The organism is Pseudoxanthomonas sp. SGNA-20 (assembly GCF_003931635.1).
Lineage (GTDB): Bacteria > Pseudomonadota > Gammaproteobacteria > Xanthomonadales > Xanthomonadaceae > Pseudoxanthomonas.
Genome location: NZ_RRYK01000008.1, coordinates 1 through 56,343 on the forward strand (window position 1 = coordinate 1; position 56,343 = coordinate 56,343).

Genomic DNA, 56,343 nt, shown 5'->3' on the forward strand with positions numbered 1-56,343 from the left:
CGGGGCGATTCAGGGAAGGCGTTCACCTCGGAGGCGCGCCAGCCGGACCTGTGGGTCATCGCGCGCCACCGCATCGAGGCCGAAGGGGGATGGCTCGCGCGTGACCCTCACGCTCGCGTTCAAGGGCTGGCTGGCCCCGTTGGTGTGCCCCTTGGTGATTAGCCGACCAGTGCTTCCACTTCGCCGCGTACCGGGCGCGGCAGGCGCCTGCCCTCCTTCATGACGTTGACCTGCCAGGCCACGCACGCGACCTCCAGCACGTCCCGCGCCAGCTCGTATCCCCTGCCCTGCAGCCAATCCAGCACATCAGCGAGGTGCCAGAGCGAGGAGCTGCCTTCATGCACCGGTGGGGGGAAGCTGTCCGGATGCGCCAGCATCAGCTTGCGCATGTTCTGCCGCGTCACTCCGACGATCTCGGCCACATCGGTCAGCCCGACCAGGTCCGGTGCAACCTCGATCAGCCTGGCCGAAGGTACTGCCTTGCGCACGTCGGCGAGAGCGCTGCACACGGCTTCATCCGCACTGTCGGCCTCGCGGGTGAACTCCAGTGCCAGACGCCCCGGCTGACCGATGCCGACCAGAGCATCCTCGCAACCGGCCTCGCCCAGGCGCTCGACCAGCCCGGTCGGGTCGCCACCATCGAGAAGCTGGTATTTCAGGGTGAAGGTGTATTCCATCCTCTAATCCTCCCCGCCGCCCGCGGCTGCATGCCGTTCTCGGTTCCTGGTGCAGTTGTCCACGACACGGCACAAGGCCCGCGCGTGGTTGCCCGGGTTTTTCGGCGTGCTCCATACGCTGGCGATGCAGAACTCGCCACAGCGGCATTCCGCATCGTTGAACGGGCAATAGATCCGCCCCCAGGCATGATGGCCGCCCACCTCGACGCGCCATCCATGGCTTTCTGCATACCTGAGGGCTGCCTCGACCTCTTTCTTCGGGTGTGTGGGACGGGCCATCAGCAGGCCCCAGTGTGGCGACACCCGCATTGGTTGTCAACCGACAACCTTAATGCAGTCCAGCCTGTTCCACCCGCATACCGCCGCGCGATTATCCCCGCCGCCCCCAACCCATACGCGCCGGCGTTGTTCCCATTCTCCCCTCGCCCTTCCCCGTAACGGGCGAGGGAGCGGTAGATCCGGCCCGGCGCAGCGTGTCGGGCATTCGGACAATCGGCGCTGCAATGCCGCGCAACCGGATCACCCTCACCCCCCGCTTAGGGGATGGCTGAACCGCAAAACAGGAAAGCCCGCAGTAACGCGGGCTTCCCACATCTGGTGTGATTGGCCGTGGCTGCAACCGCACCGGTAGCGCGAGCTACTCCCACTCGATCGTCGCCGGCGGCTTGCCGGAGATGTCGTAGACCACGCGGGAGACGCCGCGCAGTTCGTTGATGATGCGGTTGGAGACCTTGCCCAGGAACTCGTACGGCAGGTGCGCCCAGTGCGCGGTCATGAAGTCGATGGTCTCCACCGCGCGCAGGGCGATCACCCATTCGTAGGCGCGGGCGTCGCCAACCACGCCCACCGACTTGACCGGCAGGAACACGGCGAAGGCCTGCGAGGTCTTGTCGTACAGGCCGGCCTTGCGCAGCTCGTCGATGAAGATGGCGTCGGCGCGGGCGAGCAGTTCGGCGTACTCGGGCTTGACCTCGCCGAGGATGCGCACGCCCAGGCCGGGGCCCGGGAACGGGTGGCGGTAGACCATCTCCCGCGGCAGGCCCAGTTCCACGCCCAGGCGGCGCACCTCGTCCTTGAACAGCTCGCGCAGCGGCTCGACCAGGCCCAGCTTCATGTGCTCGGGCAGGCCGCCGACGTTGTGGTGGCTCTTGATGACGTGGGCCTTGCCGGTCTTGCTGCCGGCCGACTCGATCACGTCCGGGTAGATGGTGCCCTGGGCCAGCCACTTGGCGTTCTTCAGCTTGCCGGACTCTTCCTCGAAGATCTCGACGAACAGGTTGCCGATGATCTTGCGCTTGGCCTCCGGGTCGGCCACGCCTTCCAGCGCCTTGAAGTAGCGGTCGGCGGCGTCGACGCGGATCACCTTCACGCCCAGGTGCTCGGCGAAGGTGGCCATCACCTGGTCGCCCTCCTGCCAGCGCAGCAGGCCGGTGTCGACGAACACGCAGGTCAGCTGGTCGCCGATGGCCTTGTGCAGCAGGGCCGCGACCACCGAGGAGTCCACGCCGCCGGACAGGCCCAGGATCACCTCGTCCTGGCCCACCAGCTCGCGCACGCGGCGGATCTGGTCCTCGATGATGTGCTCGGCGGTCCACAGGGTCTGGCAGCCGCAGATGTCGACCACGAAGCGGCGCAGCAGCGCGGTGCCCTGCTTGGTGTGGGTCACCTCGGGGTGGAACTGCACGCCGTACCAGCCGCGGCGGTCGTCGGCGAAGGCGGCGACCGGGATGCGGTCGGTTTTGGCGGTGACGGTGAAGCCCGGCGGCGCCACCGACACGTGGTCGCCATGGCTCATCCACACGTCCAGCCGCGGCGGCGAGCCGGGGTGGTCCTTCAGCCCCTCGAACAGGCGGTCGGCCGCCACCAGCGAGACCTCGGCGTGGCCGAACTCGCGCTGGTCGGCGGCCTCGGTGGCGCCGCCCAGCTGCACCGCCATGGTCTGCATGCCGTAGCAGATGCCCAGGATCGGCAGGCCCGAATCGAACACCTCCTGCGGCGCCCGCGGCGAACCCTCGACCGTGGTCGACTCCGGGCCGCCGGACAGGATGATCCCCTTCGGCGCGAAGGCCGCGATCTCGGCCGGGTCGTGGTCCCAGGCCCAGATCTCGCAGTAGACGCCGATCTCGCGGATGCGGCGGGCGATCAGCTGGGTGTACTGCGCGCCGAAGTCGAGGATGAGGATCTTGTCGCTATGGATGTCGGTCATGGAGGGGTTCGGGTGCAGTGGACGGTGGCGCCGGGTGGCCCTGCGGCCGGCCCCTGCCTCAACCGATCTGGTAGTTCGGCGGCTGCTTGGTGATGGTGACGTCGTGCACGTGGCTCTCGCGCTGGCCGGCGCCGGTGATCACCACGAACTGCGGCTTCTTGCGCATCTCCTCGATGGTCGCGCAGCCCACGTAGCCCATGGTGGCGCGCAGGCCGCCGGCGAGCTGGTGGATGATGCCGCTCAGCGGGCCGCGGTACGGCACGCGGCCCTCGATGCCTTCCGGCACCAGCTTGTCGGCGTCGGAGGCGTCCTGGAAGTAGCGGTCCTTGGAGCCCTTCTCCATCGCGCCCAGCGAGCCCATGCCGCGGTAGCTCTTGTAGCTGCGGCCCTGGAACAGCTCGACCTCGCCCGGGGACTCCTCGGTGCCGGCGAACAGGCCGCCGATCATCACCGTGGACGCACCGGCGGCGATCGCCTTGCCGATGTCGCCGGAGTAGCGGATGCCGCCGTCGGCGATCAGCGGGATGCGGTCCTGCAGCGCCTCGGCCACCAGGTCGATGGCGGTGATCTGCGGCACGCCCACGCCCGCGACCACGCGCGTGGTGCAGATCGAGCCCGGGCCCACGCCGACCTTGACCGCGTCGGCGCCGGCGTCGAACAGGGCCAGCGCGGCGTCGCCGGTGACGATGTTGCCGCCGACCACCTGCACCTGCGGGAAGTTCTTCTTGACCCAAGCCACGCGGTCCAGCACCCCCTGGGAATGGCCGTGCGCGGTGTCCACGATCAGCACGTCCACGCCGGCGGCCACCAGCGCCTCGACGCGCTGCTCGGTGTCGCCGCCCACGCCCACCGCGGCGCCGACCATCAGCCGGCTGTGCGCGTCCTTGGCGGCGTTGGGGTTGTCGGTCTTCTTCTGGATGTCCTTGACCGTGATCATGCCGCGCAGCTGGAAGTCGTCGTTGACGACCAGCACCTTCTCGATGCGGTGCTTGTGCAGGAGCTGGAAGATCTCGTCGTCGCTGGCGCCTTCCTTGACCGTGACCAGGCGGTCCTTCTTGGTCATGATGTGGCGCACCGGATCGTCCAGCTTCTTCTCGAAGCGCATGTCGCGGCTGGTGACGATGCCGACCAGCTGGCCGTTGTCGTCGACCACCGGCACGCCGGAGATGTTGCGCGCGCGGGTCAGCTGCAGCACCTCGCCGATGGTGGTGTCGGGGTTGACGGTGAACGGGTCCTTGATGACGCCGGCCTCGAACTTCTTGACCTTGGCGACCTCGTTGGCCTGCTGCTCGACGGTCAGGTTCTTGTGGATGATGCCGATGCCCCCGAGCTGGGCCATGGCGATCGCCAGGCGCGCTTCGGTCACCGTGTCCATCGCCGCCGAGACGATCGGCAGCTTCACCCGCAGGTCGCGGGTCAGGCGCGTCTCGAGCGAAACGTCCTTCGGCAGTACGGTGGAGTGGGCGGGGACGAGCGAGACGTCGTCGTAGGTGAGTGCTTCGGCCTTGATGCGCAGCATCGGCATACCCGGGTGTGGGGAAGCGCGTCATTATACCCCCGATCCGGGGCCCTACGGCGCTACGCAGCATTCCGGCCGGCACCCGCCGGCGGGCCGTTCAGCGCCCTGCCCGGCCCGGCGCCCGCTGCGGGCGCCCCAGCCCCTTCCAGGTCAGCCACAGCGCCCCGGCCAGGTAAGGCAGGCAGCTGGGCACCCACATCAGCAGCCCGGCCAGTTGCTGGTCGGCCAGCGGCTCCAGCCCGACCTCGGGGGCCCGGAAGGCATACAGGGGGTACAGCGGCCGCGGGGCGAAGGTCAGCAGCGCGCCCAGGAACCCCATCACCATCATCAGCGCCACGCTGGCGACCACGCCCGGTGCCGGACCGGCGCCGGCGTCGCGGATGCGCCGCCACAACGCCGCCCAGAACCACAGCCCGGCGAGCAGGAAACTGGCATGCATGGCCTCGTGCAGGCGCGTGCTGGCCACCGCGGCCTGCAGGGAGCCTGGCAGGTGCCACAGCACCATGACCGCCGCGTGCGCGACCGTGGCCGGGCCCAGGCGCGCGGCCAGCCAGGCCAGGGCCGGATGCAGCAACCGGTGCAGTACCCACGCCAGCGACCGCGGCAGGGCCCCGGAGATCACCGCCCAGGGCCGTCCGCCCAGCAGCAGCGGCGGCACCACCGCCAGCAGCAGCATGTGCTGGGCCATGTGCGCGCCCAGCGACCAGCGCGCGTAGGCGTTGAGCGGACCGCCGAGGACGAAGGCCAGCAAGGCGATCCCGGCGACGAAGCCGGCCGCCTCCGGAGGCGCGATCCCCCGCCCCGGCGCGCGCCGTCCCAGCCGCCACAGGCCGGCCGCGTACAGCACCAGCAGCAAGGCCGGCGGCAGCAGCCATGCGCCCGGCGGCGCCCACGGCGCGGCCAGGCCGCCTGGGGCCCGGCACAGCGCGGCCAGGGCCGCGGCAGGGAGCGGCAATGCCGCCGCCACCAGGGCGACGAGCGCCGCCCACGCCTGCTTCGCGCGCGGCGGCGTAGGCTGCCGTTGGTCCCGGCCGGCGAGGAAGCGCGCGTGTACTTCTGGCTCAAGCTGCTGCACATCGGCGCGGTGCTGGTCTGGTTCTGCGGGCTGTTCTTCCTGCCGCGGCTGTTCGTGGCCCGCCATCGCGGCGGCCGCGATGCCGACCCGGCCTACTTCAATCCGGTGGCCAACCTGCTGTTCTTCCGCATCGCCACTCCGGCCGGCCTGGTCGCCATCGCCCTGGGCATGGTGCTCATCGCCATGGTCCCGTTCGGGGCCTGGCTGGCGGCCAAGCTGCTGGTGGTGATGGCCGCGGTGCTGCTGCACCTCTACTTCGGCCTGCACCTGTACGCACTGGGCCAGGGCCAGGACCGCCACAGCGCCCGCTTCTACCGGATCGTGGGCTGGTTGCCGCTGCTGCTCCTGCTGGCGCTGGCCGCGCTGACCGGGGCCAAGCCGCACACCTTCGGCGACCTGCCCCCGCCCCCGCTCGCGGCCACCGAGGCTCATGCCGCCGGCGGCGCGTCGTCGCCGCCCTCTTCCCCGGCCGCCTTGTAGCCGTACACGCCGATGCCATGGCGGAAGGTCAGCGCCCCGCCCAGCCAGCCGACGATCACCACCATCACCATGCCGGCGCCGGACAGCAGCAGGCCCCACGGCCAGATGGCCGCGGCCGGATCCGGCAGGCGCAGGCTTACCCCGGCGGCCGCCAGGGCCAGCAGCATCACCCCCGCCAGGAAGTGGATCCAGGCCGAGACATGCCGGCGCACCACCCGGATGAGGAACATGTCGGCGATCCCGAACAGCGCGGCGAACACCCCGCCGCCCAGGCCGAGCACGCTCAGCCACCAGGCCGCCTGCGCCCAGAACGGATCGCCCAGCCACAGGTAGAGCAGGTCCGCCAGCGGCAGCAGGGTCAGCGCCGCCACCGGATACACCACCAGGATCGGATGCAGCGGGTGCTGCTTGATCGCCACCCGGCTGGCCACGGTGTGGCTGCGGTTGTCGGGGACGGGCTGTTTCAGGCTCCTGCGCATGGCGACCTCAGCGGCATGCCGGCAGCAACAGCACCGGCACCACGGTGAACAGCACCGCCACCGTCGCCAGGACGGCGCAGAGCGCGGCCGCCTGCGCCGCGAACCGCGCCCGTCGCGCCGCCGGGCCGGCCGCACCCGCCGCCCTGGCGGCGCGCAGCGCGCGCAGGCCCAGCCAGGTGATCGCCGCCAGCGCGGGCACGGTAAGCGCGAGCATGGCCCAGGATGCCCCCCGCTGGCTCCAGCCCTCGCCGCAGGCCAGCCCCTGCAGGCTGTAGAGCACGACGAAGTGCACTGCCCACACCGCCATCGGCGCGGCAATGCCGGCGAGGGTCGAGGGACTGGCGAACCTGGCCATCACGCCCACTCCGGGAACAGGTGGATCACGCCCCAGGCGATCGCGCCCTGGGCGGCCACGTAGGCCCACAACGCCGCGGCGATGCGCTGCTCCAGCGGCCGCTCGGCGCCGACGTAGCCGCGCTGGCCGCGCGCGGCGACGAACAGGCCAACCAGCATCGCCACCGCGACATGCACCGCGTGGAAGCCGGCCAGGGTCCAGACCACCGAGGCATAGGCATGCTCGCCCGGCGCGCCGGTTCCCGACGCCACCGCCTGCCACTGCGCCCACAGGAAGCCGGCCCCGGCCAGCGCGGCCACGCCCAGCGGCAAGGCCAGGGCGCGCCCGCCCCCGCGGCGCATCAGCCGCGCGGAGGCCGCGGCAGCGATCCAGCACACGCCCAGCAGCACCAGCGCGACCCAGGCCGTGGGGTCCGCGCCCGCGTGCATCGGCGGCGGCGGCCAGGCCTCGGTGCCCAGCCACAGGTAGCAGTAGGCGAAGACCAGGGAGGCGAACAGCGAGCCGTCGATCAACAGCGACACCACCAGCGCCCACCAGCCCGGCGCGTTGCGGCAGGCGTACTGCACCGGAAGTCCGAGCCGCGGGCCGGCCTGCACCCTGGCCGGCGCATGGCGGTCGCCGGTGGTCCAGGCCCACGCGCAGAACTGGCCCAGCAGGACCACCAGCACCAGCACCGAGCCCAGGTAGAGCCTGGCGATGAAGCAGGCCAGCAGCGCCGCGATCGCCAGCGCGGCCAGCAGCGGCTGCCAGCTCGAGCCGGGAAGGCGGATCACCTGCTCGGGCACGCCGCCGAGGATCGAGGTCCCCATCGACTCCCGCCGTCCCGATGCCGGATCGCCCAGCAGCCCGGCGGCATCCGCGGTGCGCGCGGCCAGCCCGCGGTCCTGCCACAGCGGATAGCGGTCGGCCACCACCGGCAGCGAGGCGAAGTTGTAGGCCGGTACCGGATGCGGCAATGCCCATTCCAGGGTGCCCGCGCGCCACGGGTTGCGCCGCCCGGGGCGGCCATGGCGGAAGCACAGCGCCGCGTCGATCAGGATGGCGACCGTGCCGGCGGCCAGCACGAAGCTGGCGGCGGTGGACAGCAGGTTGAGCCAGTGCACGCCCAGCTGTTCCGGATAGCTGTAGGCACGCCGGGTCATGCCCAGCAGGCCGGTCAGGTGCATGGGCAGGAAAGCCAGGTGGAAGCCCACGAACACCATCCAGAACGCGGTGCGGCTGAGGCTTTCCGAGGGCATCCGCCCGCTGGCCAGCGGCAACCAGTAGTAGAGCCCGGCGAACATCGGGAACATCAGCCCGCCGATCAGCACGTAGTGCAGGTGCGCGACCACGAAGTGGGTGTCGTGCACCTGCCAGTCGAACGGCACCAGGGCCACCATCACCCCGGTCAGGCCGCCGCCGACGAAGGTGATGAAGAAGCCGACCAGGTAGAGCATCGGCACCCGCAGCCAGGGCCGCCCGGCCCACAGCGTGGCCAGCCAGGCGAACACCTGGATGCCGGTGGGGATGGCCACGGCCATGCTCGCCGCGCTGAAGAAGGCCAGCGCCAGCAGCGGGATGCCCACCGCGAACATGTGGTGCACCCACAGTCCGAAACTGAGGAAGCCGGTGGTCACCAGCGCCAGCACGATCCACAGGTAGCCGGCGATGGGCCTGCGCGCGAAGGTCGCCACCACCATCGACACCACGCCGGCCGCGGGCAGGAAGATGATGTAGACCTCCGGATGCCCGAACAGCCAGAACAGGTGCTGCCACAGCAGGGGGTCGCCGCCGCGGGCCACGTCGAAGAACACGAAGCCGAAGGCGCGCTGGATCTCCAGCAGGATGCTGCCCAGGATCAGCGGCGGGAAGCCGAAGGCGATCATGAAGGCGGTGACCAGCATCGCCCAGGCGAACAACGGCATGCGCCGGATATCCATGCCCGGGGCGCGGCACAGCAGGATCGCCACGATCAGCTCCACCGCCGCCGTCACCGCCGCGATCTCGGCAAAGGTCACGCCGATCAGCCAGAAGTCCACGCCGCGTCCCGGCGAATGGGTCGCGTCGGTCAGCGGCACGTACATGAACCAGCCGCCGTCCGGTGCCTCGCCGAACAACAGGCCCGAATACAGGAAGAGGCCGCCGAACAGGTAGCACCAGTAGCCGAAGGCACCCAGCCGCGGGAACGGCAGGTCGCGTGCGCCCAGCATCTTCGGTAGCAGGTACATCGCGAAGCCTTCCATGATCGGCACCGCGAACAGGAACATCATCGTGGTCCCGTGCAGGGTCACGAACTGGGCGTAGCGTTCCGGATCCAGCACCTGGTTGCCCGGCCAGGCCAGCTGCAGGCGGATGAACATGGCCAGCGCGCCGCCGGCCAGCAGGAAGGCGAAGCCGGTGGCGATGAAGCGCAGGCCCACGGTGCCGTGGTTGACCGCGGTCAGCTGGCCGCGCCAGCCCGGGGCGTTGTTCCAGATCCGCGCCAGCGCCGCCAGGCGGCGGCTGTTCTCTCCGGGCGGCAAGATGTCCATGCGCGCTTCGCTCATGGGCTGCCCTCCCCTGCCTGCGCCACGGCGTTGTCGCGCAGCCAGGCCTCGTACTCGGCCGGTGCCAGCACCTGCACCTCGAAGCCCATGAACGCATGTTCCAGCCCGCAGAACTCGGCGCACTGGCCGCGGATGGACCCGGCCTGGTCGGCCCGCAGCCGCAGCACGTTGGTGCGCCCGGGGATGGCGTCGATCTTGCCGCCCAGGCGCGGGATCCAGAAGCTGTGGATCACGTCGGCGCTTTCGATCCGGAACTCGACCATCCGCCCCAGCGGCATGGCCAGCAGGTCGGTGGATGCCGCCAGCGGCCGGCCGTCGTCGCCCAGGTAGACGAAGTCCCAGTGCCACTGCCGCCCGGTGACGGCAACGAGGTGCGAGGCATCGGCGCTGCGCCCGCTGACGCGGTCGCTGGCCAGGGTGCCGTGCACCAGCAGTCCCAGCAGCACCCCGGTCGGCAGCACCAGCCCACCGGCGACGATCATGCGCCGTGCGCCGGCCTCGGAAAGATGGCGACGGCGGCGCAGGCCGGTCAGCAGCAGCGCCGTGACCAGCATCCACACCACCAGCGCCATCCAGAACAGGCCCCACCAGATCCCGGCGATTGCCGCCGCGGAGGGGCCAGCCGGGTCCAGCGCCGACTGCGGCCCGGCGCAGCCGGCGAGCAGCGGCGGCACGATCGGAGCCGCCAGCCAGCAGCGTCTGTCCATGGCGCCGATAAGCCCGATCCTCCGCCGCGGTCACAGGGCGGCAGTGTGTCGCTGGCGTCGTGAAGCCACCGCGACGCCGGGGCGCGCGGCGGCAGCCACAGCGGCGGCCGCCGCGGGTCAGGCGGTCAGGCGATCAGGCAGCGGCGGCCTCGGCCGCTTCCAGGGTGTTCTGCATCAGGGTGGCCACGGTCATCGGGCCGACGCCGCCTGGCACCGGGGTGATCCAGCTGGCGCGCTCGGCCGCGGCCTCGTAGCCGACGTCGCCGACCAAGCGGCCATCCTCCAGGCGGTTGATGCCCACGTCGATCACCACTGCGCCAGGCTTGACCCACTCGCCGGGGACGATGCCCGGGCGGCCCACCGCCACCACCAGGATGTCGGCATTGCGCACCGACTGCTCCAGCACTTCCGGCGGGGTGAACTTGTGGCAGCTGGTCACGGTGCAGCCGGCGATCAGCAGCTCCAGGCCCATGGGCCGGCCGACGTGGTTGCTCACGCCGACGACCGTGGCATTGCGCCCGCGCACCGGGCGGTCGGTATGCGCCAGCAGGGTCATGATCCCGCGCGGGGTGCACGGGCGCAGGCCGAACTGGCGCAGGGCCAGGTGGCCGACATTGGAGGGATGGAAGCCGTCCACGTCCTTGCGCGGGTCGATCCGCTCGATCAGGCGGCTGGCGTCGGGGATGCCCGGCAGCGGCAGCTGCACCAGGATGCCGTGGATCTTCGGGTCGGCGTTGAGCCGGTCGATCAGCTCCAGCAGCTCGGCCTCGCTGGTGCCGGCCGGCAGGTCGTAGTCGAAGGCCTCGATCCCGACCTTCTCCGCGGCCCGGCGCTTGTTGCGCACGTACACGGCCGAGGCCGGGTCGTCGCCGACCAGGACCACGGCCAGGCCCGGCCGCGGCAGGCCGCGTGCGACGCGCGCGTCGACCCGCGTCTTCAGTTCTTCGAGCAGGTCTTCGGAAACGCGGCGGCCATCGAGGATGCGTGCGGTCATCGGGATGCTTGCGGGACGGTGCGGCGGAGCGGCACATTCTCCCCGATTCCGGACGCGCGAGGTAGGAGCATGGTCGACAAGGTGGAACTGGAGGCGGCCGCGTTCCGCCGGCTGCTGCGGCACCTCAACCAGGAACGCACCGACGTCCAGAACATCGACCTGATGATCCTGGCCGGCTTCTGCCGCAACTGCCTGGCCGACTGGTACCGCGAGGCCGCGGCCGAGGCCGGGCTGGAAATGGACAGGGAACAGGCCCGCGAGGCCATCTACGGCATGCCCTTCGCCGAGTGGAAGGCCCGCCACCAGCGCGAGGCCACGCCGGAGCAGCTGGCCGCGTTCGAGGCCGCGCGCAAGCGCCACGGCTGAGGCGCCGGCTCAGCCGGCCGGCGTCTCCCCTGCCCCGTCCCCGCCTGCCTCGTCCAGGCGGCGCGACACCCGCTTCGGGGGAGTGAACGGGGTGGGGGTGGCCGGCGGGGTATGGCCGATGATCAGCGGCCGCCCGGCGCGCACGTCGCCGGCGGCCAGCTCCAGGGCGAAGCGCTCGGCGTCCAGGCGCCGCATCTCCCTGGCGATGCGCGCCGCCAGCTGCGGCTCGGTGCCCAGCGCCTCCAGCGCGGCCTGGCCGAAGCGCACCGCCGACTCGAAGGTCTCGCGGACCTGGAAGTGCACGTCCAGCGCCGCCAGCTCCAGCGCGTGCTCGCGGTCGTACGCGCGCACCAGCACCCGGGCCTGCGGGAACTCCTCGCGGCACAGCCGGGCGATGCGGGTGGCGGCCCGGCGGTCGTCCACGCACACCGCGATCACCCGCGCGCTGGCCGCGCCGGAGGCGCGCATCACGTCGGCGCGGGTGCCGTCGCCGTAGTAGACCTTGAAGCCGAACTCGGCGGCGCTGCGGATCATCCCGATGTCGGTATCGATGATGGTCACGTCCACGTCGCGCGCCAGCAGCGCCTGGCTCATCACCTGGCCGAAGCGGCCGAAACCGACGATCAGTACGCTGCCGGCCTGCCCGTCCGCTTCCTCGATGCCGTCCATCGACGGCGCAGTGCCGTCGCCGGCCAGGCGCCGCACGGCCAGCACCGCCAGCGGGGTCAGCGTCATCGACAGCACCACGATCGCGGTCAGGTTGGCGTTGGCGGTGCCGTCGATCACCCGCGCCGCCTGCGCCGCCGAGAACAGCACGAAGGCGAACTCGCCGCCCTGGGCCATCAGCACCGCGCGGTCGAGTGCATCGCGGTGGCAGGTGCGGGTCAGCCGCGCCACCACGTAGATGCAGGCGGCCTTGGCCACCATCATCGCCACCAGCCCGGACAGGATCAGCGGCCAGTTGGCCGCCACCACCGCCAGGTCCAGGGCCATGCCCACGCCGAGGAAGAACAGGCCCAGCAGCAGGCCGCGGAACGGCTCGATGTCCGCCTCCAGCTGGTGGCGGAAGGTCGAGCCGGACAGCAGCACGCCGGCCAGGAACGCGCCCATCGCCGCCGACAGCCCGCCGACCTCCATCAGCAGCGCCGCGCCCAGCACCACCAGCAGCGCCGCGGCGGTCATCACCTCGCGCGCCTGCACCCGCGCCAGCAGCCGGAACAGCGGATTGAGCAGCCACAGGCCGGCCGCCACCAGCCCGGCCAGGGCGCCGACGCCGACCAGCACCGCCATCCAGCGGCTGCCCTCGCCCGCCGCGGCCGGCAGCGGCGACATGAACGCCACCAGCGCCAGCAGCGGCACGATCAGCAGGTCCTCGAACAGCAGGATGGAGACGATCTTCTGCCCGCGCGGCAGGGCGATGTCGCCGCGCTCGCCCAGCAGCTGCATCACCACCGCGGTCGAGGTCAGGACGAAGCCGGCCGCACCGATGAAGGCCGCCGGCATGCGCAGGCCGCACAGCCACGCCACCCCGGTCAGGACCACGGTGCACAGGCCGATCTGCAACGTGCCCAGGCCGAAGATCTGCCGGCGCAGGCTCCACAGGTGGGCCGGGCGCATTTCCAGGCCGATCAGGAACAGGAACATCACCACGCCCAGTTCGGCCACGTGCAGGATCGCCTGCGGGTCGGAGAACCAGCCCAGCCCGAACGGGCCGATCAGCAGGCCGGCGCTCAGGTAGCCCAGCACCGAGCCCAGGCCCAGGCGCCGGAACAGCGGCACCATGACCACCGCCGCCCCGAGCAGGGCGACGACCTTGACCAGCTGTTCCCCGCCGGCAGCTTCGACCGCCATGGATGTCCTCCTCCGCGGGCCGCGGCCCGCATGGGTGCCGACCCGCGCCGTCCGACGCTTCAGGTCGTGGCGCAAAACGCCGCGTAATCGATGTAGCCCGGGAACGGCCGCCCTTCGGCGCACACCGGGCAGTCCGGGTCCGGCGGCAACTTCAGTTCGCGGAAGCGCATGGCCAGCGCATCGAACTGCAGCAGGCGCCCGGCCAGCGGCTCGCCGATGCCCAGCAGCAGCTTGATCGCCTCGTTGGCCTGGAGCAGGCCGACGATGCCCGGCAGCACGCCCAGCACCCCGGCCTCGGCGCAGTTGGGCGCGAACTCCGGCGGCGGCGGCTCCGGAAACAGGCAGCGGTAGCACGGCTTCGCGCCGCGGTGGCGGCCAGCATCGAACACGCTCGCCTGGCCTTCGAAGCGTTGCACCGCCCCGTACACCAGCGGCTTGCCCAGCTTCACGCAGGCGTCGTTGAGCAGGTAGCGCAGCGGGAAGTTGTCCGAACCGTCGACCACCACGTCGATGCCGTCCAGCAGTGCCTCGACGTTGTCCGAGGTGACCCGCGCCTGCACCGGCTCGATCCGGATCGAGGGATTGAGCGCCTGCAGCCGCTGCCGCGCCGATTCGACCTTGGGCGTGCCGAGCGAGGCCTCGGTATGCAGGATCTGCCGCTGCAGGTTGCTGCGGTCGACGATGTCGTCGTCCACCAGGCGCAGGTGGCCCACGCCCGCCGCGGCCAGGTAGAACGCCGCCGGCGAACCCAGCCCGCCGGCGCCGACCACCAGCACGCGGGCCGCGGCCAGGCGCCGCTGGCCTTCGATCCCGACCTCGGCCAGGCGCAGGTGGCGCGAATAACGCTCCAGGAAATCAGCCTCGGCCGGCTCAAGCTGCGGCCGCACCAGGGGCAGCCCTTCGCCGGCCCAGGCATTGGTGCCGCCATCGACCGAGTAAACGCGGGCGAAGCCGGCGCCGCGCAGGGCCTCGGCCGCGGCGCGGGAGCGCTTGCCGACCTGGCAGATCAGCAGTACCTCGGCCTGCGGGTCCGGCAGGTGGCGGGCCGGATCGGCCTCCAGCTCGGCGCGGCGCACGCCGAGCGCGCCCTCGGCCTGGCCGGAGACGCGTTCGTGCGGCTCGCGGATGTCGATCAGCAGCACGCCCTGCCGCTGGCGTTCGCGGGCCTGCCGCGGCGTCACCGTTACGCTGTCCATGCGCCGGATTATCGACGCCAATGGCCCGGCGGCGGAAGCGCGCATTGGGCCGCGGCCGCGCAACGCTGCGTCGCCGTGCCCGGCTACAGCGGCAGCACTTCGACCAGGTCGCCGGCGGCGTACGCGCGCGCGCCCTCCTCCAGCACGATCAGCGCGTCGCTGGCCGCGGCGGCGCGCAGCCGGTGCGAGCCGTCGGCGGGCTCGGGGTGCACGTACAGGGTGGCGTCGTCCTCCTGGAACAGGCGCCCGCGCAGGAACTCGAAGCGCTCGTGGCGCTTGTGCCAGGGCGCGGCCAGGCGCGCGCGCCAGCGCGGGCGCGGCTCGCGGCCCTGCAGCGCATCGACCAGTGCCCGCCCGAACACATGGAAGGTTGCCAGCACCGACACCGGATTGCCCGGCAGGCCGAGCACCAGCGCCCGCCCGGCCTCGCCGAACAGCAGCGGCATGCCCGGGCGCATGCGCACCTTCCAGAAATGGATCCGGCCGCGGGACTGCAGCCAGCGCGGCAGGTGGTCCTTCTCCCCCGCCGACACCGCGCCGCAGGTCAGCACCAGGTCGAAGTTCTCCACAGCGTCGTCCAGCACCGCGGCGATCAGCACCGGATCGTCGGGCAATGTCGGCCAGGCCACCGGCTCCAGGCCGGCGGCGCGCAGCTGCGCCATCAGCTGCTCGCGGTTGCTGTTGTAGACCTGGCCCGGGCGCAGCGGCAGGCCCGGCTCGGCCAGCTCGTCACCGCTGGCGAACACGGCGACGGTGGGCCGCACGACCACCTCCAGGCGGTCGATGCCCAGGGCCGCGGCAAGCCCGATCCGCGCCGGGGTCAGCACCTGCCCGGCGCGCAGCACCACCTCGCCGGCCACCACGTCCTCGCCCTGCCTGCGCACGTGGGCGCCGGCGCGGATGGCGGCCGGCACCTGCACGCGGCCGTCCTGCTCGACCACATCCTCGCGGATGACGATGGTGTCGGCGCCGGCCGGCAGCGGCGCGCCGGTGGTGATGCGCACGCACTGGCGGGGGCCCACGCACAGGCCAAGGTCCGGACCGGCGAACTGCTCGCCGGCCAGCTCCAGCGTGACCGGCGCATCGGCGGACAGGTCGGCATGGCGCACGGCGAAGCCGTCCATCGCGCTGTTGTCGAACGCCGGCAGCGCGATCGGCGCAACCACGTCGGCGCCGAGCACGCGGCCGTCGGCGCGGCGGGTCGGCACCTGCTCGCTGGCGCGGCCGCGGCCGGCGGCCGCCTCGTGCAGCAGGTCCAGCGCCTGGCGGACGGTGATGCGGCTGGGAAAGTCGGTCATCGCGGCTCCCGTGCGGTGGTGGGCGGCGCCTCAGCGCGGCGGCAGCACGATGCGCACCGCGGCCAGGTCTGCGGGGGTGTTGAGGTTGCCGAAGCGTACGCCGGCAAAGGCCACCCGGGCCATGCGCAGCCGCTGCTGCAGGCGGCGCGGCGCCAGCTCGCCGGCGGCCAGCGCGGCCGGCAAAGCCGCGCGCAGCGCCTCGACGCGGTACAGCGCCACCAGCGGCTGCAGGCCGTCGGCATCCTCGGCCACGGCGCCGTCGGCATCGCGGCAGGAGACCAGGGTGCGCACCAGGCAGTCGTTGGTGTCGAACAGGTCCACCGGCAAGGTCAGCAGCCAGGGCGTGCGGCAGGCCGCGGCCAGGGCCTCGATCCCGGCCAGCGGACCGCTGTCCGGTGGCAGGCGGTCGGGCACGGCCTGGAGGCCTGCATCGGCGTAGCGCGCCAGCTCGCGGTTGGCGCATACCAGCACCGCGCCGACCTCGCCCGGGAACCGGCGCGCCAGCCGCAGCACCTGCGGCTGGCCATCACGCTCGATCCAGGCCTTGTCGACGCCGCCGAGCCGGCTGCCGCGACCACCGGCCAGCAGGCCCAGGGTGATCTCCGCGGCGGCCGGGATCGCGCTCACTTGCCGCGCTTGACGTGGCGCATCAGCCGGCGCTTGCGCGCGACCTGGCGCTCGGTCAGTTCGTTCTTCTTGCCTTCGTACGGGTTGGCGCCCTCGCGGAACAGCATCCGCACCGGGGTGCCCACCAGCTTGAAGCGCTTGCGGAAGAAGTTCTCCAGGTAGCGCTTGTACGAATCCGGCAGCACCTTCAGGCGGGTGCCGTGGATCACGAAGGTCGGCGGGTTCTCGCCGCCCGGGTGCACGTAGCGCAGCTTGGAGACGTGGCCGCGGATGCTTGGCGGCGGGTTGGTCTCCGCCGCGATCTCCAGCGCCTTGTTGACCTCGCTGGTGCTGAAGGTGCGGGTGGCGGAGGCGTGCGCGCGGTGGATGGCGCGGAACAGCTCGCGCAGGCCCGAGCCGTGCAGCGCGGAGATGCGCACCACCTCGGCCCAGGGCACGAAGCCGAGCTTGCGCTCCAGCATCGCCTCGGCCTGCTCGCGCTGGTAGGTGCTCAGGCCGTCCCACTTGTTCACCGCGACCACCAAGGCACGGCCGGCGTCGAGCACGGCGCCCAGCACGGTGGCGTCCTGGTCGGTCACGCCCTCGGTGGCGTCGAGCATCAGCACCGCCACCTGGCAGTGCTCGATCGACTGCAGGGTCTTGACCACGCTGAACTTCTCGACCGCCTCCTCGATGCGGCCGCGGCGGCGGATGCCGGCGGTGTCGATCAGGCGGTACAGGCGGCCGTCGCGCTCCAGGTCCACCGCGATCGAATCGCGGGTGGTGCCGGGGACCTCGGAGGCGATCATCCGCTCCTCGCCCAGCAGGCGGTTCACCAGGGTCGACTTGCCCACGTTGGGACGGCCGACGAAGGCGATGCGCAGGCGGTTGGGATCGTTGTCCAGCGCCTCGGCGCTGCCCTCTTCCGGCAGCCGCTCCAGGACCTCGGCATGCAGGTCGTCCAGGCCCTGGCGGTGGGCGGCGGAGACGGCCAGCATGTCGGCGAAGCCGTAGCGCGCGAACTCGGCGCGCACCGCCTCCTCGAAGGTGCCGTCGATCTTGTTGATCACCAGCAGGGTCGGCCGCGCCAGCTTGCGCAGCCAGGCCAGGATCTCGTCGTCCAGGGCCGAGGCGCCGTCGCGGCCGTCGACCACGAACAGGATCAGGTCGGCCTCGGCGGCGGCGGCGCGCGCCTGGCGCGCGGTGGCGCCGGCCAGGCCTTCCTCCTCGCCGGCGATGCCGCCGGTGTCCACCAGCAGGAACGGCCGCTCCGGATCCAGCCGGCACACGCCGTAGTGGCGGTCGCGGGTGACGCCGGGCTGGTCGTGGACCAGGGCGTCGCGACTGCGCGTCAGCGCATTGAAGAGTGTGGACTTGCCGACATTCGGCCGTCCGACCAGGGCAACCAGCGGTAGCATCGCGAAATTCCTGCCCGCATCCGTCCGGTCAGTCGAGGCGGAAGGCGGTCAGGCCTCCCTTGACGTCCTGCACCAGCAGCAGTCCGTCGGCCACCACCGGCGCGGCCTTGATCGCCTTCTTGCGGCCGACGCGCTCGCGCGCGGCCATCTCGCCGTTGTCCAGGCGCAGCCAGTGCACGTAGCCGGCATAGTCGCCGACCACCGCATAGTCGCCCTGCACCGCCGGGCCGGTCAGCGAGCGGCGCGCCAGCGCCGGCTGCGACCACAGGGCCACGCCGTTGGACTTGTCCAGGGCGTAGACGGTGCCGGCGGCGCTGGAAACCAGGATCGCCGAGGGCGCCACGCCGATCGCGCCGGGGCCGCCGTGGTCGCTCTGCCACATCGGGCGGCCACTGGGACCGTCGATGGCCACGGTGCGGTTGCGGTAGCTGCTGGCGTACAGCATGGTGCCGTCGATCACGATCGGCGCGTCGACGTCGGCCATGCGTTCCAGTTCGGTGCGGCCTTCGGGCAGGCCCACGGCCTGTTCCCACAGCAGGCGGCCGTCGCGCAGGGCCAGCGCGGTCAGGGTGCCGTCGTCGTTGCCGGCGAACAGCAGGCCCGGGGCCGGCGTCAGCGAGGCGTTGCCACGCACGGTCAGGCTCGGCAGTTCGCGCTCGGCGTACCAGCGCTGCTCGCCGCTGGCGGCGTCGAAGGCGGTGATGCGGCCGTCGTTGCTGCGCACCAGGACCAGGCCCTGGGACACGGTCGGGGCGGCGATGATCTCGCTGCGCACCTTGGCGCGCCAGCGCTCGCTGCCGTCCTGGGCGTCCAGCGCGATCACCGCGCCGTCCAGGCCGCCGACCACGACCAGGCCGTTGCCGGCGCCGGGACCGCCGGTCAGGCGCAGCTTCTCGTCCTTGGCGGCCTTGAATTCCCACACCCGCTTGCCGGTCTGCAGGTCCAGCGCCAGCACCCGGCCCTCGGCCGCGGCGGCGTAGACGCGGCCATCGGCCACCGCCGGCCCCTGGCGCGCGCCGATCCGGCGCTCGCCGTCGCCCAGGTCCACCGACCAGGCCTTGCGCGGCTTGATGGTGGGCTTGAACTTCACCAGCTCGGCCGGCTCGGCGGCCTTCTTGGCCTCGGCGTTCTTGCCGGCAAACATGCTCTTGAACGAGCTGCAACCCGCCAGCAGCGAGACCAGGACGGCCACGGCCGCCATGCGCTTGATCATGTCGGTGCGCTCCATCAGATCGACCCCGCCGTCTCCGGCAGCTGGCCACCGGCTTCCTGCAGCTTCAGTTCCACGCGCCGGCGCGCCGGCGCCTCCGCGTCCAGCCCGGCCAGGGCGCGCTGGTACTCGGCACGCGCCTGCTCCGCCTTGCCGGCGGCCACCAGCGCGTCGCCGCGCAGTTCCAAGGCCACGGCATCGGCGTCCTCGCCCAGCACATCCAGCGCTTCCTGCGGCTTGCCGGTGGCAACCAGCAGCTGCGCCAGGCGCTGCCGGACCACCGGTTGCAGCGCCGGGTCGGCCTTGATCCCGCGCAGGGTGGCGATGGCGTCCTCGGGCTTGCCGGCCTCGACCTGGGCCTTGGCCAGCTGCAGCGCGCCGAGGCTGGCGTACAGGCCTTCCTGTCCGGCCAGGGCCGCGCCGGCGTCTTCCTCGCCGGCCTGCAGCCGGGCGATCGCCTGGCTGTAGGCCGCGTGCGCCTCCTGCTGCCGGGCCAGGCCGCGTTCCTGCCACTGGCGCAGGCCCCAGATCGCGGCGATGCCGACGATGAGGCCGGCGAGGATGCCCGGCAGGTTCTTGCGCAGCCAGGCGCGGACGCGTTCGCCCTGTTCGTGCTCGTCCAGAAGGTCGTCGATTGCCATGCAGTGTCCTGCCCCGTGCGGCGCGCACGGGGACGTGTTCTTGTTCTTGTTGGAAAGGCCCGCGGACCGCTTTACTGCGCGGGCTTGACGGATCCGTCAGAGGATACCGCAAAGCGGGCCACGTTCGCCCTCCTGAAGGGCGACAGGTCCACGATACTGCCGGCCTGCTGAACGCGTACCGCCGCCGCGTTGCCCAGCACCACGCCGGCGACCTCGCCCGGCTGGAAGCTGCGCGTCTCGCCCTGGCGCGCCAGGCGCTGCTCGATCACGCGGCCGTCGGGGCCGGTGACCTCGATCCAGCTGTCGCCCTCGAAGCTCAGCTCCAGAGCCGGCGCCGGCGCCGGTGCCTGCTGCCGCACCGGCGGCGCCAGCGAGGCCACGTACGGCCCGGCTTCGCCGGCCTGGGCCTGCGGCCTGGCGCGCGGCGCCTGCACCGGCGGCGCTTCCGGGGCCGTCGTGGCCGGGGCATCGGCGACCTCCGCCGGCAGCACGTCCAGCGAAGCGGTCGTCGGCAGCTGCCCGGCGAAGTGCGAACGGGTCGCCAGCCACACCGGCACCGCGATGGCGGCGGTGATGACCACGTACACCGCGCGGCGGCCGACGTTCTCCATCAACCGTTGCAGGCGCGGGGTATGCACGTGGCTGACCAGCTCCACGGGCGCCGGCGGGGCGACCTGGACCTGCAGCAGCGGCTCCAGGTCCACGCCCAGCAGCCGCGCGTAGCTGCGCAGCTGGCCGCGCACGAACACCGGCGCGCCGATGACTTCCCAGCGCCCCTGCTCCAGTGCCTCGACCACGTGTACCGGCATGCGCAGCCGCGTAGCGACCTCGCGCAGTTCCAACCCGGCCGCCTCGCGCGCCTCGCGAAGCAGCTCCCCGCAACCCCGAGCGTCTCCCCCGACGTTCGCGTTGTCATGGATCACTGTGGATCTTCCCCGGTTTTGTCAGTGACGGCTTCCGGGAACTCCGCCCGTAGCCGCTGTTGATACCGGCTGGCGGCCACCCTGTCGCCAAGCCCCTGTTCAATCCTGACCGCGAGTTGTAGCACGGATGCATCGGCGGGCGCAGCCGCCAGCCGGCGCTCGGCGAAGGCCCGCGCCTGCAACAGCCGGCCCTGCTCGAACGAGAGCACGGCCATCTGCGCCAGCGCCGCCGGGTGCACCGGATCCAGCTCCAGCGCCTTGCGCAGGTCCTGCTCGGCGCGCTCGAGCTGGCCGCTGCGCAGGGCGCAGCTGCCGGCATTGGCCAGGGCCGAGGCGCGCGAGCCGGCGGCGGTCACCGCCATGGCCCGGTCCAGCCACACCAGGGCCTCGGCCGGATAGCCGTTGGCGCACAGCCAGGCGCCGTAGTTGTTGAGCACGTCGCCGTTGCCCGGCGCCAGTTCGGCGGCCTTGCGGTAATGCGTGCCAGCGGCCTCCAGGTTGCCGCGCCTGGACTCGACTGCGCCCAGCACGGTGTAGGCGTCCACTGCCGACGGATCCAGGCGCAGGGCCTTGCGCGCCAGCTTCTCGGCTTCGGCCAGGTCGCCGGCGGTCAGGCGCTGGGTCGCCAGGCCGATGGCGTCGCGGACCTGGACGCGGCGCTTGGTCGCCTCGCCGTCCTCCAGCCGGTAGACCGGGGCGACCCGTTCGGTACCGCGGATCTTGGGCGATTTGACCGTCGCGGGGCGGGCGCAGCCTGCCACGAGCAGGGCGCCACAGAGCAGGAACAGGAGCCGATCAGGCCGCCGCATGGCCTCCGGCCCGCGGCGCCTGCCCTTCCCGGCCCAGGCTGCGCCGGAACTCGGCCTGCCGGCGCGTCCGGTCCATGACCTGGCCCTTGAGCTGCCCGCAGGCGGCGTCGATGTCGTCGCCACGGGTGCGGCGGACCATGGTCAGCACCTGCGAATCGAGCAGGATCTTCTGGAAGGCGCGGATCGCCGACTCGTCCGGGCGCTCGTAGCGGGTCCCCGGGAACGGGTTGAACGGGATCAGGTTGACCTTGCCCGAATCGCGCGCCTGCACCGCGTTGTCGAACTGGCGCATCAGCCGCGCCAGCTGGCGGGCGTGCTCGGGCTGGTCGTTGACCCCCTTCATCAGGGTGTATTCGAAGGTGATCGACTCGCGGCGGCGGTTGGCGCGCAGGTAGCGAGCGCAGGCGGCCATCAGCTCGGCGATCGGGTACTTCCTGTTGAGCGGGACCAGCTGCTCGCGCAGCTCGTCGTTGGGTGCGTGCAGCGAAACCGCCAGCGACACGTCGCTCTCCACCGACAGGCGGTCGATCATCGGCACCAGGCCGGAGGTCGACAGGGTCACGCGCTTGTTGGCCAGGCCGTAGCCCAGGTCGTCGCGCATCACGCTCATGGCGCGCACGACGTTGTCGAAGTTCATCAGCGGCTCGCCCATGCCCATCATCACCACGTTGGTGAGCTTGCGCTGCTGGTGCGGCACGTTGCCCAGGTGGCGGGCGGCGATCCAGACCTGGCCGATGATCTCGGCCGTGGTCAGGTTGCGGTTGAAGCCCTGGGTGGCGGTCGAGCAGAAGGTGCAGTTGAGGCCGCAGCCCACCTGCGAGGACACGCACAGGGTGCCGCGGCCCTTGTCCGGGATGAACACGGTCTCGATGGCGTTGCGGCCATCGTCGCCCATCGCCAGCAGCCACTTGTGGGTGCCGTCGGCGGAGGGCTTGTCGAACACGATGTTGGGGACGACGACCTCGGCATGCGCGTGCAGCTTGGCGCGCAGCGCCTTGCCGAGGTCGGTCATCTGGTCGAAGTCGGTGACGTAGCGGTGGTGGATCCACTTCATCACCTGGTGGGCGCGGTAGCGCTTCTCGCCGAGGACTTCCTCGAAGAAGCGCTCCAGGCCCGCACGGTCCAGCTCCAGCAGGTTCTGGCGCGCGGCCACGGGCGCGGCGACCGGGTCGCCGGTGGTGGTCACGCTGGGAATCGGCTGCAATGCGGACACGTGCTTCGACCTGTGCTGGATGCGCTCAGCGCGAGACCACTTCCGTGGCCGCGAAGAAGTACGCGATCTCGATGTTGGCGTTCTCCACCGAGTCCGAGCCGTGGGCGGCGTTGGCGTCGATGGATTCGGCGAAGTCGGCGCGGATGGTGCCCGGCGCGGCTTCCTTCGGGTTGGTGGCACCCAGGATCTCGCGGTGCTTGGCCACGGCGTTCTCGCCTTCCAGCACCTGGATCATCACCGGGCCGGAGGTCATGAACTCGACCAGGGCGTTGAAGAACGGACGCTCGCGGTGCACGGCGTAGAAGCCCTCGGCCTCGCGGCGGGTCAGCTGCTTGTACTTGGCGGCGACGATCTTCAGGCCGGCCTTCTCGAAACGGGTGTAGATCTCGCCGATCACGTTCTTGGCGACGGCATCGGGCTTGACGATCGAAAGGGTGCGCTCCAGCGCCATTGGATTCTTCTTCTTTGGAGTTGAGGGAACGGGACCGGCCCGGCGGAACCAGGCCTGAAGGAAAAACCCGCGGCGTGGCGCGGGCTTAGCTTGGGTAGCGTTGACGGATTCTAGCATCCGCCGGCCGGCTTTGCAGGCACCGGGATGCTGCAGCGCAAAATGACCCGTCGCCGGCCCGGGCCTAGGATTAAACAATCGTTTGATTTAGTCCGGAGCCATGGGCAAGCCCGCGCACTTCTCCACCAAGGAACGGATCCTGGCCGCGGCGGAAGAGCTGTTCGCCCAGCACGGCTTCGCCGGGACCTCGCTGCGCCAGGTCACCAGCCAGGCCGCGGTCAACATCGCCGCGGTGAACTACCACTTCGGCTCCAAGGAAAACCTGATCAACGAGGTGTTCCGGCGGCGCATGGACGTGATGACCGCCCAGCGCCTGCAGCAGCTGGAGGCCGCGCTGCGCGACCACCCCGGCCAGCTGGAGCCGATCCTGGCGGCCTTCATCGACCCGGCACTGGCCCTGGCCCAGGATCGCAACGGCGGTGCCGCCTTCGTGCGCCTGATCGCCCGCGCCTACGCCGAGCACAACGAGAGCCTGCGCCGGTTCCTGTCGGACCACTACGGCCATGTGCTGCGCGAGTTCGGCAAGGCGCTGGCCGCGGTGCTGCCCGGCCTGGACAAGGAAACCCTGTACTGGCGCCTGGACTTCCTGGCCGGGGCGCTGACCTACGCGATGTCGGAATTCGGCCTGATCAAGCGCCCCGCCAGCGCCAGCGAGGCGGCCCACCGGAGCCGGGCCGCCCGGGAACTCATCCGATTTGCCGCCGCAGGACTGCAGGCGGAAGCAAAGTAACCGTTCAATATCAAGAGGTTGCAAGAAATGTCTAAGAAACTGCTTGTACGCCGCGCTGCGGTGCTGGGCGCCGGCGTCATGGGCGCGCAGATCGCGGCCCACCTGACCAACGCGGGCGTGGACACCGTGCTGTTCGACCTGCCCGCCAAGGAGGGCCCGGCCGACGGCATCGTGCTCAAGGCCATCGGCAACCTCGCCAAGCTCAGCCCGGCCCCGCTGGCCAGCAAGTCGCTGGCGGCGGCCATCACCCCGGCCAACTACGACACCGGCCTGGAGCAGCTGCGCGACTGCGACCTGATCATCGAGGCCATCGCCGAGCGGATGGACTGGAAGCAGGACCTGTACAGGAGGATCGCGCCGTTCGTGGGCGAGCACGCGGTGCTGGCCTCCAACACCTCCGGCCTGGGCATCAACGCCCTGGCCGCGGTGCTGCCGGAGCAGCTGCGCCACCGCTTCTGCGGCGTGCACTTCTTCAACCCGCCGCGCTATATGCACCTGGCCGAGCTGATCCCGGCCGACACCACCGACAAGGCGGTGCTGGAGGGCCTGGAGACCTTCCTGACCACCAACCTTGGCAAGGGCGTGGTCTACGCCAAGGACACCCCGAACTTCATCGGCAACCGCATCGGCGTGTTCTCGATCCTGTCGGTGATCCACCACACCCGCCAGTTCGGCCTGGGCTTCGACGAGGTCGACGCCATCACCGGCCCGCTGGTCGGCCGCCCGAAGTCGGCCACCTACCGCACCTCCGACGTGGTCGGCCTGGACACCATGGCCCACGTCATCAAGACCATGGCCGACACCCTGCCGCAGGATCCGTGGCACAAGTACTTCCAGTCGCCCGACTGGCTGCAGGCACTGATCGCCAAGGGCGCCCTGGGCCAGAAGGCCGGCGCCGGCATCTTCCGCAAGGTCGGCAAGGACATCATGGTCCTGGACCTGGAGAAGCAGGACTACCGCGCCGCCGACCGCAAGGCCGCCGACGAGGTGGTCGGGATCCTCAAGATCAAGAACCCGGCCGAGAAGTTCGCGAAGCTGCGCGAGAGCCAGCACCCGCAGGCGCAGTTCCTGTGGGCCGCGTTCCGCGACCTGTTCCACTACAGCGCCTACCACCTGGCCGACATCGCCGACACCGCGCGCGACGTCGACCTGGCCATCCGCTGGGGCTACGGCTGGTCGCTGGGCCCGTTCGAGACCTGGCAGGCCGCCGGCTGGAAGCAGGTGGCGCAGTGGATCGCCGAGGACATCGCCGCCGGCAAGGCCATGAGCGACGCCCCGCTGCCGGCGTGGGTGCTCGACGGCCGCGAGGGCGTGCACGCCGCCGAGGGCAGCTACAGCCCGGCGACCAACACCCTGGTGCCGCGCTCGTCGCTGCCGGTCTACCAGCGCCAGCGCTTCCCCGATCCGCTGCTGGGCGAGAAGTTCGACCAGGGCACCACGGTCTACGAGAACGACGGCGTGCGCATGTGGCACGACGGCGACGGCATCGCCGTGGTCTCGTTCAAGACCAAGATGAACACCGTGTCCGACCATGTGCTCAACGGCCTGCAGGAAGCGATCTGCATCGCCGAGCGCGACTTCCAGGGCCTGGTGATCTGGCAGCAGAAGGAGCCCTTCTCCGCCGGCGCCGACCTGGCCGGTGCGCTGGGCCTGCTGCAGGCCGGCAAGGTCGACGAGTTCGACGCCCTGGTCGCCAACTTCCAGCGCACCAGCCAGCGCATCAAGTACGCGCTGGTGCCGGTGGTCGCGGCGGTGCGCGGCCTGGCCCTGGGCGGCGGCTGCGAGTTCCAGATGCACAGCGCCCGCACCGTGGCCCACCTGGAGAGCTACATCGGCCTGGTCGAGGCCGGCGTGGGCCTGCTGCCGGCCGGCGGCGGCCTCAAGGAGCTGGCGGTGCGCGCCTCGCGCGCGGCGGCCGGCGGCGACGTGTTCGCCGAGCTGAAGAAGACCTTCGAGACGGTGGCCATGGCCAAGGTCTCGACCTCCGCCGTGGAGGCCAAGGAGCTGGGCCTGCTGCGCCCGACCGACCGGATCGTGTTCAACGCCCACGAGCTGCTGCACGTGGCCAAGGCCGAGGCGCGCAACCTGGCCGAGGGCGGCTACCGCCCGCCGCTGCCGGAGCGCCGCATCCAGGTCGCCGGCGACGTCGGCATCGCCACCTTCCGCATGCTGCTGGTCAACATGCTCGAGGGCCGCTTCATCAGCGAGTACGACAACGAGATCGCCACCCGCATCGCCACCGTGGTGTGCGGCGGCGAAGTCGACCGCGGCAGCCTGGTCGACGAGGCCTGGCTGCTCAACCTGGAGCGCAAGCACTTCGTCGAGCTGGCCCAGCAGGAAAAGACCCAGGCCCGCATCGGCCACATGCTCAAGACGGGCAAGCCGCTCAGGAACTGAGATTCGTGATTCGGGATTGGGGATTCGCAAGAGCGCATCCCCACCCAGGAAAACCATTGATGCCGGCGTGAGGAGTTCGATCCGGAGTTTGCTTTTGGCGACTCACGAATCACGAATCCCGAATCCCGGCTTTCGGAGAAAGCCATGACCAAGCAGATCCAGGACGCCTACATCGTCGCCGCCACCCGCACCCCGGTGGGCAAGGCGCCGAAGGGCGTGTTCCGCAACACCCGGCCGGACGAGATGCTGGCCCACGTGCTCAAGGCCGTGGTCGCGCAGGCCCCGGGCATCGACACCAGCCGCATCGACGACGCCATCATCGGCTGCGCCATGCCGGAGGGCGAGCAGGGCATGAACGTGGCCCGCATCGGCCTGCTGCTGGCCGGCCTGCCGAACACCATCGCCGCCCAGACCATCAACCGCTTCTGCTCCTCCGGCCTGCAGGCCGTGGCCCTGGCCGCGGACCAGATCCGCCTGGGCAACGCCGACCTGATGCTGGCCGGCGGCACCGAGTCGATGTCGATGGTGCCGATGATGGGCAACAAGGTCGCGCTGAGCCCGCAGGTGTTCGCCCGCGACGAGAACGTGGCCATCGCCTACGGCATGGGCATCACCGCCGAGAAGGTCGCCGAGGAGTGGAAGATCTCGCGCGAGGACCAGGACGCCTTCGCCCTCGCCTCGCACCAGAAGGCGCTGGCCGCGATCGCCGCCGGCGAGTTCCGCGACGAGATCTCGCCCTACGAGGTCGTCTCGCACCTGCCCGACCTGGCCGGCAATGCGATCGCGCTGAAGAAGCGCCTGGTCGACACCGACGAGGGCCCGCGCCCGGATACCTCGATCGAGGGCCTGGCCAAGCTGCGCCCGGTGTTCCGCAACGGCCAGTTCGGCGGCAGCGTCACCGCCGGCAACTCCTCGCAGATGAGCGACGGCGCCGGCGCGGTGTTGCTGGCCTCGGAGAAGGCGATCAAGGAATACGGCCTGACTCCCCTCGCCCGCTTCGTCAGCTTCTCGGTCGCCGGCGTGCGCCCGGAAGTGATGGGCATCGGTCCGATCGCCGCGATCCCCAAGGCGCTCAAGCAGGCCGGCCTGACCCAGGACCAGCTGGACTGGATCGAGCTCAACGAGGCCTTCGCCGCGCAGTCGCTGGCGGTGATCCGCGATTGCGGCCTGGATCCGTCCAAGGTCAATCCGCTGGGCGGCGCGATCGCCCTGGGCCACCCGCTGGGCGCCACCGGCGCCATCCGTACCGCCACCCTGGTGCACGGCCTGCGCCGCCGCCAGCAGAAGTACGGCATGGTCACCATGTGCATCGGCACCGGCATGGGCGCGGCGGGCATCTTCGAGGCACTCTGAGCCCTCGCCCTCCGCGGACATGAAAACGGCGCCCTCGGGCGCCGTTTTCATTGCAGCTTCGCCGGATGGATCAGCCGCGCTTTTCCTCGAGCGCGGCGAGCATGGCCTGGCGGGCCGCCGCGCCGTGCTTGGGGTGCTCCAGCGCGAAGTGCACGGTGGCCTCGATCAGGCCGATGTGCGCGCCGCAGTCGAAGCGCCGCCCCTCGAAGTGGTAGGCGTCGATGTGGCCCCCGGCCTTGATCGTCGAGGCGATCGCGTCGGTCAGCTGGATCTCGCCGCCGGCGCCGCGGCCGGTGGTCTCCAGGGTCTGGAAGATGCTGCCCGGCAGGATGTAGCGCCCGACCACGGCCAGGTTGCTGGGCGCGTCCTCCGGCTTGGGCTTCTCGACCATGGCCTCGATCCGGCCGCTGCGGCCCTCGAAGCCGCGGGTGGCGACGATGCCGTAGCTGGAGGTCTTCTCCCGCGGCACTTCCTCCACCGCGATCACGCCGCCACCGGTGCGCTCGGCCAGGTCGGCCATCTGCTTGAGCGCGCCGTCGCCGCGGTTCCACATCAGGTCGTCGGGCAACAGCACCGCGAACGGCTCGTCACCGACCACGTCCTTGGCGCAGAGCACGGCGTGGCCCAGGCCCAGGGCTTCCTTCTGGGTCACGAACACCACCCGGACATGGTCCGGCAGGGGCTTGCTGACCAGTTCGAGCTGTTCGAGCTTGCCGCCCTGCTCGAGCTTCTGCTCCAGCTCGTAGTGCTTGTCGAAATAGTCGGCGATCGAGTGCTTGTAGCGGTTGGTGACGAACACCAGGGTGTCGCAACCTGCTTCGATCGCCTCGTCCACCGCGTACTGGATCAGCGGCCGGTCGATGATTGGCAGCATCTCCTTGGGGACGGTCTTGGTGGCGGGGAGGAACCGGGTGCCAAGCCCGGCGACCGGAAAGACTGCCTTGCGTATCCGTTTGTTGGTCATCGTGTCCTTACTGCCTCTCGCGGGGGGAACGGGACCACCGTAGCGGTGTTCTCCTTGTTACCCGCGACAGGCAGGGGCGCAAATCCGGGGATGAGCACGCCCAGCGCCTGCCGCAGGCCGTTCTCATCATAACGTGTGACGGCCGTCCGCATATGCTCGATTTCCTGCAGCAGCAGGTCGGCGGGGCACTCCCGGGCGCTGGCCTCCAGGATCTTCGGATGGGCGGTGGGACGGTAGTGCTCGTCCGCGTAGAACAGGGTCTCGTGCAGCTTCTCGCCCGGGCGCAGGCCGGTGTAGACGATGGCGATGTCCCGCCCCGGCTGCTTGCCGGCCAGGCGGATCATCTGCTCGGCCAGCAGCCGGATCGGCACCGGCTCGCCCATGTCCAGGGTGTAGATGGCCGCGTGCGAGCCCGAGGCGGCGGCCTGCATGATCAGCTGGCAGGCCTCGGGGATGGTCATGAAGTAGCGGGTGACCTCCGGGTCGGTCACGGTCACCGGGCCGCCGCGGCGGATCTGCTCGCGGAACAGCGGCACCACGCTGCCGGCCGAATCCAGCACGTTGCCGAAGCGTACGGTCACGTAGCGGGTGCCCTCGACCCGCTCGTCCAGCGACTGGGCGATCATCTCGGCGATGCGCTTGGAGGCGCCCAGCACGTTGGCCGGGTCGACCGCCTTGTCGGTGGAGATCAGCACGAAAGTGCCCACCTTGTACTCGCGGCACAGCTCGGCGACGGTATGGGTGGCCAGCACGTTGTTGCGCACCGCCTCGCGCAGCTGCGACTCCAGCAGCGGGACCTGCTTGTAGGCGGCGGCGTGGAACACGGCATCGGGGCTGGAGCGCTCCAGCGCGTGGCGGGTGACGGCCGGATCGCCGCAGTCGCCCAGCACCGCCTCGACCTCGACGTCGGGGAAGGCCCGCGCCAGCTCGGCATGGATGGTCAGCAGGGCCAGCTCGGAGATCTCCAGCAGGACGATGCGCCGGGCGCCATGGCGCGCGCACTGCCGGCACAGTTCCGAACCGATCGAGCCGCCGGCGCCGGTCACCATCACGGTGCGGCCGTCCAGCCAGCCGCGGATCATGGCCCAGTCCGGGGTGACCGGCTTGCGGTTGAGCAGGTCCTCGATCGCCACTTCCTTGAGCTCGCCGGGCATGGCCTTGCCCTCGAGCACGTCGGTCAGGCGCGGCACGGTGCGGAACGGCAGGCCGCTGTGCTCGCAGATGCCCAGCACGCGCTGCATGCCGGCCGCGTCCAGCGAGGGGATGGCGATGACCAGCATGCCGGCGCCGACCTCGCGGGCCACGGTGGGCGCGTCCTCGAGGCGGCCGAGGACCGGCATGCCGTGCAGCTGCGAGCCCTGCAGGTGGGGGGCATCGTCCAGGAAGCCGACCGGCTGGTAGGTGCCGGAGCGGCGCAAGTCGCGGACCAGGGCTTCGGCCGCCTGCCCGGCGCCGAGGATCAGCACCCGCTGCTGGTTGGCCGTGCCGCGCGACAGGTGGTAGTCCTTCCACACGCGGTAGAGCAGCCGCGGCAGGCCCAGCATGGCGGCCAGCGCCAGCGGGTACAGCATCAGCACCGCGCGCGGCAGGGCCTCGAGCCGGTTGTAGACCGCCAGGCACAGCACGATGGCGATGGTGCCCAGGCCGGCGGCCTTGATGATGTTCCAGATGTCCGGGACGCTGGCGAAGCGCCACACGCCGCGGTACAGGCCCACCCGCCAGAACACCAGGCCCTGGGCGGCCAGGACGATGGCCAGGGTGGGCGTCAGCAGGGTCCAGTCGTAGCTCTCGGAGCGGGCCGCGTAACGCAGCACGTGCAGCCCCTGCCAGCACACCGCGGCCATGAAGAGGTCATGCAGGACGATCGCCGTACGAGGCAGGGAAACAGGCAAGGCTGGGCCAGTGTTCATGCGGATGCGACGGTCCTGTCAGGTGTGCTGGATGCGCCTCCCCTGGAGCAGCCACAGCACGACCGCCAATGCGAGCCAGGTGCCCGCGACGGCGGCCGGACGAACCGTTCCAGACGCGTGGGCACCATACGCGACCCAACCTGCCAGCAGACTGAACAGACCGTACCCCTGGCTAACCCGAACGTGACTGCCCGCACGCTTGGCCCAACGCTGGTACAGGTGCGATACATGTGGGAGCCACCAGCGCTCCCCGCGCAGGACCCGCCGGCCCAGGGTGAGCGAGGCATCGACCAGGAACGCCGACAGCGGCAGCAGCAGGAACAGCGGCTGCAGGGCCCCGCCCTCGCGGGCCAGCGCCGGTGCGGTCCAGGCCACCATCGCCGCCAACAGGTAGCCGAGGGTGCCTGAGCCGACATCGCCCAGGAAGATCCGCGCCCGCGGATAGTTGAACGGCAGGAAGCCGCAGCAGGCGGCGAACGCCCCCCAGGCCAGCGCGGCCACCGGCGGCGCGAGGAAGGCGAAGGTCGCCAGCGCGATCATCGCCTGGCTGGTGGCGATGCCGTCGATCCCGTCCATGAAGTTCCAGACGTTGACCAGGACCGGCACCGCGGCACAGGCCAGCAGCGCCCAGCGCCAGTCGCCCTGCCCCGCGTACAGGCCGGCCGCCAGCACCAGCCCGGCCAGGCACTGCACCGCCAGCCGCGACCACGGCGACAGCGGGCGGTGGTCGTCGATCCAGCCGATCCCGGCCACCAGCAGCAGGCCGGCGGCGAAGGCCAGCGCCGGGAGCGGGGCCAGCACGCCGCCGGCAACCGCCAGCGCGGTGCCGGCCAGCAGCGCGATGGTGATGCCCAGGCCGCCGCCGCGCGGCGTCGGCACGGTGTGGCTGCGGCGCTCGCCCGGCAGGTCGAGCAGGCGCCGGCGCGCGTAGCGCAGGGTGAGCCAGGTGCCCAGGGCCGACACCGCGGCCAGCGCCAGGCTGGTCCACAGCACCGCTGGCGTGCTCATACCACGGCGTAGTTCAGCAGCGGCTTGACCGTGCCCCACTCCTTGCAGCTCGGGCACTGCCAGTGGTGGGTGCGGGCACCGAAGCCGCAGCGGGTGCAGCGGTAGCTGGGATTGCGCACCAGCAGCTGGTCGGTGATGTGCTTGAGGTCGTGCAGGGTCGCGGTGCTGTCGGCGCCGACCGCGAGGGTCAGGTCGATCAGGGCGGCCTCGCCGCGCACCGAGGGGCGGTCCTTGAGCTGGCGGCCCAGGTAGTCGCGCGCGGCCACCGCGCCCTCCTGCTGTTCGATCAGGTGGGTCAGGGCCAGCACCGGGGCGATGCCGCGGTAGTGCTCGCTCATCTCGGCCAGGAACGCGCGCGCGCCGGCGGTGTCGCCGACCTGGGCGTAGGCGGTGAGCAGGCCCGGCAGTAGCTCCGGCAGGTAGTCCGGGTCGTGGCGCGCGGCGCGCTCGAAGGCGCGGATCGCGCCCTCGGGGTTGTTCGCGCTGGCTTCGATGCGGCCCTCGAGGATGCCGGCGCGCACGCATGTGGCGTCGGCCTGGTAGGCGCGCGCGATCGCCGCGCGGGCGGCGTCCAGGTCGCCGTTGGCGCGGTGGCGCTCGGCCAGCTCGCACTCGAACTGCGCCACCAGCTTGCCCATCGGCTCGCCGGTCACTTCCTCGAAGCGCATGGCGTTGTCGATCGCCTTCTCCCAGTCGCGCTCGGCCTGGTAGATGCCGATCAGGTGCTTGAGCGCCTGCGGCGCGCGCTGGTCGATGCGGGCCAGGTCGGCGAACACGGTTTCGGCGCGGTCGAGCAGGCCGGACTTCATGTAGTCCTCGCCCAGCGCCAGCAGCGCCTGCACGCGCTGGGCGTCGGACAGGTCGGTGCGCTGGACCAGGCCCTGGTGCAGGCGGATGGCGCGGTCGACCTCGCCGCGGCGGCGGAACAGGTGGCCCAGGGCCAGCTGGGTCTCGAAGGTTTCCTTGTCGAGTTCGGCGATGTGCAGGAACAGCTCGATCGCCTTGTCGGGCTGCTCGTTGAGCAGGTAGTTCAGGCCGCGGAAGTAGGTGCCGGAAAGCCGGCTGACCTGGGTGTCACCGTGGCGCTGCCCTCCCCTGCGGCCGACCACCCAGCCGGTGAGCGCCGCAAGCGGCAGGAACAGGAAGAACCAGAACCACTCGTTGAGGAATTCCATTTGCTTAGTTGCCTTCCCGGTGGGGTGCCGGTGTGTGGAGGCCATCGACCGCCGGCGCACTGGCGCCATTGCGTGCCCGCTCGAGGCGGCGCAGGCGGGCGTGCAGCGGCAGCACGGTGCTGGCCACGACCAGGCCGCCGCCCAGCAGCACGCCGGCCAGCAGCGCGACGACGATGGCGATGCCCGATGTGGTGGAGACCTCGGCCAGGCCGAAGTCGAGGCGGAGGCGCTGCGAATTGAGCGATCCCACCACCAGCCCGATCGCGACGAAGGCGAGCAGGACCAGCAGGCGGAGGATGTTCATGGGCGGAGGCTCCGGTGCGCGGATCGCCCCCAAGCTTAGCCGACCGGGGCCGGCGCGGCGCGGCCGGTCAGGCGTCCTGCGGCTCGGACGGGGCGGGCACGACGTCGCTCACCCGCTCGCGCAGCTCCTTGCCGGCCTTGAAATGCGGCACGTACTTGCCCGGCAGGGCCACGGCCTCCCCGGTCTTGGGGTTGCGGCCGATGCGCGGCGGACGGTAGTGCAGCGAGAAGCTCCCGAAACCGCGGATCTCGATGCGCTCACCCGAAGCCAGCGAACCGGCCATCATCTCCAGCAGCGACTTGACGGCGAGGTCGACGTCCTCGGCCTTCAGGTGCGACTGGCGGCGAGCCAGGATCTCGATCAGTTCGGACTTGGTCATCTCGGACTATGGAAGCGGGCGGATACGCCGCGGCGACCCGGGATCGCCGGGTCGCCGCGGGGCCATTCACGCTGGCGGGTATTACTCGGACTTGTTGCCCAGCTGCGCACGCAGCAGCGCGCCCAGGCTGGTGGTGCCGGCGGCAGCCTCGGCGGCGGCCTTGTTGTACTCGGCCAGGGCCTCGGCGGTCTCGGCCTCGTCCTTGGCCTTGATCGACAGCTGCAGGGTACGGCCCTTGCGGTCCATGCCCACGAACTTGGCCTCGACCTTGTCGCCGACCTTCAGGTACTGGGTGGCGTCGTCCACGCGCTCGTTGGCGATGTCGCGCGCGGCGACGTAGCCCTCGATGCCGTCGGCCAGCTCGACCACGGCGCCCTTGGCGTCGACTTCCTTCACCACGCCCTCGACCTTGGAGCCCTTCGGGTGCGCGGCCATGTACTGGCCGAACGGATCCTGCTCCATCTGCTTCAGGCCCAGCGAGATGCGCTCGCGCTCCGGGTCGACGGCCAGGACGACGGCGTCCAGGGTGTCACCCTTCTTGAAGTTGCGCAGCACGTCCTCGCCGGTGGTGTTCCAGCTGATGTCGGACAGGTGGACCAGGCCGTCGATGCCGCCTTCCAGGCCGATGAAGATGCCGAAGTCGGTGATGGACTTGATCTGGCCGGTGACCTTGTCGCCCTTCTTGTGGATGGCGGCGAAGGTCTCCCACGGGTTGGCGGCGACCTGCTTCATGCCCAGCGAGATGCGGCGGCGCTCCTCGTCCACGTCCAGGACCATGACCTCGACCTCGTCGCCGACCTGCACGACCTTGGACGGGTTGACGTTCTTGTTGGTCCAGTCCATCTCGGACACGTGCACCAGGCCCTCGACGCCCGGCTCGATCTCGACGAACGCGCCGTAGTCGGTGACGTTGGAGACCTTGCCGAACACGCGGCTGTTGGCCGGGTAGCGGCGGGAGATGTTCTCCCACGGATCCTCGCCCAGCTGCTTCAGGCCCAGCGAGACGCGGTTGCGCTCGCGGTCGAACTTCAGCACGCGCACTTCCAGCTCGTCGCCGACGTTGACCACCTCGGACGGATGGCGCACGCGCTTCCACGCCATGTCGGTGATGTGCAGCAGGCCGTCGATGCCGCCCAGGTCCACGAAGGCGCCGTAGTCGGTCAGGTTCTTGACCACGCCCTTGAGCTTGGCGCCCTCGACCAGCTTCTCCAGCAGCTGCTCGCGCTCCTCGGAGTGCTCGCTCTCGACCACCGCGCGGCGGGAGACGACCACGTTGTTGCGCTTGCGGTCCAGCTTGATGAGCTTGAACTCCAGCTCCTTGCCTTCCAGGTAGGCCGGATCGCGCACCGGACGGACGTCGACCAGCGAGCCCGGCAGGAACGCGCGGACGTCCTTGATGTCGACGGTGAAACCACCCTTGACCTTGCCGCTGATGCGGCCGGTGATGGTCTCGTTCTTCTCCAGCGCCTCTTCCAGCTCGTCCCACACCATCGCGCGCTTGGCCTTCTCGCGCGACAGCACGGTCTCGCCGAAGCCGTTCTCGATCGAGTCGAGCGCGACCTTGACCTGGTCGCCCACGCCAACGTCGATCTCGCCGTTCTCGTTACGGAACTGCTCGATCGGCACGATGCCTTCGGACTTCAGTCCGGCGTTGATCACCACCACGTCGCCGCGGACGTCCACGACGGTACCGGTGACGATGGCGCCCGGCTTCAGCTTCGCCAGGTTGGCCTGGCTCTGTTCGAACAGCTCGGCAAAAGATTCGGTCATTAGTGAATACTCGGTTGAACACACGGACGGAGCCCCATCACCCGATGGCCGCCCCGTCCCCCTGTAGCAGGCCCGTACCGGCGCCCTGTGTGGTTGGTTGATGGACCCCCGCCGCGTTCCGCGGCGGGACCTGGCGCGGGATGCGCCGTTTCTGCTGTTTCCGCGGCGGCCGGGTGGCCGCTCAGGCCGCGTGCTTCGGCACCAGGGCCAGCACGCGTTCCACCACCTCGTCGATGCCAAGCCCGGTCGTGTCGATGAGGACGGCGTCTTCGGCCGGCTTCAGCGGGGCGACCGTGCGCTGGGCGTCGCGGGCGTCGCGGGCGAGGATCTCCCGCAGCAGACCGTCAAAGGTAACCGAAACCCCTTTTTCCTTCAACTGGTTATGGCGGCGACGGGCGCGCTCCTCGGCGCTGGCGGTCAGGAACACCTTGGCGGTGGCATCCGGGAAGATCACCGTGCCCATGTCGCGGCCGTCCGCGACCAGGCCCGGCGGGCGCCGGAACGCGCGCTGGCGCTCCTTCAGCGCCTCGCGCACCTCGGGGATGGCGGCGATCGCCGAGGCCACCGCGCCGGTGGTCTCCAGCCGCAGTTCGGAGGTGGCGTCGGTGCCGTTGACCAGCACCCGCAGCCCTTCCGGCCCGTCGCGGAACTCGATGGCGGTGTCGAAGGTGCAGCGGACCAGGGCCGACGGGTCCGCCAGGTCCAGGTCGGCCCAGCTGGCCGCCACGCCCACCGCCCGGTACAGCGCCCCCGAATCCAGGTAGTGCCAGCCCAGGCGGCCGGCCACGATCCGGCTCACCGTGCCCTTGCCCGCCCCGGAAGGACCATCGATGGTGAGGACGGGGACTGGCTGGGACATCGGCGGCTCCGCGGGGCTGTGGGGGAGCGGAATTGTAGCCGCGCCCGCCCCCGCCCCCGGGCTTTCGCTGCAACTGCTTGAACCGGCTCCGGAATCATGGGTAGAATGACGGGCTTATTTTCATGCCTCGGCCAATCGGCCCTGGCTTCCCAATCCGTCGTCCTCCGAGGTGTGTCATGAAAGTCCTGTCCTCCCTGAAGTCGGCGAAGGCCCGTCACCGCGACTGCAAGGTGGTCCGCCGCCGCGGCAAGGTCTTCGTGATCTGCAAGTCCAACCCGCGCTTCAAGGCCCGCCAGCGCTGAAGCCGGCAGGCGGCCGCCCGGCCGCCGGCTTGTACGGGAAGGCCGCAGCGATGCGGCCTTTCGCGTTTCCGGGCCCATGGAAACACGCGCCGCAGCCGCCCGCGTTCTGCTTACAATCGGCCCTGCACCCGCCGGCCGCCCTGGCCAGGCGGACCACTGTCCGGGGAGACACCACGATGAAGCACCGCTTCCAAGTCCTGTCCCTGCTCGCGCTGGCCGGCCTGTCGGCCGCCGCGCAGGCGGATACCCTGCTGATCGAGCGGGTCGACAAGCCGCTGGCGGCAAAGCCGGAACGCGGCCTGAGCATGGCCGAGGTCGAGGCCCGCTTCGGCGCGCCGCAGGAGAAGCTGGACCCGCGCGGCGGCCAGAAGAAGCAGTGGCCGGCGATCCACCGCTGGGTCTACCCGGACTACGTGGTCTACTTCGAGAAGGACCGGGTGATCGACGTGGTCGCGCACAAGGCCTCGCCGAACGAGATCGGTCCCAAGCCGCCGGTCCGCTGATCCTCCCGCGCCCCGCTCCGGCGGGGCGCGCCTTCTGCGCCGGCCGCGCGGCCGGCACCGTCCGCAGCGCCGCTGCGTCCCCCATCCCCGCCCGGCCGTGCCGGGCCTGCACGACCCGAACGAATGACCGAGAACCTGCGCTTCCCCGCGGAGTGGGAACCCCAGTCCGCGATCCTGATCGCCTGGCCGCACGCCGGCACCGACTGGGCCGAGCGCCTGGGCGAGGTCGAGGAAACCTACATCGCCCTGGTTGTCGCGATCACCCGCTTCCAGGACGCCTGGATCTGCGTGGCCGACGACGACGTGGAGACCTATGCGGAGGCGCGGCTGCGCTCGGCCCGGATCGACATGGAGCGGGTGCGCTTCATCCCGTTCGACTACGACGACACCTGGCTGCGCGATTCCGGCCCGATCACCCTGCGCGAGGGCGACGGCTTCCGCGTGCTGGACTTCCGCTTCACCGCCTGGGGCGGCAAGTTCGAGGCCGGGCGTGACGACCGCCTGGTCCAGGCGCTGGCCGCCCAGGGCCTGTTCGGCGACGCCGTGCACCAGCGCATCGATTTCGCCCTGGAAGGCGGCGGCATCGAGACCGACGGCGCCGGCACCCTGCTGACCACCTGGCGCTGCCTGCACGAGCGCCACCCGCAGGCCAGCCGCGAGGAGCTGTCGGCGAAGCTGGCCGGCTGGCTGGCCCAGGACCGGGTGCTATGGCTCGACCACGGCTACCTGGAGGGCGACGACACCGACGCCCATATCGACACCCTCGCCCGCTTCGCCCCCGGCGACGCCATCGTGTTCCAGGCCTGCGACGACCAAGGCGATAGCCACTACGCCGAACTGAAGGCGATGGCGGACGAGATCGCCGCGCTGCGCACCGCCGACGGCCGTCCGTACCGCCTGTTCCCGCTGCCGTGGGCGGCGCCGGTGATCGACGAGGGCCGCCGCCTGGCCGCCTCCTACGCCAACTTCCTGGTCATCAATGGCGCGGTGCTGATGCCGGCCTACGGCGATCCGGCCGACGAAGCCGCCGCCGCGGTGCTGGCGCAGGCCTTCCCGGGCCGCGAGATCGTGCAGGTACCCTGCCGCCCGCTGATCTGGCAGAACGGCAGCCTGCACTGCATCAGCATGCAGCTGCCGGCGGGCCTCGGCCACTAAACAGGTCCCCTCGCGCCCGCCGCGATGCCTGCCCCGCGTGCGTGGCTTCAGGCCCCGTGCGCGGGGCGCGGGTTACCATCCCTTTCCGCTACGCAAGACGACGCCTTCCCCATGAGCCGCAAGACCCTCACCGTCGCCCTGGTCCAGGAACGCAACCAGGGCGACGCCGAAGCCAACCTGGCCGCGATCGAAGCGCGCGTGGCCGAGGCCGCCGCGCTCGGCGCGCAGCTGGTGCTGCTGCAGGAGCTGCACAACGGCGCCTACTTCTGCCAGCACGAGTCGGTGGGCGAGTTCGACCTGGCCGAGCCGATCCCCGGCCCCAGCACCGAGCGCCTGGGTGCGCTGGCGAAGAAGCACGGCGTGGTCATCGTCGGCTCGCTGTTCGAGCGCCGCGCCGCCGGCCTCTACCACAACACCGCGGTGGTGCTGGAGAAGGACGGCAGCCTGGCCGGCAAGTACCGCAAGATGCACATCCCGGACGACCCGGGCTTCTACGAGAAGTTCTACTTCACCCCGGGCGACATCGGCTTCCGGCCGATCGACACCTCGGTCGGCCGCCTCGGCGTGCTGGTGTGCTGGGACCAGTGGTACCCGGAAGCGGCGCGGCTGATGGCGCTGGCCGGCGCCGAGCTGCTGCTCTACCCCACCGCCATCGGCTGGGACCCGGACGACGCCCAGGACGAGAAGGACCGCCAGCGCGACGCCTGGATCCTCAGCCACCGCGGCCATGCCGTGGCCAACGGCCTGCCGGTGCTGTCCTGCAACCGCGTCGGCCACGAGCCCTCGCCGCTGGGCGCCTCGGGCATCCGGTTCTGGGGCAACAGCCACGTGCTGGGGCCGCAGGGCGAATTCCTGGCCCAGGCCGGCGAGGACGCCACCGTGCTGGTGTGCGAGGTCGACCTGCAGCGCAGCGAGCACGTGCGCCGGATCTGGCCGTTCCTGCGCGACCGCCGGATCGACGCCTACGGCGACCTGCTCAAGCGCTACATCGACTGACGGGCCGGCCCCGCCTGCCGCGACTCCCACCTTCCGGCCACCGCCAGCCCGCCATGACCACGATCCAATCCCTGCCCGAGTCCGCGCCCGCTCCTGCCGATCCGCTGGCGGGCCAGCCCGTGCGCGTGGTCGAGCGCGACGGCGTCCGCTACACCCTGCTGGGCACCGCGCACGTCTCCCGCGCCAGCGTCGAGGCGGTGCGCGCGGCAGTGGCCAGCGGCCGCTACGACGCGATCGCGGTGGAGCTGGACGCCGGCCGCCTGCAGTCGCTGACCGACCCGGACCTGCTGGCCAAGATGGACATCGTGCAGGTGATCCGCGACGGCAAGACCCACGTGTTCGCCGCCAACCTGGCGCTGTCCACCTACCAGCGGCGCCTGGCCGAACAGCTGGACGTGGAGCCGGGCGCGGAACTGAAGGCCGCCGTGGAGGACGCACGCGCCCTCGGCCTGCCGGTGAAGCTGATCGACCGCGAGGTCGGCCTGACCTTCCGCCGCGCGATGCAGCGGCTGGGCTGGTGGGGCCGCGCCCGGACCGGGGCCGGCATCCTGGTGGCGATGTTCGGCGACGAGGAAGTCGGCGACGACGAGATCGAGAAGCTCAAGCAGGGCGACATGCTGGAGGCCAGCTTCGGCGAGTTCGCCAGCCACAGCCCGGCGCTGTACGAGACCGTGATCGCCGAGCGCGACCGCTACATGGCCGCGCGCCTGCGCCAGGAGCGCGATGCCGCCCACGTGCTGGCGGTGGTCGGCGCCGGCCACCTGCCCGGCCTGGCGCGGCACCTGGCCGAGGACCAGGAGGAACCGGCCGGGGTCATGGGCGAACTGGAGGCGGTGCGCGAGAAGTCCGGGTTCCCGTGGATGGAGACCATCATCGGCGCCTTCCTGCTGGGCGGCTTCGCCTGGGGCATCTGGCAGGGCGGCATCGACGTCGGCGCCGACTTGCTGCTGCAATGGGTGCTGGCCACCGGCCTGCTCGGCGCGCTGGGCTGCGCCATCGCCGGCGGCCACCCGCTGAGCATCCTCGCCGCCTTCGTCGCCTCGCCGCTGACCCCGCTGCACCCGGCGCTGGCCTCCGGCACGGTCAGTGCCTTCGTCGAGGCGACCCTGCGCAAGCCCACCTACGCCGACTTCATGGCCCTGCGCGACGACGTGCAGACCCTCAAGGGCTGGTGGCGCAACCGGGTGGCGCGCATCCTGCTCAACTTCTTCCTCACCAGCCTGGGCACCGCGATCGGGGTGTGGACCGGCGGCCTGCGCATGCTCGGCAAGCTCATCGGCTGAGGCCTCCCTCTCCCGGCGGGAAAGGAAAAAGCCCGGCTTGCGCCGGGCTTTTCCGTTGCCGGACGGCGGACCTACTCCGCCGCCGCCGCGGCCGGCACGCTGGCGGCCGCGCCGCCGCCGTCCAGCCCGCGCGCCCTGCGCACCAGGCGCGAGGTGGCGGTGCGCAGGTCGTCCAGGATCGCGTAGATGGTCGGCAGGAACAGCAGGCTGACCACGGTGGAGAACGCCAGGCCGCCGGCGATGGCGCGCGCCATCGGGTAGTACGGCGGCATGCCGTCGACGGTCTGGGTGTTCAGCGCGATCGGGATCATCGCCAGGATCGCCGTGCCCATGGTCATCATGATCGGGCGCAGGCGTTCGCGGCTGCCCTCCACCAGCGCCTCGGTGCGCGGCAGCCCGCGCCGGCGCAGGTTGTTGATGTGCTCGATCATCACGATGCCGTTGTTCACGACCACGCCCATCAGCACCAGGATGCCGATCACCGCCATGATCCCCATCTCGGTGCCGGTGATCCAGAACAGCCAGTACACGCCGAAGATCGAGAACAGCACGCAGGACATGATCGCGCTCGGGAACAGCATCGACTCGAACACCGCCGCCATGATCACCAGCATCAGCACCAGCGCGATGATGATCGCACGCAGCATCTGCGACATGCCGTCGAAGTTGATGTTGAAGCTGGCGCTGTCGAAGGTGTAGCCGTAGCCCGGCGGGAACTGCACGGCCGCCAGCGCCTCCTCGATGGCCTTGCGCGCGTCGGCCACCGGCACGTCCTTGGCCAGCCCCGCCTCGATGCGCAGCATCGTCTGCCGGTTGAAGCGCTGGATGGAGGTGGCGGACGGATTGACGTTGACGTCGACCATCGCCAGCAGCGGGATCTCGGTGCCATTGGGCGCGCGCACCATGAACGAGGCCAGGTCCTCGATGCCGTAGCGGTCGGCGCCGGCGAAGCGCACGTTGACCGGGATCTCCACGTCCTCGCGGTGGAAGTCGCGCAGCGAGGAGCCGCGCAGGGCCATGCCGACGTACTGGGCCACCTGCTGGGCACTGAAGCCGTAAGCGGCCGCGCGCTCGCGGTCCACCCGCACCGACAGCTCGGTGTTGGCGTCGCCGGTGTCCACGCGCACGTCGCGCAGCTTGGGGTTGCGCGACAGGAGCGGCACGATGTCCGCGGCCAGGTCCTCCAGCACCTGCGAGGAATCGCCGACCAGGGCAAAGTTCACGCCCTGGCCCTGGTTGCCCGAGCCGCCCGGCCAGCCGATGCCGATCTTGGCGCGGGCCGACTGCGGCAGGCCCTTGCGGATCTTCTCCTCGATCTCCTTGCTCAGCTCCAGGTCGTCGATGCCCAGGTACAGGCGGGTGTAGGCCCAGCCCTGCTCGCTGTAGCGGCTGTACACCCGGTCCACCTTGAACTCCTCGCGGTTGGCGTTGATGAACGCCTCCACGCGCGCCACCTCGCGGCCCATCTCCGCCTTCGAGTAGGCGCCCTTCCACTGGTAGTAGATGTTGATCTCGTCTGGCGACCGGTCGTCGCCACTGCCCTTGCTCTGGGTGATCGGCACGATGCTGGCCAGGGTGATCAGCACGATGCCGGCCACGCTCCAGCCGCGGTGCTGCAGGCTCCAGCGCAGGGTCCGCGCATAGCGCTCCTGCAGCCGGGTGATCAGCGGCGACTTCACCGCCGGCGGGGTCTTCATCCGCGCCGACAGCATCGGGATGAGGCTGATGGCCACCAGCCAGGACGCTAGCAGCGAGACCGAAATCGTCACCGCCAGCTGGCCCAGGTAGATGCTGATGATGTTCTTCTCGCCAAACAGCATCGGCAGGAACACCACGCAGTGACACAGGGTGCCTGCCGACAGCGCGATCGCCACGTGGCGGGTGCCGATGATCGACGCCAGTGCCTGGCGGTCGGGGTACTTCTCCCGTTCCTGGTAGATGCTCTCCACCACCACCACGGCATTGTCCACCAGCATGCCCACCGCCAGCAGCAGGCCCATCATCGAGATGATGTTGAGGGTGATGCCGGTGAAGTACATGAAGCCCAGGGTCATGGTGAAGCAGATCGGGATCGCCAGGCTCACCATCAGGGTCGACGGCCAGTGGCGCAGGAACGCGTAGAGCACGATCACCGCCAGCACCAGGCCGATCGCGCCGGCCTCGGCCAGCGCCGCCAGCGAGCTGGTCACCGCCAGGCCCTGGTCGTCGGTGACCTCGATGCCGATGCCGCGCATGGCCGGGTCCTGCGCCAGCGCCTCCACTTCCTTGCGCACGGCGCGCGACAGGTCGACCAGGTTGGCGGAGCGCTCCTTGAAGACGTCCACCGCCACGCTGGGCCGGCCGTCCATCTGCCGCACGTAGTCCATGCGCTGCGGCTGCAGCGAGACCTCGGCGATGTCCGACAGGCGCACGCCCTTGCCGTTGACCGGCAGGTCGCGCAGCGCCTGCAGCTCCTGCAGCTCGCCGCGCGGCTGCACCCGCAGGCGGCGCCCGGCCTCGGTGATCTGCCCGGCGGAGACCGAGAAGTTGGCCGCCTGCAGCCGCTGCACCAGCTCGTTGAGCGCCACGCCGTGGGCGCTCAGGCGGTCCTTGTCCAGCGCCACCAGCACTTCCTGGCTGGCCACGCCCTCGACCTCGATCCGGGCCACGCCGGGGATGCGCTCCAGCCGCCGCTTGATCGTCTGTTCGATCAGGTCGGCGCGCGAGGTGAGGTCCTCCTTGCTGGTCAGGCGCAGGCTCATCGCCTCGCGGTCGGACGTGCTCCAGCGGTAGACGTAGTAGCGGCGGAAGTCATCCGGCAGCTCGTCGCGGATCGCGTCGATCCGCTCGCGCGCCTCGGACGCAGCGATCGCGATGTCGCGGTTCCAGTCGCTGAACTCGACCTGGATCTGCGCGCTTTCGGCGTTGGCGCGCGAGTTCATGGTGCGGATGCCGGGCATGGTGGCCAGCGCCTCCTCCACCGGCCGCAGCACGTTGCGCTCGATCTCCTCGGGGGTCGAGCCCTCGTACGGCAGCCAGACGAAGAAGAACGGGATCGTGGCCTCCGGCTCGGCCTCCAGCGGCAGCCGGAACGCGGCGATCAGGCCGATCACCACCATCGACACGAACAGCATGATGGTGGTGACCGGGCGGCGGATGGACAGCTCGGTGATGTTCATCGATCAGGCCTCCGCGCCGCCGCCGATCTGGTCGTGCTCGCGGGCCAGCACCTGCTCGGCCTGCAGCGCCTCGCGGCGCGAGCGCTGGCCGCGCTCGACGTAGTAGCCGTCGGGCTTGCGGTCCAGCAGGTCGTACACCACCGGGATCACCACCAGGGTCAGCAGGGTCGAGACCAGCAGGCCGCCGATCACGGTGATCGCCATCGGCGAACGCACCTCCGCGCCCTCGCCGAACGCCAGCGCCAGCGGCATGAAGCCGAACACCGCCGTCAGCGTGGTCATCATGATCGGGCGCAGGCGCGAGCGCGCGCCCTCGACCAGGGCCTCGCGCTTGGCCACGCCGGCCTCGCGCAGCTGGTTGACCTTGTCGATCAGGATGATCGCGTTCTTCACCACCAGGCCCACCAGCAGGATCAGGCCGATCGACACCACCACCGACACCGGCGAGCCGGTCAGCAGCAGCGCGCCGATCGCGCCGACCAGGGCCAGCGGGATGGTGAACAGGATGACGAACGGGTGCAGCAGCGACTCGAACTGCGAGGCCATCACCAGGTAGACCAGGAACACCGCCAGGCCGAAGGCGAACAGCAGCGAACGCAACGACTCGCCCAGCTCCTCGCCCTGGCCGCCGATGCGCATGCCCACGTCGGCGCCCAGCGGGTTCTCCGCCACCATCTGCTGGACCTCGGCGACGGCCGTGCCGAGGTCGATGTCGCGCAGGTTGGCCGAGACGATCGCCACCCGGCGCTGGTCGGCGCGGTGGATCTCGCTGGGGCCGGTGGTGGCCACCACCTCGGCCACCGAACCCAGCTCGATCGGGTTGGAGCCGGCGGGATTGACGATCAGCCGGCGGATGTCGTCCACCGAGGAGCGCTCGGACTCGCGCACCCGCACCAGCACGTCGATCTTGCGGTCGCGGAAGCTGTACCGGGTTGCGACGTTGCCGCGCACCTTGTTGACCACCGCGTCGGCGATCTGGCGGGTGGTCAGGCCCAGGGACGCGGCGCGGTCCTGGTCGAAGATCACCTGGATCTCGGGGAAGCCCTGCTCCACGGTCGACTTGACGTCGGCGTAGTGCGGGTTCTGGCGCAGCATCGCCGCCAGCTTGTTGCCGGCCACCCGGATCGTCTCCAGGTCGTTGCCCTCGATCTCCACTTCCAGCGGCGCGGCCAGCGCGAACAGCTGCGGACGGGCGAAGTCCACCTGCGCCGACGGATACGCCTTCATGCTCTGCCGCAGCGTTTCCATCAGCGCGGCCTCGCGCGAGGTGTCGTCCATCACCACCGACAGCTTGCCGATGTTCTCGCCGCTCTCGGTCGGGCTGGCGTCCAGCCGGGTGCCGGTGCCGGAGACGCCGTACAGCAGGCGCACGCCCGGCTCGCCGGCATGCCGGCGCTGGATGTCGCGCACCAGCGCGTCGGTCTGCGCCAGCGGCGTGCCCGGCGGCAGCTTGGCGGTCATCTCGAAGCGGTCCTGGGCCAGCTGCGGGATCAGGTCGACGCCCAGCAGCGGCAGCGTGGCCATGGTCGCGGCGAAGGCCAGGGCCGCGCCGCCCAGCACCAGGCCGGGCCGCTCCAGCGCGCCGGGAAGCATGCGCAGGTAGCCGGCCTCGGCGCGGCGGTACGGGGCCATGGCGACGTCGCTGGCCTTGCCCATCACCCGGCCGGCCACGCGGGCGGCGACGCGGAAGGCGCGCACCACCATCCAGGCGGCCGCGTAGAACAGCGACTTCAGGTACCAGAAGCCCGCGGCCAGGAGCAGGCCGGGGACCAGCGCGCCCCAGGTGGCGACGCTGCTGCCGGGCATGGCCTTGCCCAGGATGGCCTTGCCGATGCCGTAGCCGATCGCCAGCACCACCAGGGTGGCCAGTACCCGCAGCACGCGCAGCACGCGGTCGCCCTGCGGCGCCGGCTCGGCCGGGAACTCCAGCGGCGGGCGGCCCTTGAGCGAGCTGAGCATCGGCACCAGGGTCATCGACACCACCAGCGACACGGCAATGGCGATGGCCACGGTCAGGGCCTGGTCGCGGAACAGCTGGCCGGCGATGCCCTCGACGAACACCAGCGGCAGGAACACCGCGATCGTGGTCAGGGTCGAGGCCACCACCGCCATGAACACCTCGCGGGTGCCGGTGATCGCCGCCTCGAGGATGCCCAGGCCGCGCTCGCGCGCCTTGGCGATGGACTCCAGCACCACGATCGAGTCGTCCACCACCAGGCCGGTGGCCAGGGCCAGGCCGCCCAGCGACATCACGTTCAGGCTCAGGCCCAGCTGGCCCATGAAGAAGAACGTGGTGATGATCGACACCGGCAGCGACAGCGAGATGACGAAGGTGCTCCAGCCGTCGCGCAGGAACAGGAAGATGATCAGCACCGACAGCAGGCCGCCGATCACCGCATCCATCTTCACGTCGTTGACGGCGTGGCGGATGAAGACCGACTGGTCCTCGACCACGGACAGCTCGATGTCCTTGGGCATCCGCTTGCGGATCTGCTCCAGGCGCGCTTCCAGCGCGTCGGCGGTGGCCACGGTGTTGGCGTCGCCTTCCTTGTAGACCGCCAGCTCGACCGCCTCGCGGCCGCCGGCGCGGATCACCGCCTCGCGCTCCTTGTAGCCCTGGCGCACCTCGGCCACGTCCTTCAGCCGCACCGGGACCACGCCGCCGCCGCCGTTGTCGGCGCGCAGGGCGGCGATCACGTTGGGGTCGCGGCTGCCGAGGATGGCCAGCATCAGCTGCCGGTTCTCGCCGGTTCCGCTGTTGCCGGAGGACTGCCCGCCGGCGGTGGTCAGCAGCATCTCGCGCATCTGCTCGACCGAGGAGAACTGGTTGACCGTGCGCACCAGGTAGCGCTGGGTGCCCTCCTCCAGGCGGCCGCCGGACAGGTTCACGTTCTCCTGCTTGAGGCGCTCGATCACCTGGTCCAGCGACAGGCCCAGCTGGGCCAGCTTGCGCTGGTCGACCTCGACCTGGACCTCGTCCTCAAGGCCGCCGCCGACCTTGACCGCGGCCACGCCCGGCACCGGCTCCAGCCTGCGCTTGAGGTCCTCGTCGGCGTAGCGGCGCAGCTCCATCAGCCGGCGCACGGCGTCGGCCTCGTCGGCCGGCTCCTGCTTCGAGCTCAGCGCCAGGCGCATGATCGGCTGGGTCGAGGGATTGAAGCGCAACAGCACCGGCGGCTTGGCCTCCAGCGGCAGCTGCAGCGTCTCCATCTTGTCGCGGACCTCCAGGCCCGCCTGCTGCATGTCCGTGCCCCAGGCGAACTCCAGGACCACGTCGCTCTGGCCGGTGCGCGAGATCGAGCGCAGCTTGCGCAGGCCCTTGACCACGCCCAGCGCCTCCTCGGCCGGCTGCGAGATCAGGGTCTCGACCTCCGACGGCGCCGCGCCCTCGTAGTCGGTGCGCACGGTCAGGGTGGGATAGCTCAGGTCCGGCAGCAGCTCGACCTTGAGGCTGGACAGCGAGATCAGGCCGAACAGCACCAGGGTCAGGGTCATCATCGCGATGGTGACCCGGCGGCGGGTGGCGAACTCGACCAGGTCGAATCCGCGCGTCTGGTGGACGTCGTGCGTTGCCATCAGCGCGCCGCCTGTGCCGCGGCCGCCTGGGCCGGTGCCTTGCCGCCGGCGACCTCGGCCTGCGGCTCACGCTCCAGCACCTGCACGGCGCTGCCCTCGCGCAGGGCCGACTTGCCGGCGACCACCACGGCGTCGCCCTCGGCCAGGCCCTCGCGCACCTCGACCCAGCCGCCCTCGCTGTAGCCCAGCTTCAGGCCCACGCGCGCGGCGTGGCCGTCGCGCACCACGTACACCGCCGGCTCGCCGCCGTCCTCCAGCAGCGCCGTGCGCGGCACCACCAGGGCGTCGGCACGCTGGTCGTAGTTGATGCTCAGGCGGCCGAACATGCCCGCGGTCAGCTCGCCGTCGCCGGCGAAGGAAGCCACCACGCGGAAGGTGCCGGTGCCGTTGTCCACCACCGGGGCGACGCGGTCGACCACGCCGGAGAAGCTGCGGCCCGGCAGCGCGTCGGCGACCAGGGTCACGGCCTGTCCCGCGCGCAGCTTGGCCATTTCCCGCTCCGGCACGTTGAGGGTGGCCTCCAGCCGGCTGCTGTCGACGATGCGGATGATCGGCGAGTTGATCTGCACGAAGTTGCCCGGCTTGATGTCGCGCGAGGCGACCACGCCGGAGATCGGCGCCACCACCGTGGTGTAGGACAGCTCCAGCCGCGACAGGTCGTAGGCGGCGCGGGCCTGCTCCAGGTCGTAGCGCATCTGGTCGACCTCGCCGGCGCTGATCAGCTGCTGGGCCACCAGCTGGCGGGCGCGGTTGTAGTTGTTCTCCAGCTTGCGCACCAGGGCCTCGTTCTGGGCCAGGGCCAGGCGGGCACGGTCCGGGTCCAGCCGCACCAGCGGCTGCCCGGCCTTGACGTACTGGCCCTCCTCGACCAGCACCTCCAGCGCCACGCCGGAGGTCTTGGCCACCACCTGCGATTCGGCCCGCGGCTCCAGGGCGGCGGTGCCGGCGTAGCTGGCGGCGATGGGCCGGCGGGTGGCCTCGGCCACTTCGACCGGGACGGCGTCGGCGGCGGCCTGCTCCCCCTGGGCGGCGGCAGGCGGCTTGCCCTCGCCCCCCTTGCAGGCGGTGATGGCGGCGGCAAGCGCCAGGGCGGCAGCGACGGCGCGCAGCCCGGCGGGCACGGCGGGGGAAGTGGCTCGGTCCATGTCGTTTTCCATGCTCGCTGGCCCCTTCGATGGGGCGTGATTAGGTGTTGTATCCAAGTAGACCACCAACACAATGGCCCGCCATGCGCCGAAGGTCATGGTCCGCACGCCGGGCAGCGTGCACCCCCTCCTTGATCGAGCGCAATGCGGCCGGTTCCCGCTTGCGTTAAGGCGGGGCTATACTGCGGCGGTTTTCGTGTCCGGAGGGGTAGACCGGCACGACCGACTCCAACGAGACCGATCGGACTAACGAATGATGCGTCGCCCGCTGCCGCTAGCCGTTTGCATTGCCCTGGTCACTTCCCTGTCCTTCAGCGCTGCCGCGCAGGAGTCCACCCAACCCGCCCAGCCGGAAGCCCAGGCCGCGGCCGGGTCGCCTGCCGGCGACGCCGAGCGCGGCCGCCAGCTGACCTACACCTGCCAGGGCTGCCACGGCCTGACCGGCTACAAGAATGCGTACCCGAGCTTCAAGGTGCCCAAGATCGGCGGCCAGTCGGCCGAGTACCTGAGCCAGGCCCTGCACGAGTACCGCGACAACAAGCGCCGGCATCCGACCATGCGTGCCCAGGCCCAGAGCTTCTCTGAGCAGGACATCGCCGACATCGCCGCCTTCCTTTCCACCCTCAAGTGAGCAGTCAGCCGCCCATGTCGAAAGCCGTGTACGCCCCGCGTCTCGCCATCGTCCTGACCGCCCTCCTCGGCCTTTCGGCCTGCGCTGGCGGGGACGGCTCCACCGAAGCCGGAGCCGCGGCCGAAGCCCGCAGCTCCTCCGCGGGCCTGCCGCCGGGCCGCATCGGCATCGGCGAACAGCTGGCCTCGGCCAAGGGCAAGGCCACCGGCCAGAGCTGCGTGGACTGCCACGGCCCGGACGGCAACGCGCCGATCGACGCCAGCTATCCCAAGCTCGGCGGCCAGTACCCGGACTACCTGGCCCATGCCCTGCAGGAGTACCGCAGCGGCGCCCGCCAGCACGCGCTGATGACCCCGCAGGCCTCCAGCCTCAGCGACCAGGAGATCGCCGACCTGGCGGCCTACTTCGGTTCGCGCCCATCGCAGCTGAAGGACCTCAGCCAGGCGTATTGATCCGCTGCTTGGGCCGCTGCGCGGCTTGTCCAGGCAAAAGGCCCGCTTCGGCGGGCCTTTTGCTTGGGCGGGATTCGGGATTGGGGATTCGGAGCGGCCCCTGGGCGTGCACGACCGCCGGACTGGGGACGGGGCACAATGCCGGGGATGAGTGCCAAGCCTGATGCCAAGCCAGGGGCCGCGCGCGGCCAGGGGACACCGAGCCTGCGCGAGCGCTTCGATGCGCTGCGCAACCTGCCACCGTTCCTGCGCCAGATCTGGGCCACCAGCCCCGGCCTGACCCTGACCAGCCTGGGCCTGCGCCTGGTCCGCTCGCTGCTGCCGGTGCTGATGCTCTACATCGGCAAGCTGATCATCGACGAGGTGGTGCGCCTGGCCGGGCTCGGCCTGGGCCTGGACCGGCTCGGCGATGCCCTGCGCTCGGGGCAGCTGTCGCCGCTGCTGTGGCTGCTGGCGCTGGAGCTGGCGGTGGCCGTGGGCTCGGACCTGACCGGACGCCTGGTCGCCTATGCCGACGGCCTGCTGTCGGAGCTGTTCACCAATGCCAGCAGCGTGCGCCTGATGGAACACGCCGCCACCCTGGACCTGGAGGACTTCGAGGACCCGGACCTGCAGGACAAGCTGGACCGCGCCCGGCGCCAGACCATGAGCCGGATGAACCTGATGAGCCAGCTGTTCGGCCAGGTCCAGGACGCGGTCACCGTGGTCAGCTTCGCCGTGGGCCTGCTGGTCTACGCACCGTGGCTGATCCTGCTGCTGGCCCTGGCGCTGGTGCCGGCGTTCGTCGGCGAGGCGCATTTCAACGCACTGGGCTACTCGCTCAACTTCCAGTGGACCCCGGAACGGCGCCAGCTCGAATACCTGCGCCAGACCGGCGCCAGCGTGGAAACGGCCAAGGAGGTCAAGATCTTCAACCTCCACCGCTTCCTGATCGACCGCTACAAGGTCCTGGCGGAGCGGTTCTACCTGGCCAACCGCGCCCTGGCCCGGCGCCGTGCGCTTTGGGGCACGCTGCTGGCCGCGCTGGGGACCCTGGGCTACTACGTGGCCTACGGCTACATCGCCTGGCGCACGGTGCGCGGTGACTTCAGCATCGGCGACCTGACCTTCCTGGCCGGCAGCTTCATGCGCCTGCGCCAGCTGCTGGAAGGCCTGCTGGTGGGCTTTTCCCAGGTCGCCGGCCAGGCCCTCTACCTGGACGACCTGTTCTCGTTCTTCGAGATCGAGCCGGAGATCGCCTCGCGCCCGGACGCGGTGCCGGTGCCCCGGCCCATCCGCGAGGGCTTCGTGTTCGAGGACGTGGGCTTCCGCTACCCGGGCGCCGGACACTGGGCCCTGCGCGGGCTCAGCTTCGAGCTGCGCGCCGGCGAGGTGCTGGCCCTGGTCGGCGAGAACGGCGCCGGCAAGACCACCCTGGTCAAGCTGCTGGCGCGGCTGTACGACCCGGACGAGGGCCGGATCCTGCTCGACGGCCGCGACCTGCGCGAGTACGACCTGGACGACCTGCGCGCCAACACCGGGGTGATCTTCCAGGACTTCGTGCGCTACCACCTGAGCGCCGGCGAGAACATCGGCGTGGGCCGGATCGAGGCGCTGGACGACATCGAGCGCATCCGCGACGCCGCCCGCCGCGGCATGGCCGACGAGGTGGTCCAGGCCCTGCCGCTGGGCTACGACCAGCTGATCGGGCGCCGCTTCAAGAACGGCGTGGACCTGTCCGGCGGGCAGTGGCAGAAGCTGGCCATCGCCCGCGCCTACATGCGCGACGCCCAGGTCATGATCCTCGACGAGCCCACCGCGGCGCTGGACGCGCGCAGCGAGTTCGAGGTGTTCCAGCGCTTCAAGGAGCTCTCGCGGGGGCGCACCGCGGTGCTGATCTCGCACCGCTTCTCCAGCGTGCGCATGGCCGACCGCATCCTGGTGCTGTCCGGCGGCCGGGTCGAGGCCAGTGGCACCCACGAGGAGCTGATGGCCGCCGGCGGCCGCTATGCCGAGTTGTTCGAGCTGCAGGCCGCCGGCTATCGTTGACGCTTTGTCCCAAGGAGCGTCGCGCATGCAGCACACCCGGCACCTGCCCTCCCTCCTCGCCCTGGCCCTGGCCGCCACCCTGTCGGCCTGCGACCGCGCGCCGGCACCGGCCGCGGATGCCGCGCAGCCGGCGGAGCCGCAGGTGGTGGAAAGCCAGCAGGGCCAGGCGCGGCTGAGCGTGGTCGCCAGCGGCCTGTCCCATCCGTGGGCGGTTGCGCCCCTGCCGGACGGCGGCTTCCTGGTCACCGAGCGCGGCGGCAACCTGCGCCGGATCGGCGCCGACGGCAGCATCTCCGAGCCGGTCAAGGGCGTGCCGGCGGTCGCCGCGCGCGGCCAGGGCGGCCTGCTGGACGTGGCCCTGGCGCCGGACTTCGCCACCAGCCACCGCATCTACCTGACCTACGCCGAGCCGGGCGAGAACGGCACCTCCGGCACCGCCGCCGCCTACGCCACCCTCGACGGCGACACCCTCACCGAGCTGACCGTCATCTACCGCCAGGAGCCCAAGGTCGACGCCGAGTACCACTACGGCTCGCGCCTGGCCTTCGACGACCAGGGCCATGTCTTCATCAGCCAGGGCGACCGCTCGTTCAAGCCCATGGCACAGCAGCTGGACAAGCTGCAGGGCAAGCTGGTGCGGCTGCGCCTGGACGGCAGCATCCCCGAGGACAACCCGTTCGTCGGCCGCGAGGGCGCGCGCCCGGAGATCTGGAGCTACGGCCACCGCAACTCGCAGGGCCTGGCCTTCGATCCGCGCACCGGCAAGCTGTGGGAGAGCGAGCACGGCCCGCGCGGCGGCGACGAGATCAACCTGCCCCTGCCCGGCCTCAACTACGGCTGGCCGCTGGCCACCCACGGCATCGACTACTCCGGCCAGCCGATCGCCGAGGCCCGCGGCAAGGAATACGAGGGCACCGAGTCCCCGCACCACGTGTTCGAGATCTCCCCGGGCCTGTCCGGCATGGCCTTCTACACCGGCCGCGAGGGCAAGCCATGGAACGACAGCCTGTTCCTGGGCGCGCTGGCCCACCGCAACCTGATCCGGCTGCAGCTGGACGGCGACCGCGTGGTCGGCGAGGAGCGCCTGCTGCAGGACCTGGGCGAGCGCATCCGCGACGTCCGCGCCGGCGCCGACGGCAACCTGTATCTGGTCACCGACGAGGACAACGGCAAGCTGCTGAAACTGGAGCCGCCGCGGGACTGAGCCGCGCGGGGGGCGGCGCCGCTGGCGCCGCCCCGTTCCGCCGTTTGATCAGGCGCAAGGGTCGGGACGGGGCGGTCGGCTACAATGGGCGGCGAACCAGAACCGGCAATCCCTCCCCGATGTCATCCGCCTACGGCACCGAAACGGTGCTCGACGTCCGCCACTGGACCGACGCCTACTTCAGCTTCACCACCACCCGCGACGACGGATTCCGCTTCGACAACGGCCAGTTCGTGATGATCGGCCTGCCCACCGAGAGCGGGAAGCCGATCCTGCGCGCCTATTCCATCGCCAGCGCCAACTGGGAAGAACAGCTGGAGTTCTTCTCGATCAAGGTGCAGGACGGCCCGCTGACCTCGCGCCTGCAACACATCAAGCCCGGCGACAGCATCCTCATCGGGCGCAAGCCCACCGGCACCCTGCTGATCAGCGACCTGCACCCGGGGCGCAACCTGTACCTGCTGGGCACCGGCACCGGCCTGGCGCCGTGGCTGTCGGTGATCAAGGACCCGGAGACCTACGAACGCTTCGAGCGCGTGGTGCTGTGCCACGGCGTGCGCCACGTGCAGGACCTGGCCTACCGCGACTACTTCGAGAAGGAACTGCCCAACCACGAGATCCTGGGCGAGATCATCCGCGACAAGCTGGTGTACTACCCGGCGGTCTCGCGCGAGGAGTTCCCGAACCGCGGTCGCCTGACCGACCTGATGGCCAGCGGCGAGATGATGCGCACCCTTGGCCTGGAGCCGCTGGACCCGGAGCACGACCGCGCCATGATCTGCGGCAGCCCGCAGATGCTGGCCGACTTCCGCGCCCTGCTGGACAGCCGTGGCTTCACCGCCTCCCCGCGCATCGGCAGCCCGGGGCAGTACGTGTTCGAGCGCGCCTTCGTCGAGAAGTAAGCCCGAGCCCTTGCGCGCGGCCCGCCGGGATGCCATGTCCCGGCAGGCGCCGCGCGCCCGGTGCCGCCGCCGGTACTCGTCGCATGCCTTTGGTCATGCCCCCTCCCCCGGCAGGCTGGGGTAACCTTGCAGGGTTTGTTTCCCCAGGAACTGCTTTGCATGAAGAAGACCGGCCTCTCCCTGGCACTTGCCGCCGCCCTTGGACTGGGCATCACCGCCTGCACCAGCACCGAGGGCCCCGCGCCCGGTAGCACCGGGACCGCCTCCGCCGAGGCCCTCCAGGGCAACCCGTTCCTGACCGCAAGCGACCTGCCCCTGCAGTACCCGCGCTTCGACCAGATCAAGGACGAGCACTTCGGCCCGGCCTTCGACTTCGGCATGGCCGAGCAGCTGGAGGAGATCGAGGCGATCGCCTCCAACGGCGAGCCGCCGACCTTCGAGAACACCATCGTCGCCCTGGAGAACAGCGGCCAGGTGCTGGACCGCGCCCGCGCCGTGTTCTTCAACCTGGTCGGCACCGACACCAACGACGCGCGCAAGGCGATCCAGGCCGAGTACTCGCCGAGGTTCGCCGCGCACCGCGACGCGATCATGCTCAACGGTGCCCTGTTCGCCCGGATCAAGGCCCTGTACGAGCAGCGCGAGGGCCTGGGCCTGGACGCCGAGGCGCTGCGCCTGGTCGAGCGCTACTACACCGACTTCGTCCGCGCCGGCGCCAACCTGTCCGACGCCGACAAGGCACGCCTGAAGGAGATGAACGCCGAGCTGGCCAAGCTGGGCACCCAGTTCGACCAGAACGTGCTCAACGAGGTCAACGCCTCCGCCGTGGTGTTCGACAGCGCCGACGAGCTGGCCGGCTCGACCGGGGCCCAGATCGCCGCCGCCGCCGAGGAGGCGAAGAAGCGCGGCCTGGAAGGCAAGTACGTGGTGACCCTGCTCAACACCACCGGCCAGCCGCCGCTGAGCTACCTGGAGAACCGCGAGTCCCGCCGCCGCATCCACGAGGCCTCGGTCAACCGCGGCGCGCGCGGCAACGAGTTCGACAACACCGCCATCGTCGCCCGGGTGATGAAGCTGCGCGCCGAGCGCGCCGCCCTGCTCGGCTACCCGAACCACGCCGCGTTCGCGCTGGAGCAGGCCACCGCCAAGACCCCGCAAGCGGTGAACGAGATGCTGGGCAAGCTGGCCCCGGCCGCGGTCGCCAACGCCAGGCGCGAGGCCGCCGAGCTGCAGAAGATGATCGACCGCGAGCAGGCGGCCAAGGGCGAGCCGGGCTTCAGGCTCGAGGCCTGGGACTGGGCCTACTACACCGAGAAGGTGCGCAAGGCCACCTACGACTTCGACGAATCGCAGCTCAAGCCCTACTTCGAGATGAAGAGCGTGCTGGAGAACGGCGTGTTCTTCGCCGCCAACCAGCTGTACGGCATCAGCTTCAAGGAGCGCACCGACCTGCCCAAGTACCACCCGGACACCTGGGTGTACGACGTGTTCGACGCCGACGGCAGCCAGCTGGCGATCTTCATCTTCGACCCGTACGCGCGCGCCTCCAAGCGTGGCGGTGCCTGGATGAACTCCTACGTCGGCCAGTCGAAGCTGCGCGGCACCCGGCCGGTGGTGGCCAACCACCTCAACATCCCCAAGCCGGCCAGTGGCCCGACCCTGCTGACCTGGGACGAGGTCACCACCATGTTCCACGAGTTCGGCCATGCCCTGCACGGCATGTTCTCGGACGTGACCTACCCGTACTTCGGCGGCACCGCCGTGCCGCGCGACTTCGTCGAGTTCCCCTCGCAGGTCAACGAGATGTGGGCCGACTGGCCGTCGGTGCTGGCCAACTACGCCAGGCACCACGAGACCGGCGAGCCGATGCCGCGCGAGCTGCTGGAGAAGGTCCAGGCCACGGCCACCTTCAACCAGGGCTTCGCCACCACCGAGTACCTGGGCGCGGCCATGCTCGACCAGCGCTGGCACCAGGTCGGCGCCGACCAGCTGCCGGAGGCCGACGGGGTGATGAAGTTCGAGGCCGACGCCCTGGCCGCCGACGGCATCGCCTACGCGCCGGTGCCGCCGCGCTACCGCACGCCGTACTTCAGCCACATCATGGGCGGCTATTCGGCCGGCTACTACGCCTACATCTGGTCCGAGGTGCTGGACGCCAACACCCAGGAGTGGATGCGCCAGCACGGCGGCCTGAAGCGCGAGAACGGCGACCACTTCCGCGCCACCCTGCTGTCGCGCGGCGGCACCCGCGACGCGCTGGACCTGTTCGCCGACTTCGCCGGGCACGAGCCGCGGATCGAACCGCTGCTCAAGAAGCGCGGCCTGGACCAGGCCGGCCGCTGAAGGCCACGCAGGCGCCACCTCCGGGTGGCGTCTTCGTCCCGGCCGCCGCGGTTTTCCACAAGCGGTGTGGATGAAGCTTGAACGAAGCTGTGGATAATCGCCGGCGCGCCAGCAACGGCAAGGCTGTCAAGAGGGTTGGCGAAAATTTCGCCAACCCTCAGCGCGGCACCGCCAGTCCCCCCGGCACGCCCTCCGGCGACATCAGCACCTGCCACAGCTGCGCCTGGCGCGCGCGGAAGGTGGCCATGGAGCCGGCCAGGTAGAACCGCCACATGCGCCGGAAGCGCTCGTCGTAGCGCGGGTCCAGCCGCTCCCAGGCGGCCTCGACGTTGGCGCGCCAGGCCTGCAGGGTGCGGTCGTAGTCGGTGCCGAAGTTGTGCCAGTCCTCGATCACGAACAGGCCCTCGCTGGCGCGGGTGACCTGCGCGGCCGAGGGCAGCATCGAGTTGGGGAAGATGTAGCGCGCGATCCACGGGTCGGTGCGGTTGCGCGAGACGTTGCTGCCGATGCTGTGCAGCAGGAACAGCCCGTGCGGCGGCAGGCAGCGCCGCACCACCTCGAAGTAGGCGCGGTAGTTGCGCACGCCCACGTGCTCGAACATGCCGATCGAGAACACCGCGTCGAAGCGCTCGTCCACGTCACGGTAGTCCTGCAGGCGGATCTCGATCGGCAGGCCGGCGCACAGGCGTTGCGCGTAGGC

At 70.8% G+C, this 56,343-nt stretch carries 49 protein-coding genes (1 of these 49 only partly in view); 16 read left to right on the forward strand and 33 right to left on the reverse strand.

The genetic code is table 11. The annotated features are described in order from the left end of the window. Positions 1-158 precede the first annotated feature (158 nt). From EIM48_RS12620 to EIM48_RS12640, 5 genes are all read right to left on the reverse strand, one after another. Complete coding sequence (locus EIM48_RS12620; protein ID WP_125076760.1) at positions 159-677, reverse strand: DNA-binding protein; 519 nt, start codon at positions 675-677, stop codon at positions 159-161. 3 nt (positions 678-680) lie between these two features. Beyond that, positions 681-956, reverse strand: coding sequence for a hypothetical protein (locus EIM48_RS15685; protein WP_125109462.1), 276 nt, complete (start codon positions 954-956; stop codon positions 681-683). Between the two features lie 358 nt (positions 957-1,314). Then, entirely contained in the window at positions 1,315-2,883 is a 1,569-nt protein-coding gene (gene guaA, locus EIM48_RS12630; protein ID WP_125111812.1) for a glutamine-hydrolyzing GMP synthase, read from the reverse strand. 58 nt (positions 2,884-2,941) lie between these two features. Beyond that, positions 2,942-4,402, reverse strand: coding sequence for an IMP dehydrogenase (gene guaB, locus EIM48_RS12635; RefSeq protein ID WP_125111813.1), 1,461 nt, complete (start codon positions 4,400-4,402; stop codon positions 2,942-2,944). Between the two features lie 97 nt (positions 4,403-4,499). After that, positions 4,500-5,357: a cytochrome c oxidase assembly protein gene (locus tag EIM48_RS12640; RefSeq protein ID WP_233581692.1), complete on the reverse strand. Its 858-nt coding sequence runs from the start codon at positions 5,355-5,357 to the stop codon at positions 4,500-4,502. 93 nt (positions 5,358-5,450) lie between these two features. Between EIM48_RS12640 and EIM48_RS12645 the strand changes: the two genes are divergently transcribed. Beyond that, positions 5,451-5,957, forward strand: a complete 507-nt coding sequence (locus EIM48_RS12645) for a CopD family protein (protein ID WP_125109399.1) — start codon at positions 5,451-5,453, stop codon at positions 5,955-5,957. Here EIM48_RS12645 and EIM48_RS12650 read toward each other — a convergent pair. The 5 genes from EIM48_RS12650 to folD form a co-directional block, all read right to left on the reverse strand. Beyond that, positions 5,906-6,436 carry a DUF2231 domain-containing protein gene (locus EIM48_RS12650; RefSeq protein ID WP_019399201.1) on the reverse strand — a complete coding sequence of 177 codons (531 nt, stop codon included), beginning with the start codon at positions 6,434-6,436 and terminating at the stop codon, positions 5,906-5,908. The genes EIM48_RS12645 and EIM48_RS12650 overlap by 52 nt on opposite strands. 7 nt (positions 6,437-6,443) lie before the next feature. Continuing rightward, complete coding sequence (locus tag EIM48_RS12655) at positions 6,444-6,791, reverse strand: hypothetical protein (protein WP_125111814.1); 348 nt, start codon at positions 6,789-6,791, stop codon at positions 6,444-6,446. Continuing rightward, complete coding sequence (gene ctaD, locus EIM48_RS12660; RefSeq protein ID WP_125111815.1) at positions 6,791-9,316, reverse strand: cytochrome c oxidase subunit I; 2,526 nt, start codon at positions 9,314-9,316, stop codon at positions 6,791-6,793. Before ctaD ends, EIM48_RS12655 begins: the two co-directional genes overlap by 1 nt. Continuing rightward, complete coding sequence (locus tag EIM48_RS12665; RefSeq protein WP_125076767.1) at positions 9,313-10,023, reverse strand: cytochrome C oxidase subunit II; 711 nt, start codon at positions 10,021-10,023, stop codon at positions 9,313-9,315. The genes ctaD and EIM48_RS12665 overlap by 4 nt, the downstream gene beginning before the upstream one ends. A 133-nt stretch (positions 10,024-10,156) precedes the next feature. Beyond that, positions 10,157-11,017 (reverse strand): bifunctional methylenetetrahydrofolate dehydrogenase/methenyltetrahydrofolate cyclohydrolase FolD, encoded by an 861-nt coding sequence (folD, locus tag EIM48_RS12670; RefSeq protein WP_019399383.1) that lies wholly within the window; start codon positions 11,015-11,017, stop codon positions 10,157-10,159. A 69-nt stretch (positions 11,018-11,086) separates the two neighbouring features. On the opposite strand from folD, the gene EIM48_RS12675 reads away from it, so the two are divergent. Continuing rightward, a complete protein-coding gene (locus EIM48_RS12675; protein WP_028914968.1) occupies positions 11,087-11,383 on the forward strand; it encodes a DUF1244 domain-containing protein in 297 nt (98 codons plus the stop codon). Positions 11,384-11,392: 9 nt separating this feature from the next. Here EIM48_RS12675 and EIM48_RS12680 read toward each other — a convergent pair whose 3' ends face one another. The 11 genes from EIM48_RS12680 to ndk all read right to left on the reverse strand — a co-directional run bounded on the left by EIM48_RS12680 (position 11,393) and on the right by ndk (position 22,999). After that, positions 11,393-13,234, reverse strand: coding sequence for a monovalent cation:proton antiporter-2 (CPA2) family protein (locus EIM48_RS12680; RefSeq protein WP_125111816.1), 1,842 nt, complete (start codon positions 13,232-13,234; stop codon positions 11,393-11,395). A gap of 59 nt (positions 13,235-13,293) precedes the next feature. Continuing rightward, positions 13,294-14,430 carry a molybdopterin-synthase adenylyltransferase MoeB gene (moeB, locus tag EIM48_RS12685; protein WP_019399386.1) on the reverse strand — a complete coding sequence of 379 codons (1,137 nt, stop codon included), beginning with the start codon at positions 14,428-14,430 and terminating at the stop codon, positions 13,294-13,296. An 83-nt stretch (positions 14,431-14,513) separates the two neighbouring features. Continuing rightward, on the reverse strand, positions 14,514-15,728 hold the full coding sequence (glp, locus tag EIM48_RS12690) for a gephyrin-like molybdotransferase Glp (protein ID WP_019399387.1): 1,215 nt from the start codon (positions 15,726-15,728) through the stop codon (positions 14,514-14,516). A 30-nt stretch (positions 15,729-15,758) separates the two neighbouring features. Then, positions 15,759-16,355, reverse strand: a complete 597-nt coding sequence (locus tag EIM48_RS12695; RefSeq protein ID WP_199728428.1) for an NTP transferase domain-containing protein — start codon at positions 16,353-16,355, stop codon at positions 15,759-15,761. Further along, positions 16,352-17,752 carry a ribosome biogenesis GTPase Der gene (der, locus tag EIM48_RS12700; RefSeq protein ID WP_125109392.1) on the reverse strand — a complete coding sequence of 467 codons (1,401 nt, stop codon included), beginning with the start codon at positions 17,750-17,752 and terminating at the stop codon, positions 16,352-16,354. The genes EIM48_RS12695 and der overlap by 4 nt, the downstream gene beginning before the upstream one ends. A 28-nt stretch (positions 17,753-17,780) precedes the next feature. Then, positions 17,781-18,980, reverse strand: a complete 1,200-nt coding sequence (gene bamB / locus EIM48_RS12705) for an outer membrane protein assembly factor BamB (protein WP_019399390.1) — start codon at positions 18,978-18,980, stop codon at positions 17,781-17,783. Beyond that, positions 18,980-19,603, reverse strand: coding sequence for a tetratricopeptide repeat protein (locus EIM48_RS12710; protein ID WP_019399391.1), 624 nt, complete (start codon positions 19,601-19,603; stop codon positions 18,980-18,982). The genes bamB and EIM48_RS12710 overlap by 1 nt, the downstream gene beginning before the upstream one ends. 71 nt (positions 19,604-19,674) lie before the next feature. Continuing rightward, on the reverse strand, positions 19,675-20,526 hold the full coding sequence (locus tag EIM48_RS12715) for a helix-turn-helix domain-containing protein (RefSeq protein WP_026010685.1): 852 nt from the start codon (positions 20,524-20,526) through the stop codon (positions 19,675-19,677). Then, positions 20,523-21,335 (reverse strand): type IV pilus biogenesis/stability protein PilW, encoded by an 813-nt coding sequence (pilW, locus tag EIM48_RS12720; RefSeq protein ID WP_051403673.1) that lies wholly within the window; start codon positions 21,333-21,335, stop codon positions 20,523-20,525. Before pilW ends, EIM48_RS12715 begins: the two co-directional genes overlap by 4 nt. Then, positions 21,322-22,539 (reverse strand): 23S rRNA (adenine(2503)-C(2))-methyltransferase RlmN, encoded by a 1,218-nt coding sequence (gene rlmN, locus EIM48_RS12725; protein ID WP_037034662.1) that lies wholly within the window; start codon positions 22,537-22,539, stop codon positions 21,322-21,324. Before rlmN ends, pilW begins: the two co-directional genes overlap by 14 nt. 34 nt (positions 22,540-22,573) lie before the next feature. Next, a complete protein-coding gene (ndk, locus tag EIM48_RS12730; protein ID WP_019399395.1) occupies positions 22,574-22,999 on the reverse strand; it encodes a nucleoside-diphosphate kinase in 426 nt (141 codons plus the stop codon). 217 nt (positions 23,000-23,216) lie between these two features. On the opposite strand from ndk, the gene EIM48_RS12735 reads away from it, so the two are divergent. The 3 genes from EIM48_RS12735 to EIM48_RS12745 all read left to right on the forward strand — a co-directional run bounded on the left by EIM48_RS12735 (position 23,217) and on the right by EIM48_RS12745 (position 27,596). Beyond that, on the forward strand, positions 23,217-23,846 hold the full coding sequence (locus EIM48_RS12735) for a TetR family transcriptional regulator (RefSeq protein WP_125076775.1): 630 nt from the start codon (positions 23,217-23,219) through the stop codon (positions 23,844-23,846). Between the two features lie 27 nt (positions 23,847-23,873). Next, positions 23,874-26,243 carry a 3-hydroxyacyl-CoA dehydrogenase/enoyl-CoA hydratase family protein gene (locus EIM48_RS12740; protein ID WP_028914962.1) on the forward strand — a complete coding sequence of 790 codons (2,370 nt, stop codon included), beginning with the start codon at positions 23,874-23,876 and terminating at the stop codon, positions 26,241-26,243. Positions 26,244-26,387: 144 nt separating this feature from the next. Continuing rightward, positions 26,388-27,596, forward strand: coding sequence for an acetyl-CoA C-acyltransferase (locus EIM48_RS12745; protein WP_125076777.1), 1,209 nt, complete (start codon positions 26,388-26,390; stop codon positions 27,594-27,596). A gap of 70 nt (positions 27,597-27,666) precedes the next feature. Here EIM48_RS12745 and galU read toward each other — a convergent pair whose 3' ends face one another. The 8 genes from galU to cmk all read right to left on the reverse strand — a co-directional run bounded on the left by galU (position 27,667) and on the right by cmk (position 35,965). Next, on the reverse strand, positions 27,667-28,560 hold the full coding sequence (gene galU / locus EIM48_RS12750; protein ID WP_125109389.1) for a UTP--glucose-1-phosphate uridylyltransferase GalU: 894 nt from the start codon (positions 28,558-28,560) through the stop codon (positions 27,667-27,669). Then, the gene (locus EIM48_RS12755; RefSeq protein ID WP_028914960.1) at positions 28,557-30,470 is read right to left on the reverse strand and encodes a nucleoside-diphosphate sugar epimerase/dehydratase; all 1,914 of its coding nucleotides are present in this window, start codon (positions 30,468-30,470) and stop codon (positions 28,557-28,559) included. The genes galU and EIM48_RS12755 overlap by 4 nt, the downstream gene beginning before the upstream one ends. 18 nt (positions 30,471-30,488) lie before the next feature. Beyond that, positions 30,489-31,478, reverse strand: a complete 990-nt coding sequence (locus tag EIM48_RS12760) for a glycosyltransferase family 4 protein (RefSeq protein WP_019399401.1) — start codon at positions 31,476-31,478, stop codon at positions 30,489-30,491. Next, complete coding sequence (gene lapB, locus EIM48_RS12765) at positions 31,475-32,653, reverse strand: lipopolysaccharide assembly protein LapB (RefSeq protein WP_019399402.1); 1,179 nt, start codon at positions 32,651-32,653, stop codon at positions 31,475-31,477. Before lapB ends, EIM48_RS12760 begins: the two co-directional genes overlap by 4 nt. Positions 32,654-32,657: 4 nt before the next feature. Beyond that, positions 32,658-32,957, reverse strand: a complete 300-nt coding sequence (locus EIM48_RS12770) for a lipopolysaccharide assembly protein LapA domain-containing protein (RefSeq protein ID WP_019399403.1) — start codon at positions 32,955-32,957, stop codon at positions 32,658-32,660. 67 nt (positions 32,958-33,024) lie between these two features. Then, on the reverse strand, positions 33,025-33,336 hold the full coding sequence (locus tag EIM48_RS12775; RefSeq protein WP_019399404.1) for an integration host factor subunit beta: 312 nt from the start codon (positions 33,334-33,336) through the stop codon (positions 33,025-33,027). Positions 33,337-33,417: 81 nt separating this feature from the next. Further along, entirely contained in the window at positions 33,418-35,106 is a 1,689-nt protein-coding gene (gene rpsA, locus EIM48_RS12780; RefSeq protein ID WP_019399533.1) for a 30S ribosomal protein S1, read from the reverse strand. 181 nt (positions 35,107-35,287) lie between these two features. Then, positions 35,288-35,965, reverse strand: coding sequence for a (d)CMP kinase (gene cmk, locus EIM48_RS12785; protein WP_125111817.1), 678 nt, complete (start codon positions 35,963-35,965; stop codon positions 35,288-35,290). Between the two features lie 176 nt (positions 35,966-36,141). Here cmk and ykgO point away from each other — a divergent pair, with 176 nt between their 5' ends. The 5 genes from ykgO (at position 36,142) to EIM48_RS12810 (ending at position 40,204) form a co-directional block, all read left to right on the forward strand. Continuing rightward, positions 36,142-36,267 (forward strand): type B 50S ribosomal protein L36, encoded by a 126-nt coding sequence (gene ykgO, locus EIM48_RS12790; RefSeq protein ID WP_010342887.1) that lies wholly within the window; start codon positions 36,142-36,144, stop codon positions 36,265-36,267. A 176-nt stretch (positions 36,268-36,443) separates the two neighbouring features. Next, positions 36,444-36,770: a hypothetical protein gene (locus EIM48_RS12795; RefSeq protein WP_019399968.1), complete on the forward strand. Its 327-nt coding sequence runs from the start codon at positions 36,444-36,446 to the stop codon at positions 36,768-36,770. Between the two features lie 123 nt (positions 36,771-36,893). Next, entirely contained in the window at positions 36,894-37,925 is a 1,032-nt protein-coding gene (locus tag EIM48_RS12800; RefSeq protein WP_125111818.1) for an agmatine deiminase family protein, read from the forward strand. Positions 37,926-38,036: 111 nt separating this feature from the next. Then, on the forward strand, positions 38,037-38,921 hold the full coding sequence (locus EIM48_RS12805; RefSeq protein WP_125076781.1) for a carbon-nitrogen hydrolase: 885 nt from the start codon (positions 38,037-38,039) through the stop codon (positions 38,919-38,921). 53 nt (positions 38,922-38,974) lie between these two features. Then, positions 38,975-40,204, forward strand: coding sequence for a TraB/GumN family protein (locus EIM48_RS12810; protein ID WP_125076782.1), 1,230 nt, complete (start codon positions 38,975-38,977; stop codon positions 40,202-40,204). A 71-nt stretch (positions 40,205-40,275) separates the two neighbouring features. On the opposite strand, the gene EIM48_RS12815 is transcribed toward EIM48_RS12810, so the two are convergent. The 3 genes from EIM48_RS12815 to EIM48_RS12825 are packed head-to-tail and all read right to left on the reverse strand — an operon-like array spanning position 40,276 to position 48,083. After that, positions 40,276-43,362 (reverse strand): efflux RND transporter permease subunit, encoded by a 3,087-nt coding sequence (locus tag EIM48_RS12815; RefSeq protein WP_125111819.1) that lies wholly within the window; start codon positions 43,360-43,362, stop codon positions 40,276-40,278. A 3-nt stretch (positions 43,363-43,365) separates the two neighbouring features. Next, positions 43,366-46,938 (reverse strand): efflux RND transporter permease subunit, encoded by a 3,573-nt coding sequence (locus EIM48_RS12820; protein ID WP_125111820.1) that lies wholly within the window; start codon positions 46,936-46,938, stop codon positions 43,366-43,368. Next, the gene (locus EIM48_RS12825) at positions 46,938-48,083 is read right to left on the reverse strand and encodes an efflux RND transporter periplasmic adaptor subunit (protein ID WP_051403686.1); all 1,146 of its coding nucleotides are present in this window, start codon (positions 48,081-48,083) and stop codon (positions 46,938-46,940) included. Before EIM48_RS12825 ends, EIM48_RS12820 begins: the two co-directional genes overlap by 1 nt. Before the next feature lie 253 nt (positions 48,084-48,336). Here EIM48_RS12825 and EIM48_RS12830 point away from each other — a divergent pair, with 253 nt between their 5' ends. The 6 genes from EIM48_RS12830 (at position 48,337) to EIM48_RS12855 (ending at position 55,643) form a co-directional block, all read left to right on the forward strand. Continuing rightward, positions 48,337-48,714 (forward strand): cytochrome c, encoded by a 378-nt coding sequence (locus EIM48_RS12830; RefSeq protein WP_028914952.1) that lies wholly within the window; start codon positions 48,337-48,339, stop codon positions 48,712-48,714. 14 nt (positions 48,715-48,728) lie between these two features. Further along, the gene (locus tag EIM48_RS12835) at positions 48,729-49,166 is read left to right on the forward strand and encodes a cytochrome c (RefSeq protein ID WP_125111821.1); all 438 of its coding nucleotides are present in this window, start codon (positions 48,729-48,731) and stop codon (positions 49,164-49,166) included. A gap of 147 nt (positions 49,167-49,313) precedes the next feature. After that, positions 49,314-51,194 carry an ABC transporter ATP-binding protein gene (locus EIM48_RS12840; protein ID WP_125111822.1) on the forward strand — a complete coding sequence of 627 codons (1,881 nt, stop codon included), beginning with the start codon at positions 49,314-49,316 and terminating at the stop codon, positions 51,192-51,194. A 25-nt stretch (positions 51,195-51,219) separates the two neighbouring features. Next, a complete protein-coding gene (locus EIM48_RS12845; RefSeq protein ID WP_019399958.1) occupies positions 51,220-52,398 on the forward strand; it encodes a PQQ-dependent sugar dehydrogenase in 1,179 nt (392 codons plus the stop codon). 119 nt (positions 52,399-52,517) lie between these two features. Then, positions 52,518-53,300, forward strand: a complete 783-nt coding sequence (locus tag EIM48_RS12850) for a ferredoxin--NADP reductase (RefSeq protein ID WP_019399957.1) — start codon at positions 52,518-52,520, stop codon at positions 53,298-53,300. A gap of 159 nt (positions 53,301-53,459) precedes the next feature. Beyond that, on the forward strand, positions 53,460-55,643 hold the full coding sequence (locus EIM48_RS12855; RefSeq protein ID WP_125111823.1) for a M3 family metallopeptidase: 2,184 nt from the start codon (positions 53,460-53,462) through the stop codon (positions 55,641-55,643). Positions 55,644-55,800: 157 nt separating this feature from the next. Here EIM48_RS12855 and cfa read toward each other — a convergent pair whose 3' ends face one another. Beyond that, positions 55,801-56,343: the end of a cyclopropane fatty acyl phospholipid synthase gene (gene cfa / locus EIM48_RS12860; protein ID WP_125111824.1), read on the reverse strand. The gene runs 579 nt beyond the window's last position; 543 of the gene's 1,122 nt are visible here — the last part of the coding sequence; the start codon falls outside the window, past its right edge; its stop codon occupies positions 55,801-55,803.

Excerpts from the sequence above, each read along its gene's own strand:
- pilW (WP_051403673.1), bottom strand. The coding sequence starts at position 21,335 with ATGCGGCGGCCTGATCGGCTCCTGTTCCTGCTCTGTGGCGCCCTGCTC.
- EIM48_RS12650 (WP_019399201.1), bottom strand. The coding sequence starts at position 6,436 with ATGCGCAGGAGCCTGAAACAGCCCGTCCCCGACAACCGCAGCCACACC.
- EIM48_RS12710 (WP_019399391.1), bottom strand. The coding sequence starts at position 19,603 with ATGGCAATCGACGACCTTCTGGACGAGCACGAACAGGGCGAACGCGTC.
- EIM48_RS12820 (WP_125111820.1), bottom strand. The coding sequence starts at position 46,938 with ATGGCAACGCACGACGTCCACCAGACGCGCGGATTCGACCTGGTCGAG.
- EIM48_RS15685 (WP_125109462.1), bottom strand. The coding sequence starts at position 956 with ATGGCCCGTCCCACACACCCGAAGAAAGAGGTCGAGGCAGCCCTCAGG.
- EIM48_RS12810 (WP_125076782.1), top strand. The coding sequence starts at position 38,975 with ATGACCACGATCCAATCCCTGCCCGAGTCCGCGCCCGCTCCTGCCGAT.
- guaA (WP_125111812.1), bottom strand. The coding sequence starts at position 2,883 with ATGACCGACATCCATAGCGACAAGATCCTCATCCTCGACTTCGGCGCG.
- ndk (WP_019399395.1), bottom strand. The coding sequence starts at position 22,999 with ATGGCGCTGGAGCGCACCCTTTCGATCGTCAAGCCCGATGCCGTCGCC.
- EIM48_RS12620 (WP_125076760.1), bottom strand. The coding sequence starts at position 677 with ATGGAATACACCTTCACCCTGAAATACCAGCTTCTCGATGGTGGCGAC.
- EIM48_RS12825 (WP_051403686.1), bottom strand. The coding sequence starts at position 48,083 with ATGGACCGAGCCACTTCCCCCGCCGTGCCCGCCGGGCTGCGCGCCGTC.
- EIM48_RS12755 (WP_028914960.1), bottom strand. The coding sequence starts at position 30,470 with ATGAACACTGGCCCAGCCTTGCCTGTTTCCCTGCCTCGTACGGCGATC.
- glp (WP_019399387.1), bottom strand. The coding sequence starts at position 15,728 with ATGACCGACTTTCCCAGCCGCATCACCGTCCGCCAGGCGCTGGACCTG.
- EIM48_RS12770 (WP_019399403.1), bottom strand. The coding sequence starts at position 32,957 with ATGAACATCCTCCGCCTGCTGGTCCTGCTCGCCTTCGTCGCGATCGGG.
- EIM48_RS12775 (WP_019399404.1), bottom strand. The coding sequence starts at position 33,336 with ATGACCAAGTCCGAACTGATCGAGATCCTGGCTCGCCGCCAGTCGCAC.
- EIM48_RS12795 (WP_019399968.1), top strand. The coding sequence starts at position 36,444 with ATGAAGCACCGCTTCCAAGTCCTGTCCCTGCTCGCGCTGGCCGGCCTG.
- EIM48_RS12680 (WP_125111816.1), bottom strand. The coding sequence starts at position 13,234 with ATGGCGGTCGAAGCTGCCGGCGGGGAACAGCTGGTCAAGGTCGTCGCC.
- EIM48_RS12815 (WP_125111819.1), bottom strand. The coding sequence starts at position 43,362 with ATGAACATCACCGAGCTGTCCATCCGCCGCCCGGTCACCACCATCATG.
- EIM48_RS12745 (WP_125076777.1), top strand. The coding sequence starts at position 26,388 with ATGACCAAGCAGATCCAGGACGCCTACATCGTCGCCGCCACCCGCACC.
- EIM48_RS12665 (WP_125076767.1), bottom strand. The coding sequence starts at position 10,023 with ATGGACAGACGCTGCTGGCTGGCGGCTCCGATCGTGCCGCCGCTGCTC.
- EIM48_RS12835 (WP_125111821.1), top strand. The coding sequence starts at position 48,729 with ATGTCGAAAGCCGTGTACGCCCCGCGTCTCGCCATCGTCCTGACCGCC.
- moeB (WP_019399386.1), bottom strand. The coding sequence starts at position 14,430 with ATGGACAGCGTAACGGTGACGCCGCGGCAGGCCCGCGAACGCCAGCGG.
- EIM48_RS12840 (WP_125111822.1), top strand. The coding sequence starts at position 49,314 with ATGAGTGCCAAGCCTGATGCCAAGCCAGGGGCCGCGCGCGGCCAGGGG.
- EIM48_RS12760 (WP_019399401.1), bottom strand. The coding sequence starts at position 31,478 with ATGAGCACGCCAGCGGTGCTGTGGACCAGCCTGGCGCTGGCCGCGGTG.
- EIM48_RS12655 (WP_125111814.1), bottom strand. The coding sequence starts at position 6,791 with ATGGCCAGGTTCGCCAGTCCCTCGACCCTCGCCGGCATTGCCGCGCCG.
- galU (WP_125109389.1), bottom strand. The coding sequence starts at position 28,560 with ATGACCAACAAACGGATACGCAAGGCAGTCTTTCCGGTCGCCGGGCTT.
- lapB (WP_019399402.1), bottom strand. The coding sequence starts at position 32,653 with ATGGAATTCCTCAACGAGTGGTTCTGGTTCTTCCTGTTCCTGCCGCTT.
- bamB (WP_019399390.1), bottom strand. The coding sequence starts at position 18,980 with ATGGAGCGCACCGACATGATCAAGCGCATGGCGGCCGTGGCCGTCCTG.
- EIM48_RS12850 (WP_019399957.1), top strand. The coding sequence starts at position 52,518 with ATGTCATCCGCCTACGGCACCGAAACGGTGCTCGACGTCCGCCACTGG.
- der (WP_125109392.1), bottom strand. The coding sequence starts at position 17,752 with ATGCTACCGCTGGTTGCCCTGGTCGGACGGCCGAATGTCGGCAAGTCC.
- guaB (WP_125111813.1), bottom strand. The coding sequence starts at position 4,402 with ATGCTGCGCATCAAGGCCGAAGCACTCACCTACGACGACGTCTCGCTC.
- EIM48_RS12855 (WP_125111823.1), top strand. The coding sequence starts at position 53,460 with ATGAAGAAGACCGGCCTCTCCCTGGCACTTGCCGCCGCCCTTGGACTG.
- folD (WP_019399383.1), bottom strand. The coding sequence starts at position 11,017 with ATGACCGCACGCATCCTCGATGGCCGCCGCGTTTCCGAAGACCTGCTC.
- EIM48_RS12805 (WP_125076781.1), top strand. The coding sequence starts at position 38,037 with ATGAGCCGCAAGACCCTCACCGTCGCCCTGGTCCAGGAACGCAACCAG.
- ykgO (WP_010342887.1), top strand. The coding sequence starts at position 36,142 with ATGAAAGTCCTGTCCTCCCTGAAGTCGGCGAAGGCCCGTCACCGCGAC.
- cmk (WP_125111817.1), bottom strand. The coding sequence starts at position 35,965 with ATGTCCCAGCCAGTCCCCGTCCTCACCATCGATGGTCCTTCCGGGGCG.
- EIM48_RS12845 (WP_019399958.1), top strand. The coding sequence starts at position 51,220 with ATGCAGCACACCCGGCACCTGCCCTCCCTCCTCGCCCTGGCCCTGGCC.
- EIM48_RS12830 (WP_028914952.1), top strand. The coding sequence starts at position 48,337 with ATGATGCGTCGCCCGCTGCCGCTAGCCGTTTGCATTGCCCTGGTCACT.
- EIM48_RS12800 (WP_125111818.1), top strand. The coding sequence starts at position 36,894 with ATGACCGAGAACCTGCGCTTCCCCGCGGAGTGGGAACCCCAGTCCGCG.
- EIM48_RS12735 (WP_125076775.1), top strand. The coding sequence starts at position 23,217 with ATGGGCAAGCCCGCGCACTTCTCCACCAAGGAACGGATCCTGGCCGCG.
- EIM48_RS12740 (WP_028914962.1), top strand. The coding sequence starts at position 23,874 with ATGTCTAAGAAACTGCTTGTACGCCGCGCTGCGGTGCTGGGCGCCGGC.
- rpsA (WP_019399533.1), bottom strand. The coding sequence starts at position 35,106 with ATGACCGAATCTTTTGCCGAGCTGTTCGAACAGAGCCAGGCCAACCTG.
- EIM48_RS12675 (WP_028914968.1), top strand. The coding sequence starts at position 11,087 with ATGGTCGACAAGGTGGAACTGGAGGCGGCCGCGTTCCGCCGGCTGCTG.
- ctaD (WP_125111815.1), bottom strand. The coding sequence starts at position 9,316 with ATGAGCGAAGCGCGCATGGACATCTTGCCGCCCGGAGAGAACAGCCGC.